Below are 55,939 nucleotides of genomic sequence, written 5' to 3'. Positions count from 1 at the left end.
CGGCCCCCGTCGTCTAGTGGCCTAGGACGCCGCCCTCTCAAGGCGGTAACGGCAGTTCGAATCTGCTCGGGGGTACGGTTGAGCCCCGCACCGATCCATCGGTGCGGGGCTCACTCTATTTCCGCCCTGCGCGCGCCCGGTTCTGCGGGCTGCCGCTCAGTTCCCGGTGGAGTCGGCGATGCGCTTCGTGTGCTCGGCGGTCCGCACGCTGGAGACGATGAGCTCGAGGACGAGCCGGACGAAGATCACCCACAGGGCCGGGACGATCCAGCCGAAGAGGATCGCGATGATGAGCGGCCAGGCATTGAACTCGGGCTCCGGATTCCAGTACGTCGCCCTGCTCGCTGCGGCCCCGATGCCGATGGCCGTGACGACCGCCCCGAGCCACCAGAGGGCCGCGACGATGACCGAGATCAGGTAGATGATGCCTGCCCAGCGCACGGCGACGAAGCGTTCGAACCGGAAGTCGAAGAGCGACTTGAAGAATCCGGGCTCGGACGACTGCCCGTAACCGCCGGGCTGAGCGCCGTAATCGGCGCCCTGAGCAGACTGGGCGTTCTGGGCATAGTGGACGTTCTGCCCGTGGGTTCCCGCCTGCCCGTAGGGGCCCGGCTGCCCGTAGGGGCCCGGCTGGCCGTAGCCGCCGGTCTGGCTGTAGTTGCCGGTCTGGGCGTAGTCGCCGGGTTGCGAGTAGGTGCCGGCGTGCGAGTGCTGATCGGACTGGGCGTACTGACCGGGCTGAGCCGGTTGACTGCCGTACTGCGCGGGGCTCGGCTGACTGCCGTACTGCTGGCCGCCGCTCGGCTGACTGCCGTAGTGCTGGCCGCCGCTCGGCTGACTGCCGTAGTGCTGGCCGCCCGGCTGGGCTGTCGGCTGATCGTCGACCGGTCGGCTGCCTGAGCTCGGGTGGTCGGCGTTCTGGGCGAGTTGCTCTTCGTACCGTCGGCCGCTGTCGCTGTCATTGCCGTTCTGGTCGCTGAAGCGCTGACTTGCCTCGGTCGAGGTCTCATCGTGCTGCTCGGCGCTCGGTGTCTGATCGTTCGGTGACGATGATTCGTCGCGGCTCGGGTCCTGCGGTGATGACGTCATGATGTCGACCTCTCTCTCGGTGCTGCTGGTCGGCGGGAGGGCGGTGTGATGCCGCCCACCTGCGTGTTCGCAATGTATCAGGGCAGGATCGACTCATGGGGGGAGTCGGCCGACTGACGGGGAAGTCCCACGCGAACACACAGGTTTCCTGATCCGCGGCGGAGGCGTCGGAACCGACCCGACGCGGCGGAGCCGGGACGACCCGGCAGCGACGAGGCCAGCCGACTAGACCAGCCGGACGCCCCAGTCGACCGTGAGTGTCCCTCCGGGTTCGACGATGTCGACGTCGACACCGGTGGCGAAGGCATTGGGCGGGCAGGTCATCGGCTCGATCGCCAATGCGCGCCGGGCGAGACCCTCGCTGAGCCCGTCGCCCGTGTACACCTGCCAGTTGCGGAAACCCGAGTCGATGTCGACGATCGTCTCCCGACCGTCCGCGCCTCTCAGCCGTGCCCGCGACCGGCCGTCGTCGTCGCGGCGCGGCCGACCGAACGCATCGTCGAGCACGGTCCCGTCCACACTCCGCAGGGCCCGGAAGTCCTTGCAGCTCAGACATGCGGTGATCTCCGCATCGTGGTCGAGCGGAACCTCGGAGCCGTCGTCGAAGGGACGGCTCTCCATGGGGATGAGGCGCTCATCGGGGACGAGCCAGGTCTCGGCGGGAATGACCAGCTGCGCGGCATCGACGAGTTCGGCGCCCGGGTGGAACCACGGGTGGAAGCCGAAGCCGAACGGCGCCGCCTCGGTGCCGGTGTTGAGAGCGCTCGCGTGCACCCGCAGACCGTCCTCACCGAGGTCGTAGGCCACGGTGAGGAGGAACCGGAACGGATAGCCCGGTGAAGGGTCGAGGCGCGTCTCGAGCGTCACCGATGCCGCCGAGACCGAGACGACGTCCCATTCGACCTCGGTCACCAGCCCGTGCAGGGCGGTGTTGCGTTCCGGCTCTGTGATCGGAAGCTGGTGGACCGTGCCGCCGAACTCGTAGCGACCGTCGGCGATCCGGTTGGGCCACGGTGCGAGGACGGCCCCGTCGACCGTGCCCGTCGCGACGACCACGGGGCGCCCGGCGACCGTGTACGCGTGCAGACCCGCGCCGATGGGGGAGACGAGGGCGGAGCTCGAACCGTGGACGAGGTCGATCATGCGGCTCCAGGGAATCGTCGTGGTCGGTGCTGACGACGGGCGGGCTCAGCCGCGGACGAGCGCCTCGGTGAGCGCACGGGCGGCATCGACGACGGCCTTCGCATGGAGGCGACCCGGCTGCCGGGTGAGCCGGTCGACAGGACCGGAGATCGAGACGGCTGCGACGACGCGGTTGCTCGGCCCCCGCACGGGAGCGGAGACGGAGGCGACGCCGCGTTCGCGTTCGGCGATCGATTGGGCCCAGCCTCGGCGCCGGACTCCCGAGAGCATGGTCGCGGAGAACCGTGCCCCGCGCAGACCCGTGTGGAGGCGGTCGGGCTCCTCCCAGGCCAGCAGCACCTGGGCGGCGGAGCCGGCCCGCATGCTCAGGGTCGCCCCGATCGGCACGGAGTCGCGCAGACCCACGGGACGTTCGGCTGCGGCGACGCACAGCCGCAGATCGCCCTGCCGGCGGAAGAGCTGTGCGGACTCACCGGTCTGATCGCGCAGCTGCCCGAGCACCGGTCCGGCGGCGGCGAGGAGACGATCCTCGCCGGCGGCGGACGAGAGCTCGGCCAGACGCGGTCCGAGCACGAACCTGCCCTGCAGATCGCGGCCGACGATGCGGTGGAACTCGAGGGCGACGGCGAGACGGTGAGCGGTCGGTCGAGCGAGCCCGGTGAGCGAGACGAGCTCGGCCAGAGACGCAGGTCCGGCCTCGAGGGCGGAGAGAACCATTGCGGCCTTGTCGATGACGCCGACGCCGCTACCATTGCTTGTCATAGACACCATTGTGCGCGTCTCATTGAGCGAGATGCAAGTTCGAAATGCGATACGGACGAGTAGATTCCTCAGCACACCCATCGGTGAGCATCCGGCGAGCCGATCGGATGCCCTGCGGCAGTCGCACTCCGGCCGCCTGAGAGAACCACAACGTGTGCGGAGGACCTCCGCACCGGCGGGAGGAACCATGCCACGCACATTGGCCGAGAAGGTCTGGGCCGATCACGTCGTCTCCCCAGGCGAGGACGGCGCCCCCGACCTCATCTACATCGACCTCCACCTCGTCCACGAGGTGACGAGCCCGCAGGCCTTCGACGGACTCCGACTCGCCGGGCGCCCCGTGCGCCGTCCCGACCTCACGATCGCCACCGAGGACCACAACACGCCCACGTGGGACATCGACAAGCCGATCGCCGAACCGACCTCGCGCACGCAGATCGAGACCCTGCGGAAGAACGCCGAGGAGTTCGGCATCCGGCTGCACAGCCTCGGCGACGCCGATCAGGGCATCGTCCACGTCGTCGGCCCCCAGCTCGGACTCACCCAGCCCGGCACCACGGTCGTGTGCGGTGACTCCCACACCTCGACCCACGGTGCGTTCGGGGCGCTCGCCTTCGGCATCGGCACCTCCGAGGTCGAACATGTGCTTGCCACCCAGACGCTGAGCCTCAAGCCGTTCAAGACGATGTCGATCACCGTCGACGGGGACCTGCCCGACGGCTCGACGGCCAAGGACATCATCCTCGCGATCATCGCGAAGATCGGCACCGGCGGCGGGCAGGGCTATGTGCTCGAGTACCGCGGTTCGGCGATCCGTTCCCTGTCGATGGAGGCGCGGATGACGATCTGCAACATGTCCATCGAAGCCGGCGCCCGGGCCGGCATGGTCGCCCCCGACGAGACGACGTTCGAGTACGTCAAGGGCCGCCCGCACGCCCCCGAGGGCGCGGACTGGGACGCGGCCGTGGAGTACTGGAAGACCCTCTTTACCGATGAGGACGCGACCTTCGACGCCGAGGTGGTCCTCGAGGCCGCCGACATCGAACCCTTCGTCACGTGGGGCACGAACCCCGGCCAGGGGCTGCCGCTGTCGGCCGCCGTCCCGTCCCCGGACGACTTCGCCGACGAGAACGACAAGGTCGCCGCCGCCAATGCGCTCGCCTACATGGGCCTGACCCCGGGCACCCCGCTGCGGGAGATCGAGGTCGACACCGTCTTCCTCGGTTCGTGCACGAACTCCCGGATCGAGGATCTGCGGGCCGCCGCCGAGGTGGTCCGCGGCCGTCGCAAGGCCGAGAACGTCCGCTTCATGGTCGTCCCCGGCTCCGCGAAGGTCCGCCTCGAGGCCGAAGCCGAAGGACTCGACCGCATCTTCAAGGACTTCGGCGCCGAATGGCGCTTCGCCGGCTGCTCGATGTGCCTGGGCATGAACCCCGATCAGCTCTCCGACGGTGAACGCTGCGCCTCGACGTCGAACCGCAACTTCGAAGGCCGGCAGGGCAAGGGCGGGCGCACGCACCTCGTCTCCCCGCTCGTCGCCGCCGCGACCGCGGTGCGCGGCACCCTGTCCTCCCCGGGCGACGTCGCCGATCTGCCCCGCGACGCCGAACCGGTGCCCTGGACCGAGGAGCGCCCGACGCTCACCCTCACCCCCACCTCGGCGACGGCCTAAGGAGCAGCCATGGAAGCCTTCACCACCCACACCGGCATCGGCGTGCCCCTGCGCCGCTCGAACGTCGACACCGACCAGATCATCCCCGCGAAGTTCCTCAAACGGGTCACCCGCACCGGCTTCGAGGACGCCCTGTTCTCCCGCTGGCGCACCGCCGAGGACTTCGTCCTCAACGACCCTGACTTCTCAGCCGGGTCCGTCCTCGTCGCCGGCCCCGACTTCGGCACCGGGTCCTCCCGCGAACACGCCGTGTGGGCGCTCAAGGACTACGGGTTCCGGGTCGTGCTCTCCTCGCGCTTCGGCGACATCTTCCGGGGCAACTCCGGCAAGGAGGGACTGCTCGCAGCCCAGCTCGAGCAGGCCGACATCGAACTCATCTGGAAGATCCTCGAGAACCATCCGGGAACCTCGATCACCGTCGACCTGGGCGAGAAGACCGTGACATGCGACTCGCTCACGGTGCCCTTCCAGATCGACGACTACACGCGCTGGCGCCTGCTCGAGGGACACGACGACATCAGCCTCACCTTGGCGAAGGAGGACCGGATCGCCGCTTTCGAGGAGCAGCGGCCCGCTCACAAACCCCGCACCCTGCCCGCGAAGGTCTGATCGTCCGACTCCGGTTCGCGGGGCGGTCTGCGCTAGTCTTGGACGAGTCCGGAAACGGTGCGGGAGACCCCCGCGGCCGTGCTGAGACGTGTGCGTGATCGACGACCAGGGGGAGGAACATGCTCGAAGTCCGCGGCGGAAATCCGCTCGGGGGAACCGTGCGGGTCAGGGGTGCCAAGAACCTGGTGCCGAAGGCGATGGTCGCCTCCCTGTTGGGAGAGACTCCGTCCGTCCTCCGCGGGGTACCGCAGATCCGCGACGTCGAGATCGTCACCGGCCTCCTCGAACTCCACGGCGTGCGGGTCACCCAGGCCCCCGACGGGCAGAACCCCGACGGTGAGCTCCACCTCGACCCCTCCGAGGTCGCGCAGGGCTCGATCGTCGACATCGACGCCCACGCCGGATCTTCCCGGATCCCCATCCTCTTCTGCGGACCCCTGCTCCACAGCCTCGGGCAGGCCTTCATCCCCGACCTCGGCGGCTGCCACATCGGCGACCGGCCCATCAACTTCCACCTCGACGTGCTCCGCCAGTTCGGCGCCGAGGTCGACAAGACCGCCGGGGGCATCATGCTCTCGACGACGCGCCGCCTCCAGGGCACGAAGGTCGAACTGCCCTACCCCTCGGTCGGAGCGACCGAGCAGGTCCTGCTCACGGCCGTGCGCGCCGAGGGCATCACGGAGCTGCGTGGGGCGGCCATCGAGCCGGAGATCATGGACCTCATCGCGCTGCTGCAGAAGATGGGCGCGATCATCACCGTCGACACCGACCGGGTTGTGCGCATCGAAGGCGTCGACTCGCTCCACGGCTTCATCCACCGGGCCCTGCCCGACCGCAACGAGACCGCCTCCTGGGCGTCCGCGGCCCTGGCCACCGGCGGCGACATCTTCGTCGAAGGCGCCTCCCAGCCGGAGATGATCACGTTCCTCAACGTCTTCCGCAAGATCGGCGGCGAGTTCGAGGTCGAGGAGTCGGGCATCCGCTTCCGCCACCCCGGCGGCCGGCTCTCCTCGTTCGCCCTCGAGACCGACGTCCACCCCGGCTTCATGACCGACTGGCAGCAGCCTCTCGTCGTCGCGATGACCCAGGCCGAAGGACTGTCCATCATCCACGAGACCGTGTACGAGAACCGCTTCGGCTTCACCCATGCGCTCGTCGAGATGGGGGCTACGATCCAGCTCTACCGCGAATGCCTCGGCGGCACCCCCTGCCGTTTCGGGCGCCGGAACTACGAGCACTCCGCGGTGATCTCCGGCCCCACCGAGCTCAAAGGCACCCGCATCGACGTCCCCGACCTGCGCGGAGGCTTCAGCCACCTCATCGCGGCCCTGGCCGCCCAGGGCACGAGCGAGGTCCACGGCATCGAACTCATCAACCGCGGCTACGAGAACTTCCTCGACAAGCTCCTCGGCCTCGGCGCGGAGGTCTCGGCATGAGCGGCCCGGACCGCGTGGGCAAGGACCGTGCGGAGAAGGACCGGGGCGGCAAGCGCAGCCCCGGTGAGCACATCGTCTCCTTCGAACCCAAGGACGTCGCCTCCCAGCGGGTCGTCGCCTTCGGAGTCGCCACGACCGCGTACGGGCTCTTCCGGCTGACCTCGAAGATGCGCATCGAGAACGCCCAGGCCCTGCCCGAGGGCACGGGCACGATCGTCGCGGCCTACCATGCCAACCACCTCGACCCGATCCTCGTCGGGCTCGCCGTGTGGCGCAGCGGCCGGCTCCCGCATTTCCTCGCGAAGTCGACGCTGTTCTCCGGTGCCCTCGGCATCGTCCTCAAAGGGCTCGGCCAGATCCCGGTGCTGCGCGCCTCGGCGCAGGCAGGCGACTCCCTCGAATACGCGAAGGAGGCCCTGCGCAAGGGCGAGACCGTCGTCATCTACCCCGAGGGGACGCTGACGAAGGACGAGCACTTCTGGCCCCAGCACTTCAAGTCCGGCACGGCCCGGCTGGCACTGGAGACCGGGGCCCCGATCGTCCCCGTCGCCCACTGGGGACTCGAGAACGTCAAACCGCGGGGCACCCTCATTCCGCGGCCCCGCCCGCTCACCCACATCAGTGTCGTGCGGTTCGGGGAGCCGCTTGGCTACGCAGACCTCTGGGAGCACAGGGGAGAGAAGAGTTCGATGACGACGCTGACGAAGCGACTGACGAACACCATCGCAGGGATGGTCGCCGATCTCTCGGGCCGTGAGCTGCCGGAGAGGTTCCGCACCGAGGAGGCAGGCTCATGAGCGTGGACAGGATCGCCGTGCTCGGCGCCGGGTCGTGGGGAACGACGTACGCCGCGGTCATCGCCGACGCCGGCTTCCCGCTCACCCTCTGGGCCCGGCGGGCCGAGACCGCCGAGGAGATCAACACCGCACACACGAACTCCCGGTACCTGGGCGAGCGTGAGCTGCCGGCCACGATCACCGCGACGACCGATGACATCGCCGCCGTCACCGACGCCGACGTCATCATCCTCGCCGTGCCCGCGCAGACCCTGCGGGAGAACCTCAGCCGGTGGAAGGACCACCTCAAACCCGGTGTCATCCTCGTCAGCCTGATGAAGGGCATCGAGGTCGAGACCGGCAAGCGGATGTCCGAGGTCATCGCCGAGGTGGCCGAGGTCGACCCCGCCCGGATCGCCGTCGTCTCCGGACCCAACCTCGCCCGGGAGATCGCCGAACGGCAGCCGACCGCGACCGTCGTCGCCGCCTCCGACATCGCCACCGCCGAGGTGGTCGCCGAGATCAGCGCGAACCCGTACTTCCGTCCGTACACGAACACCGACGTCGTCGGCGTCGAGATGGGCGGGGCCGTGAAGAACGTCATCGCCCTGGCCGTGGGCATCGCCGACGGCCAGCGCCTCGGCGACAACTCGAAGGCCTCGATCATCACCCGCGGCCTCGCCGAGACCTCACGGCTGGCCGCGGCCATGGGCGCCCAGCCGCACACGCTCTCGGGGCTGGCCGGACTCGGCGACCTCGTCGCCACATGTGCGTCCCCGCTCTCACGGAATCGGACCTTCGGGCGCCACCTCGGCGAGGGGATGAGCCTGGAGGAGACGATCGCGCACACCGAGCAGACCGCGGAAGGGGTGAAGTCCTCACCCGCGGTCCTCGCCCTGGGCAGGCGCTACGGTGTGGACCTGCCGATCACCGAGGCGGTGAGCGCGGTCCTCGCCGGTCGGCTGCAGGTTGACGAACTCGCCGGTTTGCTGTTGTCTCGGAAGCGTAAGCACGAAGGCCCGCCCGCATAGGCAGGAATCGACCCCCGCGAAGCCCACGAGCCAAGGAGCGCACATGAGCGTCAACTCACCGTTCTACAACCTTCCCGAGCTGCCGACCTTCACCCTGACCAGCACCGACATCGTCAACGGAGCCGAGCTGCCCGCAGCACAGGCCTCCGGCGCGATGGGCGTGCCCGGCGGTGAGGACAGGTCCCCGCAGCTGTCGTGGTCGGGCTTCCCCGAGGCGACGAAGGCCTTCGCCGTCACCTGCTACGACCCCGACGCCCCCACCGGGTCGGGCTTCTGGCACTGGACGGTGACCGACCTCGACGCCTCGGTGACCTCCCTGCCCGCCGACGCCGGCAACCCCGACGCAGGCCTCCTGCCCGAGGGAGCCGTGACGCTGAACAACGACGCCGGCCAGCCCCGGTTCGTCGGCGCCGCCCCACCCCAGGGTCACGGACCCCACCGCTACTACTTCATCGTCACCGCGCTCTCCGAGCCGCTGGGCATCGACGAGACCGCCACCCCGGCCTTCGCCGGGTTCAACATGTACTTCAAGGGCATCGGCCGCGCCTGGCTCGAATGCACCTACGAGGCTCGCTGAGCCATCCCCGGTTCCCCTTGCGGGAACGACAGCACGACCCCGAGCAAGGACAGGTATGTCAGACACCGATCACCGGCCCCTCGTCGCAGTTCTCTTCGGAGGACGATCGAGCGAGCACTCCGTCAGCTGCGTCACGGCCGCCGGGGTGATCAGCGCCATCGACGACGAGGCCTACCGGGTCCTGCCGATCGGGATCACGAAGACCGGGGTGTGGCGCATCGTCGAGGACTGGGAGAGCATGCGCTTCGACCCGGAGAACATGCCCGAGGTCACCGACGACGGCACCGAGGTCATCCCGCGGGTCTCCGCTGCCGGCGCCCCGCTCATCCACCGGGACGCTGCGGGCAGCTACTCGGAGCTGGAGACCGTCGACGTCTTCTTCCCCGTCCTCCACGGTCAGTTCGGGGAGGACGGGACCCTGCAGGGGCTGTTCGAACTCAGCGACACCCCGTTCGTCGGCTCCGGGGTCTTCGCCTCGGCGGCGAGCATGGACAAGCACTTCACGAAGTCGCTGCTCGCCCACGCCGGCATCCCCACGTGCCCGTGGGAGCTGGTGACCCAGACGATGTGGGAGACCGATCGCCCCGACGCCGAGGCGCGTGTGGCGGCGCTCGGCTTCCCCGTCTTCGTCAAGCCCGCCCGGGCCGGGTCGTCGATGGGTGTGAGCCGGGTCGCCGAACCCGCGGGTCTCGAGGCGGCGCTGGTCGCAGCGTATGAGCACGATGAGAAGGTCATCGTCGAACCGCAGGTCATCGGCCGCGAGATCGAGTGCGCCGTGCTCGGCTCCCTTCATGACGTGGAGCTGCGGACCTCGTACCCCGGGGAGATCGAGGTCTCCGGGGACCATGACTTCTACGACTTCGAAGCGAAGTACCTCGACCTCGCCGATGCGAAGCTCACGTGCCCCGCCGACGTCGACGAGGCGACGACCGCGCGGATCCGGGAGCTCTCGGCTGCGGTGTTCCGGCTCTTCGACTGCACGGGGCTCTCCCGCGTCGACACCTTCGTCACGGACTCCGGGGAGGTGCTCATCAACGAGATCAACACGCTTCCCGGCTTCACCCCCACCTCGGCGTACCCGTTCATGTGGGCGAACTCCGGGATCGACTACTCGGACCTCATCAGCGAACTCATCGGCATCGCGCTCGTCGACCACGCGCGGAAGGGCTGAGGCTCAGGGCTGCCTGGGGCCGGCGGCGGGGCGCGACCTCAGGGAGTCGTCGCCGGGGCAGAACCCTCCGGGGCTGAGCCTGCAGGGGGAGCGTCGACATCCTCGGCGCCGATGCACTGGCGTTCGGGCTGGAAGGCCTGCAGGGCCGGTGAGATGCCGGCGAGCACATCGGCACCCGAACCGAGCTTGCGGTTGACGAGCACCTCGACGGCCGGGGTGCGGCCGTAGCTCGTGAACACCCAGGTGTCATCGGCTTCGCCGCCCTTGGAGATCCAGTCGACGCCGCTGACGCTCAGGCACTTGTCCGTCGTCGGTCCCGGAGGGGTGACGCCGCAGCGGAGCACTGCGACGTTCGGGTCGCCCCACGCCTTCGTGCCCTGGGACGAGGTGGTGCGCTCCTGCTCGCCGCCGACCTGGTCGGGCAGGCGGAGCATGATGTCGGCGCACTTCGGGTTCGCCGCATCGGCGGCGGGCTCGACGATGACCGTGCGCGCGCACCCGGACAGGGCCGCTGCGAGGACGGGCACGCCGATGGTCAGGGCGGCGACGGCACGCAGGGCAGGCGAGGAGGCGCCGGTCGAGCGGCGGGTGTTCGAACGCATGGTTCCAGCGTATCGCCCGATAGGGTGGTGGCATGACCAGACTGTCCGAACTCGGCGAATCCGCTGTGCTCCGCCGTCTGCTCGCCCACCGCAGGGCAGGATCCCACGAGGTCGTCGGTCCGGGCGACGATGCGGCGGTGACGAAGATCACAGGCGACCTCGTCTCGACGGCCGACATGCTCGTCGAAGGCGAGGACTTCACCCGCGACTGGCTCGACTGGTCGCGGTTGGGCGTCAAGGCCGCCGCGCAGAACCTCGCCGACGTCTGTGCGATGGGTGCCGCACCCCACGGACTCCTCGTCTCCCTTGCCGTGCCGGACTCCACCGAGGCAGGCGACCTCGAGGCGCTGTTCTCAGGTATCGTCACCGAGGCCGAGCGCGCCGGGCGGGAGCTCGGGTGCACGGTGCCGATCATCGGCGGCGACCTCTCCTCCTCGGGTCTCATCGTCACAGCGATCACCGCGCTCGGAACCGTGAGCGCCGAGGAGGGAGCGATCACCCGGTCAGGAGCCCGGCCCGGTGATGAGATCTGGTTGGCGGGCACCCTCGGGCGTGCGGCGGGCGGACTCGACCTCCTCTTCGCAGGTGCCCGCCCAGGCGACGACCTGCCCGAGGGGCTCGCCTCGCTCATCGCGACCCAACTCGCCCCGCAGCCGGACTATGCGGCGATGGCCCACCGGCCGGCCGCCTCGGCGATGATCGACGTCTCCGACGGACTGAGCACGGACCTCGGTCGGATCGCCGACGCCTCCGGGGTCCATGCCGAGATCGACCGGACGGCCCTGGATGACCTCGTCGCCCCGCTGCGCCCGGCCGCCCGGTACGTGCTGGCTGCGCGGGCGGCGGACGGCGCGGGCGGCGACGACGCGGGCGCAGGCGGCGCGGTCTCCGACGATGCCGTCGAGGCGCTCGCTCTGCACTGGGTGCTCGACGGGGGAGAGGACCATGGCTTCGTCGCGTCGTCCCCGGTCAGCGCCGCTGACCCGGTAGGCTGGCGGAGAATCGGTGAGATGCAGGCAGGCAGCGGAGTCGGCCTCGACGGCGCCCCGGTGCCGACGAGCGGTTTCAGCCATTTCGGGAAGTGACGGACGTGGGACCCAATCCGGCCATCGGACTCAACGGGCGCCTGGCCGCGCGGTGGGCGCGGCGCGCGGTCGATCGTCTCCGCCGTGAACGCGGTGAGATCGATGAGCTCAACGTCTTCCCCGTCCCCGACGGCGACACGGGCACGAACATGTACCACACGCTGCGCGCCGCCTACCTCGCCGTCGAAGAGCTCTCCGGGCCCGTCACCCTGCCCCAGGTCGTCGCCGCCATGGCCGCCGGTGCCGGACGCGGGGCGCGCGGGAACTCCGGGCTCATCCTCTCCGTCGCCCTCCAAGGCGTGGCCGACGCCCTCGACGGGGTGACCGTGGCGACCCCCGAGGCGATGGCCGCAGCCCTCGAACTCGCTTCGGCGCGGGCACGGAAGGCCGTGGCCCGACCCGTCGACGGGACCATGCTCACCGTCCTCGACGCGATGGCCACCGAAGCCCGGGAACAGGCCGATGACGGTGCCGCCCTCGTCGACCTCATCTCCGCGGTGCGCCTGCGCTCCCGCGAGGCCCTGCGGGAGACGACGGCGCAGCTGACCGTGCTCCGCGAAGCCGACGTCGTCGACGCCGGGTCGACGGGCATCGTCGAACTCTTCGACCTCCTCTACGCGACCGTCACCGGGCGCACGAACCAGGGCTCGATGATCGGGGAGGTCGCGAAGACCCCGCGCATCGTCCACGAAGCCCGCGCAGAGGAGCTCGAGATCGTCGCCGTCCTCCGCCGGGCCCCCGACGACGGGCTGCCCGAGGCGCTCGAGCACCTCGGCGGGACCTCGATCGTCCTCAACGGTTCCAAGGTCCATGTCCACGTCGCCGACGAAGCCGGCGCCGCCACGGTCCTCGACCTGCTCGGCACCCACGGCATAGCGCGCCTGGACATGGAGGACCTGCGGCTCCACGAGGAGGCCGGGGCGACGAAGCTGCTCGCCCTCGTCGGCGGCACCGGACTCCAGCTGCACTGCGCGCTCAACGGCGCCACCGTCCTCGACCCGGCGGTCATCGCCCCCGACATCGTGCCGGCCCTGTCCCGGCACACGGATTCCGGTCCCCTCGCCGAGGCGGTGGCCGAGGTCATCGCCGGTGAGGAGCGCGACGTCATCGTCGTCCCCAGCTCCTCGACGACGCTGACGACGCTTACGGGCGTCACCGGTGCGCTCATCGTCCGCTCCCGCAACGTCGCGACCCTGCTCTCGGCGCTTGCCGTCTACGATCCCTACGCCCCGGCGGGTGAGATCTTCAACGATATGACCGATGCCGCGGCGGGCACCCGGGTGGGCACGATCGTCTCCGCCGAACAGCTCGCCCTCAACCCGCCGACCGGGGCGCTTCCCGTCATCGGGGAGGGGACAGCCGCCTCGGCGGATGCCCAGGACGCGCCGGCGGAACGGACGGCCGCCTCGGCGGGCCATCCTTCGCAGTTCTACCGGGTCGTCATCGACGGGAAGGCGAAGTCGCAGAGCACGGAGCTGACCAGCCTCGTCGAGAAGCTCGCCGACCGTCTCCTCGGGGCCGGCGGAGAACTCGTCACCGTCGTCCACGGACCCGGCTGCGCCCCCGAGGTGCTCGCGCACCTGCGGGAGTGGCTCGCGAAGTCCCACGAGCACGTGCGCCTCCAGGAGATCGAGTCCCGCGATCGGGCGACCCTGCTCATCATGGGAGTCGAATGAGCGCGCGACTCGAGGACTACTTCTCCGCACGCGACCGCGGTGCCCTGAAGAAGCGGGGGATCACCTCGGTGGGCGAGCTCTTCCGCTTCTTCCCCCGACGCTTCCTCGTCCCCGGGGAGAAGACCCCGCTGGGCGACCTGCCGCTCGGGGAGACCGCGATCATCCAGGCCGAGGTGATCTCCGTCGAGACCCGGCGGATGCGGCAGCGGCGGGGGACGATCACCGACGTCATCGTCCACGACGGTCAGCGGTCGATGAAGATCGCGTTCTTCAACCAGGGGTGGCTCGACGCGCAGCTGCTGCCGGGTCTCGTCGTCGTCTTCGCCGGCAAGGTCGAGGAGTACCGAGGACAGCTCACGCTCAACTCCCCGGTGTGGCTCAACCGGGACGAACACGACACGAAGTGGACGCCCGAGGAGCTCAACTCCCCGTTCCCCGTCTACCCGCGGGTCAAGGGGATCGCGCAGACCAGGCTGTGGAAGGCGATCAAGGTCCTCCTCGACGTCGCCGACCCCGCGGAGTTCGTCGATCCGCTGCCGCAGTCGGTGCGGGCGAAGTACGATCTGCCGGACCTGCGCACGGCGCTCAACGACATGCACCGGCCCACCTCGACGGCGGCCACCGAGAGGGCGAACCTGCGGTGGAAGTGGGAGGAGGCGCTCGCCCTGCAGACCGAGCTCGTCGCCCGGCGGTCGGCCTACGGTCAGCTCGTGGCCGCCCCCCTGCTCACGGTGGGGGAGCGGAGTCGGCGCTTCGACGACGACCTGCCGTTCGCGCTGACCTCCTCCCAGGTGAGGGTCGGCAAGGAGATCGCGGCTGATCTCGCGAAGACCACGGCGATGCACCGGCTCCTCCACGGCGACGTCGGCTCCGGCAAGACCGTCGTGGCCCTGCGGGCGATGCTCATGGCCGTCGACTCGGGTGCCCAGGCCGCGATGCTCGCCCCCACCGAGGTGCTCGCCTCCCAGCATTTCGCGTCGATCGAGAAGCTCCTCGGCGAGCAGATGGCGCTCTCCCCGCTTCTCTCCGGCGACGACCAGGTGCGGGTGGCGCTGCTCACCGGGTCGATGCCGGCCAGGGAGCGCAAACAGCTCGCCCTTGATCTCGCCACCGGGCAGATCGACATCGTCGTCGGCACGCACGCCCTGCTGTCGGAGTCGACGATGTTCGACAACCTGGGCCTCATCGTCGTCGACGAGCAGCACCGGTTCGGCGTCGAACAGCGAGAGGCGCTGCGGGGCAAGGGCGGGGTCACGGTCCCGCACACCCTCGTCATGTCGGCCACCCCGATCCCGCGGACGGTGGCGATGACGGTCTTCGCCGACCTCGACGTCTCCACACTTGCCGAGATGCCCGCCGGGATCAAGGACATCTCGACCTTCGCTGTCTCGATCGAGGACCACAAGGACTGGCTGCCGCGGGCTCTCGCCCGTGTTCGGCAGGCCGCCGATGCGGGACGAGGGACATTCGCCGTCTTCCCGCGGATCGAACGCAGCGACATCGTTGATCCCGAGAGCGGCGACGTCATCGGGCAGCGGGAGAGCATCGAGGATTTCATCGAGAAGCTCCAGCGGTCCCCGCATCTTCAGGGGCTGCGCTTCGGCCTCCTCCACGGGCGGATGTCGACGGAAGAGAAGGACCGGGTGATGCACGCCTTCACCATCGGCGAGATCGACATCCTCGTCTCGACGACCGTCATCGAGGTCGGCGTAGACGTGCCCCGGGCGACGATCATGCTTGTCGCCGAGGCGGAGCGATTCGGCGTCGCCCAGCTCCACCAGCTGCGCGGCCGGGTGGGCCGTGATGGCTCGGCCGCGATGTGCTTCCTGCTGACCGAACGTCCTGAGACCGACGAGGGCTTCGAGCGCCTGCAGGCGGTGGCGAGCACCCTCGACGGGTTCGCGCTCGCCGAGTACGATCTCGACAGCCGGGGAGAGGGCGATGTGCTCGGTGCTTCGCAGTGGGGCGGGTCGTCGCTGCGGCACCTCTCCGTGCTCCGGGACACCGAGATCCTCGCCCAGGCGAAGGCCGAAGCCGAGCCGATCATCGCAGCCGACCAGTTCCTCGAGGATGCCCCGGAGCTGCGGGAGCTCATCCAGCGGGTGCTGCCTGCCGACGCCGCGCACTTCATTGAGGCAGACTGAGAGACAGACCGTCGTGCGGGACCGCGCGGGCCGACCGATGCGGGCCGAGCGACGCAGGTTGGATGACTCGGGTTGGATGACAAGGCCGAAGGACTATCGAGGAGGGCGACATGAGGATCATCGCGGGAGCGCACAAGGGATCACGTCTCGTCACCCCCGGCGGCAACGCCACCCGTCCGACCTCGGACCGGGTCAAGGAGTCGCTGTTCTCGATGCTCGAAGGCTACGGGGTCCTCCAGGCGGCCAACGTCCTCGACCTCTTCGCCGGGTCCGGGGGACTGGGGTTCGAAGCCATGTCGCGAGGGGCTGCGCAGGTCGTCTTCGTCGACTCCTCGCTGGCATCGGTGCGGGCGATCGAGGCGAACGCGGACAAACTCGGCATCGGGCATTCGACGGCGGTGAGCAGCGCCGACGTCCTCCAGTTCCTGTCGAACCTGCCCGATCCCAGCGAACTCGAGTCGCGGGTCTTCGACCTCGTGTTCATGGATCCGCCCTACCCGCTGGGGGAGGACGCGGTCACCCAGGTGCTCGGGCGGCTGCGCAGCCACCTCGACGAGGAGTCGATCGTCGTCATCGAACGCTCGTCTCGTGCCCCGGAGCCGACGATGCCGGGCGGCCTCGAGGTCTTCCGCTCGAAGGCCTTCGGGGAGACCGCGCTCCACTTCGTCCAGCTCACCGTCGAGGACGCTGTCGGCGACGGGGCAGATTCATGACGCAGCCGACCGTGCGCGGAGACGGGGCCCGTCGCGCTCGCGGACTTGGCCCCGACGGGCGGCCGACGACGGTGCGCCGCGCGGGCTGGCTGCGCTCGCCGTGGCTCTACCTGCTGCTCATGCCGGTGATGTTCGTTGTCTCGCGCGTCCTCCTGTGGATGCAGTACCAGATCGTCGACCATCGGAGTGCGGCGGAGGGATGCGCCGAGCCGCCGCAGGGCTTCGAAGTCACCGCCTTCACGACGTGGATGCAGCAGTTCCCCGCGGGAGTGACGTGCAGTCAATCGCTGCAGACCTCGTGGGAGATCGCCGGCGATGCCGGGCCGTGGGAGTTTTCCGACCAGTACGTCGTCCAGTGGGCGTGGCTCGCCGACATCTTCACCGCAGGTGCGCTCGCGTGTGTGGTCATCGCCGTCGTGCTCACGGTGCAGAAACGACGACGACGTTCGGCGCTCGCAGGCCCGCGGTGACTGAAGCGCACTGACACCAGCACGGTGTTCCGACGCCAGCAGGGTTCGCGCGCCCTGCTGGTGTCGGAAGACCGTGCTGGCAGTTCTCCGCTCGTCGGTTCACCGTGCTGGTGTCGGATCACCGCGTCGAAACGGCTCGTCGAAGCAACTCAGAGCACGCTGGAGAGGAACGACCGGGTGCGCTCGTGGCTCGGGTCGTTGAAGATGAGGTCCGGCGGACCCTCCTCGAGGACGAGACCGCCGTCGAACATCATCACCCGGTCGGAGACCTCGCGGGCGAACTGCATCTCGTGGGTGACGAGCAGCATCGTGATGTCCGTGGTCTCGGCGATGTCGCGCAGCACCGCGAGGACGTCGCCGACGAGTTCCGGGTCGAGGGCCGAGGTCACCTCGTCGAGGAGGAGGATCTCCGGACTCATCGCCAGTGCCCGGGCGATCGCCACCCGCTGCTGCTGACCGCCGGAGAGCCGGGTCGGGTGCTCATCGGCCTTCTCACTCAGACCCACACGTTCGAGCAGCGACTTCGCGTCGGCGACCGCTTCGTCCTTCGATTTGCCCAGCACATGGATGGGGGCTTCGATGATGTTCTCGATCACCGTCATATTGGGGAAGAGGTTGAACTGCTGGAAGACCATGCCGATGCGGGTCGTCATCGCCCGAGTCGTCTTCTTCGGCAGCTCGACCCGCTTTCCGTCCCTGTCTTCGAAGGTCAGCGGCCTGCCGTCGATGAAGATGTAGCCGCCGGTGAGCTCCTCGAGCGTCATGACGAGCCGGAGGATCGTGGTCTTGCCCGAACCGCTCGGCCCGATGAGGGTGACCCGTTCGCCCGGGGCGACGGTGAAGTTGAGGTTCTCGAGCACGGTCGTCTTCCCGAACCGCTTCTCGACGTCCTTGAACTCGATCGCCGGGGCGCTCGCCTCAGTGTCGATGTGCGGGGAAGCCCCCGTCTGCGCAGAGGCCCCGATGTGCGGGGAAGAGGTGTTCTCAGTAGGTGGCAAGGCGCCGCTCCAATCGTTGGATGAGGAGGGAGGTGGGGTAGCTGGCGGCGAGGAAGATCAGCCCGGCCAGCGTGAACGCCTCCGTGTAGGCGAACTTCGCCGCCCCGAACTGCTGCGCCGAGGTGACAAGCTCGACGACGGAGAGCGCGAAGAGGAACGGGGTGTCCTTGAACATCGCGACCGCATAGTTGCCGAGCGACGGGATCGTCGCCCGCAGCGCCTGCGGGAGGATGACCGCGGTGAAGGTCCGCACGGGAGGCAGGGAGAGGGCGATCGCCGCCTCCCGCTGTCCCGGTGGGACTGCGTCGATGCCGGCCCGGTAGCTCTCGGACATGTACGTCGCGTAGTGGACGCCGATGACCCCGGAGCCGACGACGAGCGCGGGAATGCTCGCCAGGGCGGGGATCTCTGCGAAGGCGGTGTAGACGAAGACGAGCTGGACGACGAGCGGGGTGTTGCGGACGAAGGCGACGAAGAGCCGGACCACCCAGTTGATCCACCGCGGCAGGGCACGGATGGCGACGGCGAGGAGGAGGCCGAGGATCGCGGCGATGATCGTGCCGACGACCGTGGCGATGAGCGTGTTGACGAAGCCGCGCAGGAGGATCGGCAGCGCCTCGGCGGCGAATTCCCAGTTCCAGATCACAGCGGCGCCCCGTGTCCGGCATTGCCCGTCGACTGACCGGCGGCCGTGCGCGGATCGGTCACCTCGGTCGAGCCGACCCGGGCATCCCGTCTGGCCCGCCGACGGTCATTGCGTGAGCCCGGACGACGCCGGCCCAGCCGTCGGACGGCGCGGCGTTCGAGGAGGTTCATGAACTCCTGGAGCAGCCACGCGATGACGAAGTAGATGAGCAGACCCACGGAATAGGCGAAGAACGTGTCGTTCGTCGACATCCGCAGCTGCCCGATCTTGTCGGTGAGGTCGGAGAGCGTGATGAAGGAGACGACCGCGGTGCCCTTGAGCAGCTGGATGAGGAGCGTCGCCAGTGACGGAATCATCAGCGCCCACGCTTGCGGGAAGATCACCCGCAGCATCCGCCTGGTCGGGGAGAGACTGAGCGCGATGGCCGCCTCCCACTGACCCCGGGGCACGGTCGCGATCGAGGACCGGACCACCTCGGCGGCATAGGCACCGTAGTTGAGCGCCAGGGCACCGATTCCGCATGCCATGGGATCGAGCTGGACGCCGAGGAGGGGGAGGACGTAGAAGAGCCAGAACAGCTGGACGAGCAGGGACGTGCCGCGGAAGAACTCGACGACGATCCGGGCAGGGATCCGCAGCCACCGGTGCGCCGAAGTCATCGCGAGCCCGAGGACGATCGCGATGACCAGGGCACCGGCGGCACCGGCGAGAGTGAGGATGAGCGTGACCTGGATGCCCTCCCACACGGCGGGGAGGAAATCCAGGAGCGCGCTGAGCTGATCGGTCATGAGTGCAGGTCAGGCTGCGGCTCAGGAGTCAGCGGTCGGCAGTTCGCCCTTGCACAGCTGATCGGTCGTGATCGAGCCGTCAGGGCGCTCCTCCTTCGTGAAGCCGTAGTCGCCGACGATGTCGAGGTAGGCCTTCTCGTCGCCGACGATCTTGTCGAGTTCCTTGTTCCACGCGTCGCGCAGTTCGGTGTCGTCGGTGCGGAACACCGTGGCGCCCGCACCGACCTGTGGGACGCCGTCGATCTCCTGGACGAACGATTCGCTCACCGCGACATCGGCGTTCGGGGTGTTCTTCGCCATCCAGTTCAGTGAGATGCCGGTGAGCGCGAACGCGTCGGCGCGGCCCGTGGTCACGGCGTCCATGCCGTCCTGCGGGGTGCCGACCTGCTGCGACTCGATGCCGAGGGCCTTCGCGTAGTCGGATTCGACGGCGCCGGTCATGGTGGCGAGCTTGAGGCCCTTCTCCTTGACCTCGTCGAGGTTCTTCAGCCCCTCGTTCTCGCCCTTCTTCGTCATCAGGGCCGTGGTGTACATGAACTCGGGGTTGCCGAAGGACGCCTGCTTGCAGCGGTCGGGCAGGATCGACATGCCCGCGGAGATCGCGTCGAAGCGCTCGGCGTTGAGGCCGGGGATGAGGGAGCCGAACTCGGTGTTGACGCCGTCGACGTTGTCGACGCCGAGGTTCTTGAAGACCTGCTTGGCCAGGGCGACGCTCGCGCCTTGGAGTTCGCCGCCCTCTTCGAAGCTGTACGGGGCCTCACCGGCGAAGCCGACGGTGATCTTGCCGTCGTCGATGGCCTGCTGCAGGGTGCTCTTGTCGGAGCCGCCGCCGCTGCACGCACCGAGGGTGAGCGTGAGGGCGAGGATCGAGGTCGCGGCCGCGAGTCCTTTGAGGGAGGTCATGGCGGGTCCTTTCCTGGGGAGTTCCGTGGTCGGTGACGACGTGGGTGACGTGCGTCTCATCGCCCCATTCAAACCTCTGACAGTCCGGATGTCACACTGTCTGACAACGTTATATGCTCGTGACATGTCTCAGCCGCACACCTCGGAGCTGCCCGTGCTGCGTCGCGTCGTGCGTTCCTCGACGATCGACCTCGTCGCCGAGGAGATCCGCAATGCGATCTACCGCGGCAGTCTGCTCCCGGGTCAGGCGATCAACGAGGTGCGCACCGCGGAGCTGCTCGGGGTCTCCCGGCCGTCCCTGCGGGAGGCGCTGCAACGTCTCGTCAGCGAGGGCAGCGTCAGTCATGCCCCGGGGCGGGGTGCGTGGGTCAAGCGGATGGGGACCGAGGACATCGACGACGTCTATGCGGTGCGCGAGGCGATCGAAGTTCAGGCCGTGCGGATGATCATCCGCGGGCAGCGGGCCACCGCGCTCATCGACGAGGCGCTCGAGGCGCTCGAATCGGTCGTCGACGGAAGTGTCGCCCGGGTCATCGGGGACGCCGACCTCGACTTCCATCACGCGATCGTCGCGTGCTCCGGGTCCCCGCGGCTGACGACGCTGATGAAGGCGTCGATGGTCCATACGAGGCTGCTCTCCCTGTCTGCGCCCGGTGGGTATGAGGTCCGGTGCGATCTCATCGACGTCCACCGCAGCCTCGCCGAGGCGATCGCCGCCGGAGACGAGGAGCAGGCAGTGGGCATCGTCGCTCGGATCTCCGCCGAGGCGGTCGCCCGCCTGCGCAATCCCGCGTCCGAACCCGAGGCCGTCGTCGTCCGCGGGGAGGACGGCGAGTCCGGTGCTGACGATCAGTGGGCGAGCCTGCGAGAGTGACCGTCACGCGCGGCGCTGGAGCCCGGGGCGGTGCGCCCGGTCGGTTCGCTCGGCGATACGATCGGGGCATGGATCCTCATGGGCGGTCGTTCGCCACGCGCTATTGGGCGCTTGTGCGCGAAGCAGTCGTCACGATGCTCGTGGCCATGGCCCTCGTTGTCGTCCTCACCGAGTTCTTCGTCGGCGTCTATGGGGGAGTGCTCACTGTCTTCGGGCTTGATTTCGCCCTGTCCGCGGCAGCCGCGGCTCTCGGCCTCGGACTGCTCGCCGCCCGGCCTCGCCGAGCGCACTCGCATGTCGTCCGCGTCACCTGGGTGAGCGTCGTCGGCCTCGTCGGCGCTGCCCTCTCCATCGGCAGCATGATGGCCTTCGCGTCGGCCGGCGGGTGGGAATCGGCGAAGCTCGCCATGATGATCCAGAGCTACAGCTCGCTCATCATCTTCGGCACCATGGTCGTCGTCGCCGCGGCCTGGCACGGGTGGTCGGCGCTCAAAGAACAGCAGCCGCCCTTCGACCTCCGTGCCGACTGACCACCTCGGCACCGAACTCCGCGCCGACTGAACGTCATGCGGACCGGCCGGGACCACCTCGGCGTGCGGGATACGATGAGGCCATGAAGGTCGTCAGTCCCGGTTCCTATGATCCGATCACCATGGGTCACCTCGACATCATCGCCCGCGCGGCGAAGCTCTTCGACGAGGTCGTCGTCGCCGTCGTCCACAACCCGTCGAAGACGGGCCGGTTCGATCCGGACACCCGCGCCGAGCTCATCCGCGCCTCCCTCGACGCCGACGAGCGCACCAGGGACGCGGAGAACATCACGATCGACGTCGTCCCCGGCGGCCTCCTCGTCGACTACTGCGCCAGGATCGGGGCACCCGCGGTCGTCAAAGGCCTGCGGTCGGGCACGGACTTCGCCTACGAACTGCCGATGGCGCTGATGAACAAGCACCTCACCGACCTCGAGACGATCTTCGTGCCCGGCAACCCCGAGTTCGAGCACGTCTCCTCCTCCCTGATCAAAGAGGTCCACAGGAACGGCGGGGACATCACGGGCCTCGTGCCCGAGCCCGTGCTCGCCGCGCTGAGCGCCGACTCGTAAGGCATGCAGGCGACTCCTTCCTCGTCCCGGGCCTGGTTCACAGGCCTCGTCGTCCACACCGTCCTCGCGCACGCGACGTACAACGGCGTGCGCGTGCTCATCTCCTACCGCACCCTCGAACTCGGCGGCACCGGGGTCGTGCTCGGCCTCATGACCGCGTGCTATTCGCTCGTCCCGCTGCTCACCGCGCTCTTCGTCGGCCGCCTCGTCGACCGGGGGTATGCGACCGCGGTGCTCTGGGTGGGCACCGTGCTCTCGATCCTCCCCGTCGCGCTCGCGGCCATCGCCCCCAACCTCGGCGTGCTTCTCGTCGCGACGATGAGCCTCGGCTTCGGTCAGCTGCTCACCACCGTGGCTTCGCAGGCGCTCATCCCGCAGAGCTTCCCGGCCTCCCGCCTGACCGCGAAGTTCGGCCACCTCACCCTGGGGGTGTCGATCGGGCAGACGATCGGCCTGCCCCTGGCCGGCATGATCGCCGACGCCACCGGCGGGTCCCCGCACATCGTCGGCGCCCTGTGGTTCATGACGGCGTTCTCATCGCTCACCCTCATCGCCGCGGTCATCGTCATGCTCCGCGGGCGGACCCCGCATGTCTCCCGCGCCGAGGCGGCCGGAAGTGTCCGCACCCCGTGGGCTCTGCTGCGGATCCGGGGGATGAAGCCGGCGATCCTCGCGTCGATGGCGACTCTGGCCGCCGTCGACCTCATGACCGCGTACCTGCCGCTCATCGGGCAGGAGAACGGGCTGAGCGTGACGACGGTGACGTGGCTGCTCGCGCTGCGGACGTTCGCCGCGGTGATCTCGCGGATGATCATCGGGATGCTCGCTCGCCGGTGGGGGAGTCTCTCGCTGCTGTGGACCGCATCGGCGACGGCGGGGATCTGCGTCATCCTCATCCCTGTGCTCACCCAGACGTGGAGTCTGGCGATCCTGCTGGCGATCGCCGGGTTCTGCTTCGGGCTCACCCAGCCGCTGACGATGACGTGGGTCTCGACGCTGTCGGACCCGGCGAACCGGGCGGCGGTGCTCTCGATCCGGTTGGCCGGCAATCGGCTCAGCCAGGTCGCGATCCCCTCGATCGCTTCGGTGCTCACGATCATCGCCGGCTCCGGCGTCGTCTTCACGATCTCCGGGGCGCTGCTCCTCCTCGCCGGCGGCGTGACCTGGCGCAACAGTCACGAGAAGTGGTGAGGGTCAGGGGTTCGAGTTGCCGAGCCTCTCGAGTTTCCGGCGTCGACGGCTGAGGCTGCTGATGATCAGGTACGCGTAGAGGCCGGTGAAGACGGACCAGATGAAGGCGATGATGGCGAGGTTCTTCCACACCGACCGCGGGTCGTCGAGGTAGACGACGGGATTGACCTCATCGCCGTTCCAGCGCACCTGCTGCGGTTCGCTCGCGCTTTCGCGTGAGAGGTCCTCGCCGAGGAGGGCGTTCTTCACCGTTGTGCCGTCGGTGCCGGTGTACGTTCCGCGCCAGGCGCACATGACCTCGCCGTTCTTCGGCAGACCGCAGTCGCGGGTGAGAGCCTTGAACTGCCCGGTCTCCACGCCGACGACGAAGATTTTGGCGACATCGATCGCGGCGGAGATGGCGAGGATCGTCGTCACCGTGAAGAGGAGGGCGACGATGGACACCCAGACGGTGCTCACAGTGTTGATGGCCTGTTTCGACGTCACGCGATCACAGTACCGACTCGGGCGGCGTAAAGACTGAGGCGCTCATGCATTGAGGTGCGGTAGCCTGGCGCAACGTCACGGAATCGGGGTGACGAGGAACACCTCGGCGAGGTCCGGCCGACGATTGGCAATGGTCGGCGGAGTTGATTAGAATGGTGAGTCGCGTGTGAACGCAGGAGCGGCATCTCATTCGCATACGGAGGAGAGAGCATGAAGAAGCGGTCAGAGTTCGTCTACGATCTCCGATCCATGGGATTGCTCGGTCATCCGGGTGAGTGGGAACGTGTCAACGCCACAGTGCCGGCTCCGGCGGATCTCAAGATCGAAGTGATCGGGGTCGCCGAAGGAACGCCGATGAATCTCGAGCTCATGTTCGAGAGCGTTTCCGAGGGGATCTACGTCTCGGGCACGGTTTCGACCGTGGCTCGCGGCGAGGACGCGAGGACGCTCGACGAGATCGAGCTGCCCATGGATGTCGACATCAACGAGATGTACGTCTATGAGCAGGCCGAGGGCGACGAGGACTCCTACGTCATCGACCGGGATCACCTCGACCTCGAACCCGCGATCAGAGACGCTGTCGTGATGGCTCTGCCCTTCAGTCCCTCGCAGGACGGAAGCGAAGAGTTCAGCTACACCCTCGGTGAGGACATCGAGGAGGGCGAGAGCGAATCCGATTCGCCGTTCGCACAGCTTCAGAACTTGTTGGATGAGAAGAAAGAGAGCTAGACGTGGCTGTTCCCAAGCGTAAGATGTCGCGCAGCAACACCCGCCACCGTCGTTCGCAGTGGAAGGCCCAGGCTCCGAACCTGGTCAAGACTGTGGAGAACGGTCGCGTTGTGTACTCGCGCCCCCACCAGGCCAAGGTCGTCGAAGACGCAGCCGGCACCCCGCTGTTCCTTGAGTACAAGGGACGCAAGGTCGCTGACGTCTGACCTGTGGACACTGATACCACAGCAGAACTGCAGAAGAGTCTCGGGATCGACATCGATCCCGAGACTTTTCGTCTTGCCCTGACCCACCGCTCCTTCGCCTTCGAAGCCGGCGGCATCCCGACGAACGAGCGCCTCGAGTTCCTGGGCGACTCCGTCCTCGGCCTCGTCGCCACCGAGTCGCTCTACTACGACAACCCGGACCTGCCGGAGGGCCAGCTTGCGAAGATGCGCTCTGCCGTCGTCAACACGCGTGCCCTGGCCGCGATCGCCCGCCGCCACGACATCGGCCGTCACATCCTCCTCGGCAAGGGCGAAGAGCTCACCGGCGGACGGAACAAGGACTCGATCCTCGCCGACACCGTCGAAGCCCTCATCGGTGCGACCTTCGTCTCCTCGGGTCGGGACGCGGCCTTCGCCTTCGTCCACCGGCTCATCGACGGAATGCTCGCCGACGCCGTCAACCTCGGTGCAGGCATGGACTTCAAGACCACCCTCCAGGAGGCCGCCGCCGACCTGGGACTGGGTGCCGTGAGCTACGAGATCACCTCGACCGGCCCCGACCATGCGATGGTCTTCACCGCCCACGCCCGCCTCGGCGACAACGGCTGGGGCTCGGGCGACGGATCGTCGAAGAAGGCCGCCGAGGCGGCTGCCGCGGAAGTCGCGGTCAAGGCGATCCGCACGCTCTACCCCGACTACAAGCGCTGACGCGCAGTTCACGGCTGCGATGCCCGAGCTTCCCGAGGTCGAAAGCGTCCGCCGCGGCGTCGATGAGTGGACCGCGGGTGCCCTCATCACCGGCGCCGAGGTGGTCGATCCCCGGATCCTCGGCACCACCTCGGCGCGGCGGGTCGATGACACCGCTGCCGCAGCCTTCGTCCGCACCGTCACCGGCCGTCGCATCACCGGGGCGCAGCGGCGCGGGAAGTTCATGTGGCTCACGCTCGATGGGGAGGACGGACTGCTCGTCCACCTGGGCATGAGCGGGCAGATGCGCGTCCACCTCGCCGCGGATGAGGCGCACCGGCACACACGTGCGGTGTTCCGCCTCGAACGGGGCGAGGAGCGCTTCGATCTGCGCTTCGTCGACCAGCGGATCTTCGGCCATCTCAGCGTGCAGCCGCTCGTGCCCGCACACGGTCGGCTTGTGCCCGCCTCGGCGATCCACATCGCACCCGACCCGCTCGAGGACGCCTTCGACATCAACGCGACGTTGGCGGCCTTGGCGCGCAAGCGCAGCCCGATCAAGGCGGCCCTGCTCGATCAGACTCTCATCAGCGGGGTCGGCAACATCTACGCCGACGAAGCGCTCTTCCGGGCGGGCATCCATCCGCTGGCGATCGCCGCCCGCACGAGACGGAACCGCCTGGCCGCCGTCCTCGAATCGGCGACGACCGTGATGGGCGATGCGCTGGCCGTGGGCGGAACGAGCTTCGACGACCTCTACGTCAACGTCAACGGGGAGTCCGGGTACTTCGACCGCTCGCTGCTCGTCTACGGTCGCGGAGGCCAGGAATGCGTGCGCTGCGGCGGGGAGATCGCCAAGCTCACGGTCGCCGGGCGCGGGAGTCACTTCTGCCCGAACTGCCAGAAGCCGCCGCGGTACCGGTGAGCTGACGGGCGGAGTGTGTGCTCACGTCTGGTTCACCCGGGCTTGCTCATCTGCGGCAGTAGGATCCTGACTACCTCGCGGAGTATGTGCCATTTCTGGGCGCGTACTCGGTTGAGCCGTTTCCGGTCCGCGGTGGATGAGTTGCGGCGATTGCAGAGTCACCCTCGCCAAAGCTCGAGCGACTCCCAGTCGCTGGGTGCGCCCATCGAGGTAGTCGTCAAGGCGTGCGATGACGGGAACTCACTCAGCAGTGTCGCCAGTCGATTCGGCCAGTCGGTGCCTGGTTCGATGAATGGCAGGAGGTACGCGATGACGGCGAGGGCATTGTAGGTGCCGAAGACCCCCTTCGCCGTCTGTTCCTCGCGGAGGTGATCGAGGGCAGGGATCTGTCCCGCCTTCGGGCGGGCAGGCGCGTGCTGGAGCTTTCTGTTGAACAGCCGAGAATGGTGCGCTGCGACGTTGCGGACGTAGTTGAGGCTGGCCAGCCAGCTGGTCATTATCTTCTTCGTGGGGACACCGAATGCCAGGGCGATCTCCTCGGCGTCCTGCTGGTGCATGCCACGATAGAGGATGGACAGGTGCCCCAGCTCGAGGATCTCGGTGAGCGCCCACACCGGCATACGGTCGTCGTATTTCGCTCGGAAGTGCTCGACGAACTGTTCGTCGGAACTGGCCTTCCGGTTGTTGATGCGCTGGAGCCACTGCACATGCCTGCTGGGTGCGGGCTCGCGGGCATCTGTGCGCTCGGTGGTGAAGGCTGCAATGAAGCTGTCCGGGTCCTCGTAGGCGAACGGGGACCTCCTGCCGAGTACGTAGCCGATCCGCATACGGATCGCGACCTCGATACGCTCGACGCCGTCCATGACGAGCATGCGCAACCGCCTGTCGAAGTCGATGATCTCTTCGGCATGTTCAAGTCTCGTTCCCGCCCTGTATCTGCTGAGCACGCGGGTCCGCACGTTGTGCTCGCTGTCGATCCAAGTTTCTGACTCACGGAATGGGTAGAGGTAGCCGGTGAGGCGGTAGTAGCCGGTCGCCTCCAGGAGGGACGTTGCCCGGCCGCGGTCCTCGATCGTGATCCCGTGGCCCGCCAGTCGATCGATCTGTTCGTCGACGGAAAGCCACGGCTTCGCGTACTCCGCCATAGCGACGTGATGGTCCTTCCTGCAAAGAAAATCAGCCCGCGCCTTGCGGCAACGGACTGATCATGATGAAACGATTTTAGCACGATGACTGATGCTCTGTTTCGACGGTGAGCAACGACGGCGTCGGCCGAGACCGTTGAATTTGTCCTCAGTGTGTCTGACCCCGCCCGCCCCTGGGCACGCGTCGAATCCGGGTACTTCGACCGCTCGCAGTTCGTCCATGGCCGCGTCAGTCAGGAATGCGCGCTCTTCGGCGGGGACTGACTCACGATCGAGGATCGTCCGCCTCGGCGCCGGGATCATCGGTCTCGTGGCCGGTCGGCGGCGGAGCGTCCCCGCCCTTGCCGACGCCGGTGCGGGGCCGAGAGGCATCCGCGTCCTCCGCACCCTCCTCGTCTGCGGGGACCTGGCTGAACTCCGAGGTGGCCAGACCGAACACGCCGCCGTCGTATTCGTTGACCCCCGTGGCCACGGACTGGTCGAGCAGATGGGTCGCGAGCTCCCGTTGGATGACAAGCGGATCCTGGCACAGGTCCTTCCACAGCGCCACACAGAGCAGAAGCATGACGATGACGAACGGCAGCGCGGAGACGATCGTGATGTTCTTCAGCCCGTTGAGCGCCTCGGAGGGATCGCTGCCCCCGGCCAGGAGCATCACCGCCGCGACCGCACCCGTCGCGACACCCCAGAAGATGACGAGCCGCCTGCCCGGTTCGAGCGCCCCGTTGGCCGAGAGCGTGCCCATGACGATCGACGCCGAATCGGCTCCCGTGACGAAGAAGATCGCGATGAGGATGACGGTGACGATCATGAGGATGATCGCGATGAGGTTGGGCAGGGGAAGTGCGCCGAGGAGGTCGAAGAGGATCGTGTCCATCTTGATGTCCGGTTCGCCGTCGACGATGTTCGCGAGTGCCCGGACAGTGCCCTCACCGCGTTCGGCGCGCTCCTGGATGCCGATGGCGCCGCCGCCGAAGATCGCGAACCAGATCGTCGAGACCACTGAGGGGACGATGAGCACACCGGTGACGAACTGACGGACCGTCCGCCCCCGGGAGATGCGGGCGATGAAGAGGCCGACGAAGGGCGACCACGAGATCCACCACGCCCAGTAGAAGACCGTCCACGAGGACAGCCATTCGTTGACGCCGACCCCGTTCGCCGCCGTCCGCGAGGCCATCTGCGGCAGATCCTCGATGAACGAGCCCACCGAGGAGGGGATGACGTTGAGGATGAACAGCGTCGGGCCGCCGATGAAGACGATCGCGGCGACGATGACCGCGAGGACCATGTTGATGTTCGACAGCCACTGGATGCCCTTCTCCACCCCGGACACGGCCGAGGCGACGAAGGCCGCGGTGAGGATCGCGATGATGAGGACGAGCACCGGCGAGGAGACATCGGGGAGGATGCCCGCGGTCTGGATGCCGCCGCCGATCTGGATGGCCCCGAGCCCGAGCGAGCACGCCGAGCCGAAGAGGGTGGCGAGGATCGCGAGGATGTTGATGATCTTCCCGCCGACGCCGTTGACCACGCGTTCGCCGAAGAGCGGGGTGAACATCGAGGAGAAGAGCTGGGAGCGCCCGAGCCGGAACGAGCCGTAGGCGACGCCGAGGCCGACGATCGCATACATCGCCCACGGGTAGAGGGTCCAGTGGAACAGCGTCGTGCCCATGGCCGTGCCCATCGCCTCGGCGGTCGACCCGTCGACGGTGTTCGGTGGGGGAGACATGTAGAAGAACAGAGGCTCGCCCACCCCGGAGAAGACGAGGCCGATGCCCATGCCGGTGGCGAACATCATCGCGATCCACGAGGAGGTGCGGAACTCCGGCTTCTCCCCGTCCCTGCCGAGCGGGATCCGCCCGAACCGGCTGACGGCGACGACGATGACGAAGATCGTGAAGACCGTGGCGGCGATGACGAAGAGCCACCCGAAGTTGTCCATCACCCCGGTCAGGGCGGCACCGGCGACGACGCCGAGGCTCTCCGGCGAGATGAAGCCCCAGACGACGAAGGCGACCGCGAGGAACCCGGCGGTGAAGAAGACCGGCTTGTCGAGGCCGATCCGGCGCAGGTACCGCTTCTTCGTCGGCGGATTCTGCAGGTGGGTGATGAGTTCGCGGGTGCGGTCGAAGCCGTTGTCGGCTCCGCGGCCGGGGACGTCGCCGCTGCCGGAGGTGTTCGATGGATCGCTCATGGGTTCGGTTGCCGCATCGGGTCGCCTCAGACGGCCGTGCGCGGCGATCCTTCCTGGTCTCGACGGCGAGGTGAGAGGCACACTACCAAAATTTGTGACCCAGGCAACAGAGTGTCCGGGCCGCAGGTCCGGCCCCCGCTATGCTTGAGGGCACGATGCATCTCAAAAGCCTGACCCTGCGCGGATTCAAATCCTTCGCCTCGGCCACGACCCTGAAGTTCGAGCCGGGCATCACCTGCGTCGTCGGCCCCAACGGGTCAGGCAAATCCAACGTCGTCGACGCCCTCTCCTGGGTGATGGGCGAACAGGGGGCGAAGAACCTGCGCGGCGGGAAGATGGACGACGTCATCTTCGCCGGCACCTCGAAGCGCCAGGCCCTCGGCCGCGCCGAGGTGACCCTGACCATCGACAACTCCGACGGAGCCATCCCCGTCGACTACACCGAGGTGACGATCTCCCGGACTCTCTTCCGCACCGGGGGCAGCGAATACGCCGTCAACGGGGCACCGGCCCGCCTCCTCGACATCCAGGAGCTCCTCAACGACTCCGGGCTCGGCAAGGAGATGCACGTCATCGTCGGCCAGGGCCGCCTCGACGCGATCCTCCACGCCGATCCCATCGAGCGCCGCAGCTTCATCGAGGAGGCCGCCGGCGTCCTCAAGCACCGCCGCCGCAAGGACAAAGCGGTGCGCAAGCTCACCGGCCTGCAGACGAACCTCGACCGCCTCGGCGATCTGCGCACCGAACTCAACCGGCAGCTCGGACCGCTCGGACGCCAAGCCCAGGCAGCCGCCCGGGCCGCCATCGTCCAGGCGACCCTCCGCGATGCCACCGCCCGGCTGCTGGCCGACGATGCCGTGCGCCTGCAGGCCTCCCTCTTCGCCGCCTCCGACGGGGGAGGCGACCACACGGAGAGGATCGCCGACCTCGAGGGCCGCCGCGCGCAGGCGGAGTCCCGGCTGACCGAGATCGAGACCCGGCTCGCGACCGTCGAGGGCGACCTCGAGGAGATGCGCACCGCGGAATCGCGCACCCAGACCCAGGCCGTGCGCGCCAGCGGCCTGGCCAGCCGTGCCGGCGACAAACGCTCCCACCTCCTCTCCGAGGTCACGAGCCTCGGCCGGCGCGAAGGCCGTTCACCCGATGAGCTGCGCAGCCAGGCCGAAGGCATCAGGGAGGAGCTCAGCGCCGCCGATGAGGCCGTCACCGACTCGACGGCCGCCCTCGAGACGGCGAACGCCCGCAAAGAGGAACTCGCCGCCGCCCTGCGCGCAGCCGAAGCCGATGTCAAGGCCGCGCAGATCGCCATCACCGAGGCGGTGAAGAACCGTTCGAGCCTCCACTCCCGGCAGGAGCAGGCACGCTCCCGCATCACCGACCTGCAGGCCCGTATCGAAGCCGGTCGCAGCGAGATCGCGGCGATCGAGACCCGACTCATCGACCGACGCGAAGCCCTCACCGCTGCCGAAGCCGCCGTCGAGTCCGTCGAAGAGGGCGAGACCACCCTCGATGAGACCTATGAGACGGCGAAGGCAGCCCAGACCGACCTCGAGGCCCAGCTGCGGGAGGAGAAGGCGAAGCGCGCCGAGGCGGCCTCCGAACTCGCCTCCGCCCGCGCCCGTGCCGAAGCCCTCGCACTCGGCACTGCACTCGAAGCCGACCTGAGCGACATCGTCTCCTCCGGCCTGCCCGGTGTCGAGACCGCCGTGACGGAGAAGCTCACGGTGACCACCGGCTACGAGATGGCCGTGGCCGCGGCCCTGTCGACGACCGTGAGCGGCGTCATCGTCGACTCCGGGCAGGCGGCACTGACCGTGCTCGACCACCTCGGTGAGGACACCAACGTCTCCCTGACCATCCCCAGCGGAACCCACCCGGCTCCTGCAGGCACAGCCGAGGCGACCGCCTCGGCGGGAGGATCCGGCAAGGGCGGTGACACCGGGCCTCAGCGCCTGGCCGACTTCGTCCGCGCCGACGACCCCGCCCTCGACACCCTCGTCAGGACAGCCCTGGCCGCCGTCGTCTGCACCCCGGACGCAGCCGCCGCGCTCGCCGCCGTCGACGCGGACCCGCAGCTCACCGCCGTCACCGTCCACGGCGAGGTCATCACCTCGACCCGGGTCAGCCGCGCCCGCACCGCCTCGGGCACCCGACTCGCCTCGCAGACGGCGCTGACCGAGACCGAGGAGACGATCGCCGGCCTCGAAGCGACCGTGACCGGGTTCGACGCCGACATCGCCGCAACCGAACGGAGGCTCGCCGAGGCGAAACCCGTCACCGCCGCAGCCCTCGAGGCCCTCCACTCCTCCGATGCGCAGATCATGGCCGCCGCCGAGGAGGTCTCCCGGATCACCGGTGAGATCGCCGCCGACGAGACCCGCCTGAGCCGGGCCGGGGAGAACGACGCCGAACTCCGCCGCCGCCTCGCCGCGGCCCAGCAGGACGCCGACACCGCCGAGGCGGCACTGGCCGGGGTCGAGGACGTCGACGAAGTCGTCGACACCTCACACCGGGACGCACTCAGCCGGGAGGTCTCCCAGACCTCGGAAGACGTCATCGAAACCCGCATCGCGCACAAGGCCGCAACCGACCGCGCACGGTTCCTCCGCGACCGCGTCGACTCCCTCACCCGGCAGGCCGCCGCCGAGGAGGCCGCCCGGGAACAGGCGCAGCGGGCCATCGCCCGCAAGACCACCGCTGCCGCCTCGGCGCTGACGATCGCCGAGGTCGCCGAGGAGGCCGCAGCACTCGCCGCCGCGACCGTGACCGAACTCGCCGAGGCCATCGGAGTCCTCGTCGACGAGCGCGCGGGCCTGCGGGAGGAGAAGGGCCGCCTCGGCGAGGAACTGGGTCAGACGCGGAAGGAATTGGGCCGACTCAAGGACGCCGCCGCAGAGGCCGAGCTCGCGAAGGAGCGGTACCGGCTCAAGCTCGAGGAGATCGAGCACCGCGCCGAGCAGGAGACGGGACTCGGCATCGACCGGCTCATCGAACTCTTCGGACCCGACACCCCCGTGCCCGGCTTCGAGGACGGGGAGGAGGAGCGGCCCTACGTCCGCGCCGAGGTCGAGAAGCGGCACAAGGAGGCATCGAAGCAGCTGGCGCGGATCGGCACCGTCAACCCGCTCGCCCTCGAGGAGTACGAAGCGCTCAAGGAACGCCACCAGTTCCTCGAGAAGCAGATCGCCGACATCGAATCCTCCCGCAAGGACCTCATGCAGCTCGTCGACGAGGTCGACCGGCACGTCGAACGCGTCTTCGCCGAGGCCTACGCCGACACCGCCCGCGAGTTCGAGGACATCTTCTCCCGCCTCTTCCCGGGCGGCGAAGGCAGCCTCAGCCTCACCGACCCCGACGACATGCTCACCACCGGCGTCGACGTCCATGCGAGGCCTGCGGGCAAGAAGGTCAAACGCCTCTCCCTGCTCTCCGGTGGGGAGCGCTCACTCGTGGCCGTGGCGATGCTCGTCGCGATCTTCAAAGCCCGGCCGAGCCCCTTCTACGTCATGGACGAAGTCGAAGCCGCCCTCGACGACCTCAATCTCTCCCGTCTGCTCACGGTGTTCAGGGAGCTGCAGGATTCGAGCCAGCTCATCGTCATCACCCACCAGAAGCGGACGATGGAGATCGCCGACGCCCTCTACGGGGTGACGATGCACGGCGACGGCGTCTCGAAGGTGATCTCCCAACGCATCCCGACCCGCCCCGAGGAGTGAGGGTGTGCTCGGCGCACGGGTGCCCGGGTGCGGTGAGCCTGCGTGTCGGGGGCATTCAGCGGAGTCCCAGGGAATTCTCCAGCGGCCACGCCACCCCGTGTGACTCCAGCCCTGTGCAGGGACTATAGACTTGTGGGACGAAGAAGCACTGTCGAGAACTTATGAGGAGCGGGACGTCCATGGCCGAGTCGGCTGAACCACGGGGTGACTGCCTGGCATGAATGCAGTACTCGTCGTCATCGTCGGACTCGCCATCTCCTTCGCCCTCGCCCTCGTCGTCGTCCTCCTCGTCGCCCTTCCCGGGCTGCGCGCGGAAGGACGGCTGCGGTACTCCTCGGATGTGCAGCGCTTCCGACTGCCCGGCCAGTGGACCGGCTACGACGACGAAGTCCACGAGTTCTTCGGCCACGACGACGGCACCTCCCACCTGGCCACCCGTGAACAGGCCGCCGTCACCGCGATCCGCGACCACTCGTACGTGCTCCGCCCGCAGCCGCGCCGACATGCGGCACCCTCGCTGCTCACCGTCCGGCCGCGCACCCGCCACTGGAAGATCCCCGATTCGGGCACCGGCTGGCGCACCACCGCCGGACTGCTCTTCGGCTCCCGCGGCACCTGAGACCACCCCTGACCGCCTTGGGCAGGGGACTGTCCGCGCGCGGCACCGTCCGTGACCAGTTCACGGAGACCAGGCCGTAACCCTTACGGCGCTAGGACAGCAGACCAAGGAGGACGTCCCGCAATGGACCAGCCGATCATCCTGCTCATCGTCGCAGCCATCGTCTTCATCCTCGTCGTGGCGCTGGGCATCAGCCTGCGCATCAACGCCCGACGCAAGGGATTCGGCGAAGACCAGTCGATCGACGCCGACTTCACCGGCGAACTGAAGATCGACGACATCACCGAGGCCGTGGCCAAGGAGAAGGAGAAGGCGGCCGGCTCCGAGGTGCCGACCGAACCGGCCAGCCGCCTCGTCCGGCTGCGCGAGAGGCTCGCGAAGTCGAACTCCGGGCTCGGCCGCGGACTGCTCAACCTCCTCTCCCGCGACACCCTCGACGAGGCGACGTGGGAGGAGATCGAGGACACCCTCATCCTCGCCGACGTCGGCGTCGAACCCACCTCCGAACTCGTCGACACCCTCCGCGAACGCGTCAAGGTGCTCGGCACCCGCGACCCCGACGAGGTTCGGGCACTGCTGCGCGAGGAGCTCATCAAGCTCGTCGATCCGACGATGGACCGTGAACTCGCCACCTCCGGCACCGCAGGAGACCCCGCCGTCATGCTCGTCGTCGGCGTCAACGGCGCAGGCAAGACGACGACGGTGGGCAAGATCGCCCGCGTCCTCGTCGCCGAGGACAAGTCCGTCCTCCTCGGCGCCGCCGACACCTTCCGCGCCGCCGCCGCCGACCAGCTGACGACCTGGGGTTCGCGCGTGGGTGTGGAGACCGTGCGCGGCGAGGAGGCCGCCGACCCCGCCTCGGTGGCCTACGCCGCCGTCGAGAAGGGCAAGGCGGAGGACGCCGACGTCGTCCTCATCGACACCGCCGGTCGCCTGCAGAACAAGGTCGGGCTCATGGACGAGCTGCGCAAGGTCAAGCGCGTGGCCACCCGTCCCCTCGGCGACGGCCACGACATCGACGAAGTCCTCCTCGTCCTCGATGCGACGACCGGGCAGAACGGGATGCAGCAGGCCAAGGTCTTCGCCGAGGCGGTCGACATCTCCGGCATCGTGCTCACCAAGCTCGACGGCACCGCGAAGGGCGGCATCGTCATCGCCGTCCAGCGCGAGCTCGGGGTCCCGGTCAAGCTCATCGGCCTCGGCGAGGGTGCCGACGACCTCGCCCCGTTCACCGCCGAAGGGTTCGTCGACGCTCTCCTCGACTGAGCCATCCCGCCCGCTGAGACAGTCGAAGAATCGGTCTCAGCGGGCTTCTCACTGCCTCTGACCAGGCATTCCGCCTCACCTGAGGTCCTCGTCACATTCTCGAAACATCGTCGAATCATTCCCGTGACCTCGCCCCTGAAGACTGGGCGCACCGGAACCGATTGAGACGACAGAGAGACAGAGACATGGAACTCGATGCAGTGAATGTGTGGATGATGGTCGCTGCGGGGCTCGTGCTGCTGATGACCCCCGGCGTGGCCTTCTTCTACGGAGGGATGACTCGGATCAGTTCGAGCATCAACATGATGATGATGGTCTTCTCGGCCATGGCCGTCGGGGCGCTCGTGTGGGTGCTCTACGGCTACGGCCTGAGTTCGGGCGACTCGATCGCCGGGATCGTCGGCAACCCCCTGAGCCAGCTCGGCCTCGCCGACGCCGTGGCCAACCAGCCGGAGACTTTGATCTCCATCGGCTACGGGTCGACGTTCGCGATGATCGCGATCGCCCTCATCGCCGGGGCCGTGGCCGACCGCGCAAAGTTCTCCACGTGGCTGGTCTTCGCCGCCGCCTGGGTCACCCTCGTCTACTGCCCCCTGGCCTTCATGGTCTGGGGTGACGGGATCCTGTCGGCCGACGGCGCGATCGGCAGCGTCTTCGGACCCGCGATCGACTTCGCCGGCGGCACCGTCGTCCACATCAACGCCGGCATCTCCGCCCTCGTCCTCGTCGTCGTCATGGGCCGCCGGGCACGCTTCTCCACCCCGCACAAGCCGCACAACATCCCCATCACCGTCCTCGGCGCCGCCCTCCTGTGGTTCGGCTGGTTCGGGTTCAACGGCGGAGCCGCCTCGACGATCGAGCAGGCCGGACTCATCTGGGTCAACACCCTCGTCGCCCCGGCCGCCGGCATGATCACGTGGATCACCATCGAACGCCTGCGGGCCTCACGACCGAGCAGCATCGGCAGCGTCTCCGGACTCATCGCCGGCCTCGTCGCGATCACCCCGGCGTGTGCCGACGTCGAACCCTACGCTGCGATCCTCATCGGCATCGCCGCCGGCGCCGGAGCCTACTTCGCGGTCGTCGCGAAGAACCGCCTGCGCTACGACGACGCCCTCGACGTCGTCGCCGTCCACCTCGTCGCCGGCATCATCGGCACCGTGATGATCGGATTCTTCGCCGTGCCCACCGCGGAGACGGCTGCTGGACTCTTCTACGGCGGCGGACTCGAACTCCTCATCGCCCAGATCGTCGCCTGCATCGTCGCCATCGTCTACGCCGGAGCGGTGACCCTCGTCATCTCGCTCGTGCTGCGCAAGACCATGGGTCTGCGGATCGACCCGCGCGACGAACTCGACGGCATCGACAACGTCGAACACGCGGAGAGGGCATACTCCTTCCGCTGACCCGATGCTCCCGCCTCGGCGCCGGTCGGTCTCGCCGGACACCGAGGCGGGGGAGTACGCCGGAGTGCTCACAGGACGCCCCACCCGCGGTTCCAGCAGACGCCGCAGGTGGGGTGTTCCGGTGCCCGGCGGGGTTTCGGACCTCCCAGGGGGAGTTGTTAGGCTAGGGAGTCGACCAATCTGAAGAAGGCGTGCACGTGTTCAATTCCCTCTCCGACAGGCTCACCGCGACTTTCAAGAATCTGCGCGGCAGGGGCAGGCTCTCGGAAGCCGATGTCGATGCCACCATCCGCGAGATCCGCCGAGCCCTGCTCGACGCCGACGTGGCCCTGCCCGTCGTCCGCGCCTTCACCGGGCGCATCCGCGATCGGGCGCTGTCGGAAGAGGTCTCGGGGGCGCTCAACCCGGGCCAGCAGGTCGTCAAGATCGTCAACGAGGAACTCGTCGCCATCCTCGGCGGGCAGACCCGTCGCCTCACCTTCGCCAAGCGCCCGCCCACGGTCATCATGCTCGCCGGACTCCAGGGTGCGGGCAAGACGACGCTGGCCGGCAAGCTCGCCCACTGGCTGAAGTCCGAGGGGCATCGTCCGATGCTCGTCGCCGCCGACCTCCAGCGCCCCAACGCCGTGGGCCAGCTCCAGATCGTCGGTGAGCGGGCCGGAGCCGTCGTCTACGCCCCCGAACCCGGCAACGGCGTGGGCGATCCCGTCAAGGTCGCCACCGACGCGATCGAGGTCGCGAAGTCGAAGCTCCACGACGTCGTCATCGTCGACACCGCGGGCCGCCTGGGCATCGACGAAGAGCTCATGCAGCAGGCCGCGGACATCCGTGCCGCCGTCAACCCCGACGAGGTCCTCTTCGTCATCGACGCGATGATCGGTCAGGACGCAGTGAAGACCGCCGAGGCGTTCCTCGAAGGCGTCGACTTCACCGGTGTCGTGCTCTCGAAGCTCGACGGCGACTCCCGCGGCGGCGCCGCCCTCTCCGTCGCCGAGGTGACCGGCCGGCCGATCATGTTCGCCTCCACCGGCGAGTCGATGACCGACTTCGAGCAGTTCCATCCCGACCGGATGGCCGACCGCATCCTCGACATGGGCGACATCCTCACCCTCATCGAGCAGGCGGAGAAGAACTTCGACGAGAAGGAGACCGCGAAGCTCCAGAAGAAGTTCGAGTCCGGCGAGGACTTCGATCTCAACGACTTCCTCACCCAGATGGCGGGCCTGCGGAAGATGGGCTCGATGAAGAAGATGCTCGGCATGATGCCGGGCATGAGCCAGTACAAGGATCAGATCGAGAACTTCGACGAGCGCGAGGTCGACCGGGTCGAGGCGATCGTGAGATCGATGACACCGTACGAGCGCAGCAACCCGAAGATCCTCAACGGCTCCCGGCGCGCGCGCATCGCCAAGGGTGCCGGCACCACCGTGACCGCGGTCAACCAGCTCATGGAGCGCTTCACACAGGCGCAGAAGCTCATGCGCGGCATGGGCCGCGGCGGCGGAATGCCGGGCATGCCCGGGGCCGGCGGCATGCCGGGAATGGGCTCACTGCCTGGTGGGGGAGCCAACCGGAAGAAGAAGGCCGCGGGGAAGAAGAAGGGCCGCAAGGGCGGTCAGTCGGGCAACCCGGCCAAGCGCGCCGAGCAGGCGCAGGCCGTCCAGGACCGGAAGTCGGGCAAGGCGAAGGACCCGGTCGGTTCGGCCTTCGGCGGCGTCGACCTCGGCGGGGACGACGACTTCGATCTCGCGAAGCTGCCCAAGGGCTTCGGCGGGATGTTCCCAGGTGGAAAGAAGTAGCCCTTTCTGGCACAATGAACTCTTGTACTTTCGCCTCGGCGCGGGCCCTCTCTTCTGCCTCGAGTCGATAGTCCAGGTCGCAGACTCCGTCACGTCAACCCCACGACTGTGCGGTATCTCTGTGCAAACAGAACACAAAAGGAGACACCACTACAGTGGCAGTCAAGATTCGTCTGACCCGCATCGGCAAGGTCCATGCACCCTTCTACCGCGTCGTCGTCGCCGACTCGCGCACCCGTCGTGACGGTCGCGCGATCGAGCAGATCGGCATCTACCAGCCGCTGCGCGACCCCTCGGTCATCGAGATCGACTCGGAGCGTGCGCAGTACTGGCTCTCTGTCGGCGCGCAGCCGACCGATCAGGTCCGCAACCTGCTCAAGCTCACCGGCGACTGGCAGAAGTTCACCGGTGAGGGCGAAGCCGTCAGCACCGTGAAGCCGCAGCCGGAGAAGGAAGCCTTCGTGGCCCCGACCGCCGACTCGGTGATCAAGGAAGCCATCACGCAGAAGAGCTCCGGCAAGGCTGACGCCGCCGAGGTCGAAGCTGAGGACACCGCTGCCGACGACGTCGCCAAGGCCGTCGAGGCCGAGGACGCCGCCCAGGCCGAAGCCGCTGAGGACAACGCCTGACATGTTGGCAGATTCGCTCGAACATCTGGTCCGCGGCATCGTCGATCATCCCGACGACGTCGCCGTTCGGTCCCGGTCGTCCCAGCGTGGGACGACTCTCGAGGTCAGGGTTCACCCCGACGACCTCGGACGTGTCATCGGCCGCGCGGGTCGCACCGCGAAGGCCCTGCGCACCGTGATCAACTCCCTCGCCGGCCGTGAGTCGGTGCGGGTGGACCTCATCGAAGCGTAGTTCCACCACGACGGGGGCGTCGGCGCATATGCGCCGACGCCCTTTCGCGCATTCACGGGCGGGGTCCGGGCGCTGCACGCCAGAAGTCCCCACGCTGCGGACATGTGCGCAGCGCTGGGACATCCGGTGAGCTGTCCCGTCGCCTATTCCCGCAACCGCTCGGTTCTCATCCGTATGGCATGGATCAGACCACGCCATACGGATGAGAACCGCGTGATCACTCGCCGTGGGCATCGCTCCGGCCCGCGCTCATCGCCACAACACGCTCAGGCGCCTTCGACGACTCTCACGCGTGCCGTACCTGAGGAGTCCTTGACCGCGAGCACTCCGTTGGAGTGGGTGATCATCTGCACCCCGCCGTCGACGGTCTCGCTCCACGCGACCTCGCCGGTTGCGGCATCGAGGCCGACGAGCTTGTCGCCGTGGGCGATCACGACTTCGCCGATCGTCGGCACCGATGTCGGCTGTGCGACGTACGCGGCTGTGGTCGGGTCGACTGCGCCGAGGTCGGGGCTGCGCCAGACCTCATCGCCGGTGGTGAGATCGACGGCCACCGCAGTGTTTTTGCCCGACGGCACCACGATGAGCGGTGCCTGCCCCTCCCGCGCGATGACGGGGTCGGGTCCGAGGAAGAGCAGGGATTCGTCCTCGGCCGAAACGTCCTTGAGCTCCTGCGGTGCCTCGAGCGACCACGGCTTGAGATCCTTCGGTGCCGTACGCGGCGTGATCGCGTCCGTCCCCGGTGTCGCGACGAGACCTCCGCTGTACCTCCAGTCCGGTCCGTTGCCGGGCGGGAGAAGGCAGTACACGAATCCGGATTCGCTCGCCCGCGTGCTCATCCGGCACGCACCGTGGGGGAGCGGGTCGAGGACTTCGGTGTCGGTGCCCGTCGCTGCGTCCGGATCGGGCGGAGCATCCACGTCGCGCCACTTCGTCACGCGGACCGGTGCCGGTTCGCCGCCGCCCTCCGTGTCGTAGGGGGAGAGATAGAAGACATCATCGCCGAGGTGGTCGATCGTGTATCTGCTGCCCAGCGCGGAATCGCCGCCGACGGCCAGAGGGTCGACGGAGGCCGCTGAGGACTTCCCGGTCGCGATCTCGGTGCGGACGAGTGCCGGGTATCCCCGTGAGGACACGACGCGATCGAGGAAGCGGCCGGTGGGGTCGACAGAGGTGCCGTCGACCTGCTCGTCGACTCTTTCCTTGACCCGCCACCGCTCCTTCCCGGTGTCGGGGTCGAGAGCGAGGACGTGAGTCGCATCGGAGTAGTCGGCGCGACTGCCGTCGTAGCACTGGTCGGGAATGTCTGCGACGATGCCGTCGTCGGCGTACTGCTCCTGATAGTTGAGCAGCACCGGGGCACCGGCGCTGATGTTCTGCGTCATCGACTCCGACGGGCGGATCGAGAAGTAGGGGCCGGGGGCGCACTCGTCGATCGTTCCGGGGTCGAGGTCCCAGACCTTCTTCCCCGTCCAGTCGAATGCCGCGACGGTGCCGGCGTCGTCGTCGAGCTGGGCGATGATCCTCCCCGGGGTGACCTGGACACGGGGAGAGAACGTCGCGTCGAGGACCGGCGGAAGTTCGGCGACGAGCTCGCCCTGACGCGTATGGATCGCGGGACGTCCCGACGAGGTGCTCAGCAGGAAGCTCTCATCGTTGGCCCCGAGCACCGAGGAGGAGTCGAAGCTCATCCAGTCCGACCATTTCCCCGCCGGCGCCGAGGCGGAACCGGAGTCAGGAGAGTCACCGGGCTCCTCATCGCCGCTGCACCCGCTGAGGACGAGCGCGAGGACGCCCAGACAGGCGAGCCCCACCGTCGCACGGATCGACCGGGAGCGTCTCACGCGGGCTGACCGGGGACTCATTTCGCCACCTCCACTGTTCTCAGAACGGACCGCCCGGCGTCTTCGCTGCGGACGAGGACGAACGGGCCCTGCGCGCTCATCGGAGAGGCACCGTCGAATGGAGCCGGCTCCCTCCACGTCTCCTCGCCGCTCGTTGCGTCGATGCCGACGATCTCGCCGCCCATGCTCGTGACGAACTCTCCGGTGGGAGGGACGTAGCTCGCGTACTCCGCGTAGTTCCCCGGCTTTCCTGGGACGGTCCATTCGACCTCACCCGAGGCCAGGTTGATCCCCTGCAGCGGGGCGTCCTTCCCGGGCAGTCCGATGAGCGGGTCAGCACCGTCGCGTGGGGCGATCGGGTCGATGCCGAAGATGCCGGGCCCGGAGGTTTCGGGATCGGTCGGCACGTTCGTCGGTCCTGCTGCGGTCCACGGTGCATCGGTGATCGGCGTCGTCACCGGGGCCGGCGTCCCGTCGGCCGCGAGTCCGCGGACGAGCTTGGACCGGTAGTCTCCTTCGCCGTTGGGTGCCTCGAGACAGTATTGGATTCCCGACCGTGACGTCGAGACGTCGACTTCGCACGGGTCGGCGTCGCCGGGAGGGAACGACTTCGCGTCGTCGACGCTCTCTGTCCACTTCTCGACCTGGGTGAGCACGAACCCGTTGCCGCCCAGGTCGATGGCGAATTCGTCCTGGCCCATATCGCTCATGAAGACGGGGTCGGGGAACGAATAGCCCCATTCGTCGAGCATGAGGCGAGCTCGCTTCTTCTTGCCGGTGCCGATCTCAGTGCGTTCGAGATAGATGGGCAGCTTGTTCGTCACGACCCGGTCGACGAACCTGCCGTCGAGGCTGAGGGCGGCGTCGAGCTGCTTGTGATTGAGATTGTCGGCCTGACTCCACTTCTTCTCGCCGGTCTTCGCATCGATGCCGACCAGGACGTCGACGTCCTTGAAGTCGCTGGTGATCTCACCGAAGCACGACTGGGGGAGCCGATCGTACGAGCTCTCGGCGGCGTTGGCGTTGAGCACGAGAGTCCCACCGGTGCCCACCGCCTCGGTGAGTCGAGAGGTGAGGAGGCTGACGTCGGCGGGGAGGACGCACTCCCCGAACTCAGCGAAGTCGAAGGCCCACTGCTGCTTCCCTGTCGACCAGTCGAACGCGGTGAGGGCCTTCTGTTCGACGACGAACACCGATTCCCCATTGCTCGCAATCGTCGCCGAGGGCAGGTCGGGTCGGAAGTCCTGCGGCTCGGGCAGCGTCCACAGCTCCTTGCCGGACCGGTCGTAGACGGCGAGGTTCGGTTCTCCCGTTTCGCTGAGAACCGCGTAGTCGGCGGTGGCGGCCATGATCGCCATCGGCGCGTCGAGCTCGATCCAGTCCGACCATTCCGCCTTCGGCGCCGAGGTGGGGGAGGCCTGATCCGACTCATCCGATGCCCCGGATCCGCATCCGGAGAGCAGCAGCGCCATGACGGCGAGAGCGGCGAGTGGGGACGGTCGCATGCGAGCTCCTTCGTGGCGGGGACCGCGGGTGTCTCGAGTGGGTGTCGTCGGGGTGTCAAGGGGCAGAGTGGTCGAAACTGCTGGTGGCAGGTTCGACTACAGCAAAAGTATCACAAGGTGAGTGGGCTCACACGCGAGGTCGGGCAGACTCCGAGCGAGGCGCCGGGCACGTCCGACTAGACTGGTCGAGCATGAATCGAGGGGTGCTGACCGAGCACTCGCACGCGATGAGGAGCACGCATGGACATGGTGATCGCCCGCCTGGGCAAACCGCACGGCATCAGAGGCGAATTCACCGTCGAGGTCCGCACCGACCGACCCGACGAGCGCCTCGTGCCCGGAATGACCTATGCGACGGACCCCGACATCGGCGAGCTCACCCTCAAGTCAAGCCGCTGGCACCGTGATCGTCTTCTCCTCGCCTTCGACGAGGTGCCCGACCGCACCCGTGCCGAGGAGATCCGCAACACCCTCATCCTCGCCGAGCAGGACGACGACGCCAACGAAGACGATGCGTGGGCGCTCGATGACCTCATCGGGTTGACGGCCTACGTCGGCGAGGACGTCGTCGGCGAGATCGTCGACGTCACGAGCGGCACCGCGCAGGACCTCCTCCACCTCAAGCACACCGACGGCCGCGAGATCCTCATCCCCTTCGTGACCGCGATCGTGCCCGAGGTCGACACCGACTCCGGGCGGATCGTGCTCACCCCGCCCTCCGGTCTTCTCGACGCCGAGTGAGCCCGGCCATGCGCATCGACGTCGTCTCGATCTTCCCCGACTACCTCGAGGGGCTCACGCTCTCCCTCATCGGCAAGGCCATCGACCAGGGGCTGCTCGACCTCGGTGTCCACGACCTGCGCGACTTCGCCTTCGACCGCCACCGCACCGTCGACGACTCCCCGTACGGGGGCGGCGCCGGCATGGTGATGAAAGCCGAACCGTGGGCGCTCGCCCTCGAGCACGTCCTCGGCCGGGGTCCGGCACCGGCGGAGGCGGACAGTGCCGCGGATTCGCAGGACCACCTCGGCGAGGGGACGGCAGAGGCCCCCCAACCGATCCTCATCGTGCCGAGCCCGGCAGGGGAGGTCTTCGATCAGCGGATCGCGGAGGATCTTGCGCACGCCCAGCATCTCGTCTTCGCGTGCGGACGGTACGAGGGCATCGATCAGCGGGTCCTCGACTGGGCGGGGGAGACCTTCGACGTGCGCCCCATGAGCATCGGCGACTACGTCCTCAACGGGGGCGAAGTCGCGTCGATGGTGATGATCGAGGCCGTCAGCCGCCTCATCCCCGGCGTCATCGGCAACCCCGAATCCCTGACCGAGGAGAGCCACGAGGACGGCCTCCTCGAATACCCGATCTTCACGAAGCCGGCGACCTGGCGCGGGCATGAGGTCCCGGAGATCCTGCTCAGCGGCAACCATGCCGCGATCGCCCGCTGGCGACGTGACCGACGTCTCGAACGCACCGCCGAGGTCAGGCCGGACCTGCTCGCCGAGCTCTCCGACCTCGACGCGGCCGACCGCGCCGTCCTCGACCGGTTTGAGTCCGGGGACGCACCCGTGACAGAATAGATCCGCGTTTGTTGGCATCCACCTGCTTCAGGGGGATGGGTGCCCGTTTCAGCCGCCGGCCACAGCCCGGTGGAGCAGGGGAGGGATCCCGGCAGACGAATCCGACCACCGGCATCGCCGGTCCGATATGCGTGTCCTCGACCTGAAGCAGAGGCCACAGGAGAAGCACAATGCAGAAGCTCGATGTTGTCGACGCAGCCTCGCTGAAGTCCGACGTTCCCGATTTCCGCCCCGGTGACACCCTCAACGTCCACGTCCGCGTGGTCGAGGGCAGCCGCTCGCGCATCCAGGTCTTCAAGGGTGTCGTCATCCGCCGTCAGGGCGACGGCATCCGTGAGACGTTCACGGTTCGCAAGATCAGCTTCGGCGTCGGCGTCGAGCGCACCCTCCCGGTGCACTCGCCGATCGTCGAGCAGATCGAGGTGCTGTCCCGCGGCGACGTCCGCCGCGCGAAGCTCTACTACCTGCGCAACCTCCGCGGCAAGGCCGCTCGCATCCGCGAAAAGGCCTGATGACCGTCCGGCCCAGCGCCGCACGGACACCTCATGCCGCAGCATGACGAAAACGCGACCTCCGGGTCGCGTTTTCGTGTTCCGGGGGCGGGTGGCTCGCCGGCCGACGGCGATGCGTCGGCCCGCCGTTCACCGTCGTCGCGTCGCATCTCGCCGAGGTGGTGGAAGGCTCTCGTCATCATCGCCGTCGTCATCGTCATCCTCGGGGCTTCGGTGCGCGGTTTCGTCATCCAGCGCTTCACGATTCCCAGTGAGTCGATGCAGCCGACACTCACCGTCGGCGAGACGATCTCCGTGTGGCGCCCCGATGCGCTGACCGGAGACATCCAGCGCGGCGACGTCGTCGTCTTCGACGGTCGCGGCTCCTTCGTCGACGACCCGCTGCCCACCCCGCTGCAGAAGATCGGCTCGTGGGTCGGTGTGGGTCCCCGCGACGTCTACTTCGTCAAACGCGTCATCGCCCTCGGCGGGGACACACTCGAATGCTGTGACGCACAGGGCCGGCTGCTGCTCAACGGCAAGCCGCTCACCGAGGACTACGCGCCGCGCCCGGCCTCCTCGGTGGCGTTCTCCATCGAAGTCCCTGAGGGAACCATGTGGGTGATGGGCGACAATCGGAACGATTCGACCGATTCCCGCGCCCTGCTCGGGCGTCCCGGCGGCGGCTTCATCCCCGTCGACCGGGTCATCGGCCCGGTCATCGGGCAGGGCTCCAGCCTCGACTGATACGCTCGTTCCAGCCACCCCGCGCCGGGCGCGGTCCGATGCGAAAGCGAACGAATGACCCCCGAACCCCAAGCTCCACCGCGCTCGAAGAAGATCCTCCGCGGCCTCGCCGAGACGGTGGTGATCATCGTCATCGCTCTCCTCATCTCCACTGCGCTGAAGACCTGGGTGGTCCGTTCGTTCTACATCCCGTCCGGGTCGATGATGGACACCCTGCAGATCGACGACCGGGTGCTCGTCAACCAGCTCGCCCCGAAGTTCGGCCCGGCCAACCGCGGCGACATCATCGTCTTCGACGATCCCGACGACTGGCTCGCCGGCTCCGAAGTCTCGAACTACACGCCCAACCCGGTCCTCGAGTTCATCGGCCTCGCCCCCTCCGACGCGGGCAACCAGCTGGTCAAACGCGTCATCGGCGTCGGCGGCGACACCGTCGCATGCTGTGACGCCAAGGGCAGGATCCTCGTCAACGGCACCCCGATCGACGAAACCTACCTGCCGCCGGACACGGCCCCCTCGGAGATGGAGTTCTCCGTCACCGTCCCCGAAGGCCAGTACTGGGTGATGGGCGACAACCGCGGCAACTCCGCAGACTCCCGTTACCACCAGGACGGTCAGCCGTTCGTCCCGGCCGAGAACGTCGTCGGCACCGTCTTCTTCGTCAACTGGCCCCTCAACCACATCCGCTGGATGGGCAATCCCAAGGACGTCTTCGCGAACGTCCCCGCACCGCAGGGAATCACCGTCAGCTGATGGCCGCACGTGGACTGCACGACCTCGGCGTCGAACGCGCCCTGGCTGCCGAGGGGTTCGACACCGTCATCGGCATAGACGAGGTGGGCCGGGGTGCCCTGGCCGGACCCGTGAGCGTCGGGGTCGCCGTCTTCGACCTCGCGCTCCTCTGCGCCGCCGAGGTGCCCGCGGGCATCCATGACTCGAAGCAGCTCGATGCCGCCTCCCGGACGGCTGCGACTGCGCGTGTCCGGTCATGGGCGCACGCCTCGGCGGTGGGGTCGACGACCCCGGCCGAGATCGACGCCCTCGGGATGACGCTGTCGCTCAGTCTCGCAGCTCGCCGTGCCCTCACCGAGGTCGTCGGGTCGATCGGGTCCACCGACCGGACGATGGTGCTCCTCGACGGCAAGCACGACTGGCTCTCGGCTCCACTCACGCTCGATTGCCTGGGGATATTCGGTCCTGCAGCCGACCTCGACCTCCCTCCCGTGCGCACGGTCATCAAAGGCGACGGCAGCGTCCCGGTCATCGCGGCGGCGAGTATCGTGGCGAAAGTGGACCGTGATGAGAGGATGATCGACCTCGCCGAGGTGCACCCGCAGTATGGTTGGGAGTCGAATGTCGGATACGGAACCGTTCACCACCGGCAGGCGATCGCTGAGCACGGACCGAGCGTCCACCATCGGCGGAGCTTCCGCCTGCACACCGAACCGGACGCGAAGAGAGGTACGCCGTGAGCACTGATGATCTCGATGACTACGAGGCCCAGCTCGAACTCCAGCTCTACAAGGAGTACCGCGACGTCGTCGGCCTCTTCGCCTACGTCGTCGAGACCGAACGCCGGTTCTACCTCGCCAACCACGTCGACCTCAAGGCCCACAACGACGCCGGCGACGTCTACTTCGAACTCACCCTGCGCGACGCCTGGGTGTGGGACAGCTACCGGTCAGCCCGGTTCATCAAAACGGTGCATGTGCTCACCTTCAAGGACGTCAACATCGAGGAGATCGCGAAGTCCGATCTCGAACCGCCCACGTCGATCGGGCGGTGAGAGGTCGGCCGCATCCGGATTCGACACGCGCGTGAGCTTGACTTGCGCGTACGTCGGGTGTGAATAGCTGCGCACTCGTGTGCTCACGGCCTGTGGACGCCCACGCGGTTTCCACAGGCCGTTTTCCGACTCTTCCCCTCGTCTCTCCGGCCATGATGCCCTGGGCACATGGCACGGACAGCGAAGGCATCAGCCGCCGAGGCGGCGGTGGGCGGCGGGGATCCGCCGCATGCGCCGACGCGCGGTGAGAGGTCACCGACGCGCGGTGAGCGGCAGCTCGCCTTGGGACGGGCCGGCGAAGACCTGGCTGTCGCCCGTCTCGAAGCCGAGGGCATGGTCGTCATCGCACGGAACTTTCGGTGCCGACACGGTGAGATCGACATCATCGCCCGCGACGGTTCGGCCGTCGTCTTCGTCGAGGTCAAGACCCGGCGCACGATGCGGCAGGGCTCGCCGCTCGAGGCGATCACTCCGGCCAAGCTGCGGAAGATCCGCATGCTCTCCGGTCTCTGGCTGCGCGCTCAGGCCGAGTTCTTCCCGGCCACCCGAATCGACGCGATCGGCATCGTCATGTCACCGGCGCCGTTGGTCACCCATGTGAGGAATGTGCAGGTCGACTCATGAGCGATCGACTGCCTATCGTCGCGGACGACGAGCCGGTCGGGGAGCCGGTCGAAACCGGGGAGCCGGTCCAGGTCGGGACGATCGTCGAACCGGAGTCCACCGTCGTCGGCCGGGCTGCGGCCGTGGCCTTGTGGGGTCTGGCCGGCAGGATCGTCTCCATCGAAGCGGTCATCAGCTCCGGCCTGCCGGGCATCGACATCGTCGGGCTGCCCGACGCCTCGGTGAGCGAATCGCGCAAGAGGTTGCGTGCGGCACTCGCATTCCTGGGCCTCCCGGTGGCCACTCAGCATCTGACGATCAACCTCACGCCGGGCAGCGTGCCGAAGATCGGCACGGGATTCGACCTCGGCATCGCCGTGGCCGTGCTCAGAGCCCGCGGAATCATCCCGCCGGCGGACACGGAGTCCGTCGTCCACTGCGGCGAGCTCGGCCTCGACGGCCGGATCCGACCCGTCAGCGGGGTGCTGCCGGTCCTCCGTGCGGGACTGCTCGCCGGTTTCGACCGGTTCGTCGTCCCCGCCGGCAACAGCGCCGAGGCGGCACTGCTGGGAACAGCCGAGGTGAAGGCGGTGTCGTCGCTGGCCGAACTCGTCAACGTCTACGGCGGAACCCTCACCGTTCCCCAGCTCCCGCCCGTCATCGAACCGGCGGGACCTGCCACGCCTGGGCCTGAACTCCACGACCTCGCCGAGGTGCAGGGACAGGAAGAAGCGCGCTTCGGGATCGAGGTCGCAGCCGCCGGCGGACACAACCTCCTCATGCGCGGGACACCCGGGGCCGGGAAAACCCTCCTTGCGCAATGTCTGCCGGGCATCCTTCCCACACTCACCGATGCCCAGGCGCTCGAGGTCGCCGCGGTGCGCTCGCTGCGCGGGGAACTCGTCGCCGGTGAGGAACTCGACCACCGGCCCCCGTTCGAGGCACCGCATCATCGCAGCACCGCCTCGGCGCTCGTGGGCGGACGGAAGCCGGGATCCGTCGGCATACTCAGCCGCGCCCACCACGGTGTGCTCTTCATGGACGAAGCACCCGAGTTCTCCCGGGACGTGCTCGAAGCCCTGCGCCAGCCTCTGGAGTCCCGGCAGGTCCACATCCACCGCGCGTGGGGCTCGATGGTGCTGCCCGCGTCGTTCCAGCTCGTCATGGCCGCCAATCCGTGCCCGTGCGGGGCGGGCATGCAGTCCGCGGCGAACTCGGACTGCCATTGCACGCCGATGGACAAGCGGCGGTACCGCAATCGTCTCTCGGGACCGCTGCTCGACCGGGTCGACCTGCAGCTCGAGCTCTACCCGATCACTCCGGCCGATCTTCGCCTCGGCGGTGACCAGGAGCCCAGTGCGGAGGTCGCTGCTCGAGTACTCGCCGCCAGACAGGCGCAGAGCCAGCGGTACGCGGAGTGTCCGTGGTCGCTCAATGCCGGCGCCCCGGGGCCGTGGCTGCGGGAGCACTTCGGGATGCGACCCGAGGCGCTGCGCAGTCTCGACCGGGCGCTCGAGACCGGTCGGATCACGATGCGCGGCTACGACCGGGTGCTTCGGGTCGCGACGACCCTGGCCGACCTGGCCGGAGCCGCTGCCCCCGACGCCGAGCGGATCGCGACAGCACTGGCGCTGCGCACCCAGGAGGCATGATGGAGACGACAGAGAGCATCGACAAGGGTCGCGACTCAGCATCGACCACCACCGGTCAGCGGATTGCGATCGCGGCTCTTTTGCGTATCGGCGAACCGGGCGACGGCCTGCTCAAAAGTCTCGTCGATGCCGTGGGACCCATCGCCTCACTCGAACTCATCCGAGCCGTGGCTCGGGGTGAAGCCGCTGCTGCGGAAGCGGCAGACCGGCTTGCCGTTGAGATCGGCGACCTCGCGGGGCAGGGACGACTCGCCGAGGCGCTGGCCCGCTGGGCAGTGCGCGCCGCCGATGCGGACGGAGAACACGATCTCGAGGGAATGGTCCGCCTCGGCGGGAGACTCGTCATCCCCGCCGACGACGAATGGCCTACAGGGCTCAACGACCTCGGACCGGCGGCGCCGTTGGGACTGTGGATGCGGGGCGCGGCTGCGCTCGGCCCATCCCTGAGCAGGGCAGTCGCGATCGTCGGTGCCCGTGCCGCGAGCGGCTACGGGACGAAGTGCGCCTCCGACCTTGCCTGGGATCTCGCCGCAGAAGGCTGCGCGATCGTCTCGGGCGGCGCGTTCGGGATCGACGCGGCAGCGCACCGGGCGGCGCTGGCACGGGAGGGGACGACGCTGGCGTTCATGGCCGGGGGAGTCGACCGGTTCTACCCGGCCGCGAACTCCGACCTCTTCGCCCACGTGCTCGAGCACGGTGCGCTCGTGTCCGAAACGGCCCCCGGGATGACACCCATGCGTCACCGGTTCCTGCTGCGCAATCGGCTCATCGCCGCCTCCGCGCTCGTCACGGTCGTCGTCGAGGCCGGGTGGCGCAGCGGGGCACTGAACACGGCCCGGCACGCGCTCGAACTCTCCCGCGCTGTCGCGGCCTATCCCGGCTCGGTGTACTCCGCCTCCTCAGCAGGCACCAACCGGCTCATCCGCCTCCACGAGGCCGAACTCGTCACCGGTGCAGGGGATGTCCTCGACCTCATCCGAGACGATGAGCTGCCACTCGGAGATTTCGGCACCGGGGGAGTGCGGAACGCTGGGCGACTCGCCGGAGACGACGGCGGTGCGGAGGGGGCGAACCACCCCGAAGGGGGCGACCGGGTCGCGGAGACCGGGCGCGGGAATGATCGCGGCGACGAACGAGTCGACGACCTTGGGGAGAGGGAGAAGATCTGTCTCAATTCCCTGTCGGTGACGAAAGCCCTCGACGTCGGCACCATCTCTTCGCGTGCCGGGCTGACCGTGGGCGATGCGCTCTCCGCGCTCGCCCTCCTCGAGATCGAGGGACTGAGCGAACGCGACGGGGCCGGATGGAGGAAGCTGAGGCGCTGACCGCGTACCCTGGAACCGTGACCACTACGCCTCGCTTCCCCGAGGTGGTCGACGACTACGCTGACCACCTGCGTGCGCGTGATGTCTCCGCGCACACACGCCGCGCCTACGTCGGTGACGTCGGCGACTTCTTCGCCCACGCCGCGCATCTGCCGGGACGGATCGCATCGGGGGAGTCCAGCGATGGCGGTGCTGCCGGCGCGAGAACTGCCGGCACAAGAGCTGACGGCGCGGGAACCAAGGGTGCTGGCGGCGCGGTAGCGGACGACGCTTCCGGCACGGGCGCTGACCACGTTGCCGGCACGGAAGCCGACGGCGCGGTCGGAACGGGAACATCTCAGGCGAGGATCGCCGTCGCCGATATCAGTCTCGATGATCTCCGCTCCTGGCTCATCGCCCTCGACGACGCAGGAGCTGCGAAGTCGACGGTGGCCCGCAAGATCGCAGCGGTCAAATCGTTCTTCGGCTACTGCGTGAGCGTCCGCGGCCTGCCCGCGAACCCGGCTGCTCGCCTGCGCACCCCGAAGAAGGACTCGCGCCTGCCGACCGTGCTCAAACCGCAGCAGGCAGCGAACCTCGTATCTGCGGGGTCACGTGACGCAACGGGCTCGACGGCGGAGTCACGGATGACCAAGAAGCCGGTTGTCGACGTGCCCGGGTCTGCCGGCAGCAGCGGACGGCGCGTCAGAGACGAGCCAGGTTCACACCGGCGCAATGCGGAACACGCCGGTCCTGAGCCGGCGAGGACGGGCGACGATCCCGCGTCAGTGGATGACGGCACGGCCGAGGCACTGCACGCACGCGACTCCGCCGTCCTCGAGATGCTCTATGCGACCGCCGTGCGAGTGTCCGAACTCTGCGGACTCGACCGCAGCGACATCGACCATCAGCGGTCGATGATCACCGTGCTCGGCAAGGGAAACAAGGAACGCCGGGTGCCCTTCGGCGGACCCGCCCGAGACGCTCTCGAGCGGTGGCTGAGGCTGCGCGAACGCTTCGCGACCGCCAGGAGCGGGGACGCGCTGTTCCTCGGGGTGCGCGGTGGTCGGATCGGGGCCCGTCAGGTCCGCGAGCTCGTCCACCGCTACGGTGCCCTCAACCCCGAAGCTCCCGACATCGGCCCGCACGGGCTGCGGCATTCGGCTGCGACCCACATGCTCGACAACGGCGCCGATCTGCGGCAGATCCAGGAACTCCTCGGTCACTCGACGCTGAGCAGCACCCAGATCTATACCCACGTGTCCATGCAGCGCCTCCAGGAGACGTACCGGCAGGCGCACCCCCGCGCCTGAGGGCTCACGCCCTGGGACCCCACACCCCGAACTCTCACTTCCTGAACTCCCAGTGCCACGCCTCGGGCAGAGAACCTCCCTGCCTCGCCCATGACGGATGCACCCACCCGAACTTCGGTGCATTCGCCCGCATCCACTGATGCTCGGCGCTGCCGAAGGAATTGATGCCCCCGCCGAGATCCGTCGCCAGCGCCCACCCGTGATTCGACGTCCCCGGTGTGGCCGCGAGCCGGCCCTTGCGACGTTTGAGGATGACCTGGGTGTCGTAGTCACGGTAGGAATCGGTGATCGAGATCGGGCGACCGAACCGCGCAGAATAGGCGTAGGAGAGTCGGTCGAACGCCGCCTGCGCATCGCATCTGAGCATGTGCCCGGGCGCGGACTTGAGCGGACACAGCGCCGAGGCGGGAATGCGACCGTTCTTGTGCCCACCCCACGCCCCGGCCCCCGACGACGTGTCGTCGGCACCCGTGGACTCCTCGGCCGGTTTGCGGGAGAGCGGAAGGAGCACGGACGCGTCCTGGCCGAAGAACGGCGCCGGGTCGATGTACGCCCGATCACTGTCCTTGGGCCAGACGCCGACGTGGAGGCACGACTCCTGACAGTGAGCTCCCTTCGACACCGTGCCGATCGCCTCACCTGCGGCGAAGCGATCACCCACGGCAGCGTTCGAGCGAGCGGGCTGGAACGAGACGATGTGTCCGGTATCGGTGGTGATGCTCACCGTGTCGGTCCCAGCCACCGACCCACGGAACCTCACAGTCCCTGCCGTAGGCGCGCGCAGCGGTTCATCCGGCACCGCACGGACGTCGATGCCCCGGTGCCCGGCCAGCCAAGTCTCCTTCGGCGGGTCGAAGGCCGTGACGATCTCCATGGCCGGCACCGGTGTCACCCAGGTCGCCGAGGTGGCAGAGGGTGCCGCGGCTGCGGTGACAGCGAGGCCGGGGAGGGGCAAAACGGGGAGGAGCGCGGCGAGGAGAGCAAGGAGCGCGACAGTGGAGCACAGTGCCGCCGCCTTCGCACGGTGCGGCGGCTGGGTCGACGAGGTGATGGCCATAGCGACCATGGAAGACGATCGGGCATCGGGTGTCAGCACCGGAGAATCCCCCTGTGGACAGCGCCCGAGCGTCCACAGGTCCAGCGCACACGAGTCCGCGGTCCGTCCACAGCTGAGAGCACACGAGTGGTCATGTGAGTCGGTGCATACGAGGCGACCAGAGCCCGCACACGCCCGGACATACGGACCTGCCCACCTGGGCTGATCCTCACCGAACGACAGCCCCGGACTGCGCACCGATTCAGTCGCCGGGCGGCTGGGCCCTGAGGACGACGAGAGATGAGGCCAATGGACCCGCGCAGACGCGAAGCCGTCTACACCTCGGCGAGCATGAGTCGGATCCCAGGGACGATGACTCAGCGCTCAACACAACCAGCCACAGCGCCGCCGCCTCAACGCAGTCTCCAGATCGGCACCCGCACGTCGGCGATTCGCGCGTCCGCACGTCGCACCTCAACCCTCATCCCGGTGAAGGGCCCCACCTCGGCGAGGAAACTGAGCCTCCACCCCCGATTGGCGAAGGCTTGGCCCGCCGGGATAGACTGGCTACAGCAGAAGCGTGTCTTCTGACTACGCGTATCCGATCTCTTCTCCACCCCAAGGTGCATGCGTCCGCGCGTGTGGGGCGGGTGAACCGGATGCCAGGAATCAACCGAAACCGCCATCGTCGCCGCCAGCATTCTGCTGTCGGACGGCCGTGGCACAACGCACCCGATGCGGGTGCACAGGAAAGGAGGGCGTCGGCATGGCCGTCGTCACCATCCGCCAGCTGCTCGACAGCGGCGTTCACTTCGGACACCAGACCCGTCGTTGGAACCCGAAGATGAAGCGCTTCATCTTCACCGAGCGCAACGGCATCTACATCATCGACCTGCAGAAGTCGCTGGGCTACATCGACACCGCGTTCGAGTTCGTCAAGGAGACCGTCTCGCACGGCGGTTCCATCCTCTTCGTCGGCACGAAGAAGCAGGCCCAGGAGTCCATCGCCGAGCAGGCCAAGCGCGTCGGCCAGCCCTTCGTCAACCAGCGTTGGCTCGGCGGCATGCTCACGAACTTCCAGACCATCTCCCTGCGTCTGCGCCGCCTGAAGGAACTCGAAGAGATCGACTTCGACGACGTTGCGGGCTCCTCGCACACGAAGAAGGAACTCCTCATCCTCCGTCGCGAGAAGGACAAGCTCGAGAAGACCCTCGGCGGCATCCGCGACATGCAGCGCACCCCGTCCGCTGTGTGGATCGTCGACACGAAGAAGGAGCACCTGGCCGTCGATGAGGCGAAGAAGCTGGGCATCCCGGTCATCGCCATCCTCGACACCAACTGCGACCCCGACGACGTCACCTACCCGATCCCGGGCAACGACGACGCCATCCGCTCGGTCTCGCTGCTCACCCGCGTGATCGCCGACGCCGTCGCCGAAGGCCTCATCGCCCGCCACGCCGGTGACGACGAGTCCGGTGAGAAGAACGTCTCCGCCGTCGAGCCGATGCCCGAGTGGGAGCGCGAACTCCTCGAAGGCAACGCCGCCGAGGCGAAGACCGACGCCGACGACGCTTCGACCGAAGCCGCCGCCGCTGCCACCGCAGCCGAGGCCCAGGCCGAGGAGACCACCGCGACGCCCGCCACGGATGCCGCAGCAGAAGGCGCCGCCGAGGCTGCCGAAGCGAACGCCGAGACCGCTGAGGCCAACGCCGAAGCAGCCGAGGCCGCCGTTGAGACCACCGAGTCCTGATCTCACTCACCTCCACCACCAATAGGAGAAAGAATGGCAAACTACACTGCCGCTGACATCAAGGAACTGCGCGAGAAGACCGGCGCCGGAATGATGGACGTCAAGAAGGCCCTCGACGAGGCTGACGGCGACCAGGCGAAGGCCATCGAACTCCTCCGCGTGAAGGGCCTCAAGGGCGCCACCAAGCGCGAAGGCCGTGCCACCTCCGACGGACTCGTCGCGACCTTCGTCGACGGCGGCGTCGGCACCATGATCGAGCTCGACTCGGAGACCGACTTCGTCGCGAAGTCGCAGCGCTTCATCGACCTCGCCGACGAAGTCCTCGCACTCGCCGTGTCGAACAAGTCCGAGTCGGCCGAAGCGCTGCTCTCGGTCGAGGCCGACGGCAAGACCGTCGCCCAGTTCATCACCGAGTCCGGTGCCGCCCTGGGCGAGAAGGTCGACCTGCGCCGCGTCGGCCGCCTCGAGAGCCAGAAGGTGGAGTCCTACCTCCACCGCACGAACAAGGACCTGCCCCCGCAGGTCGGCGTTCTCTTCGGCTACGAAGGCGACGACCAGACCGTGGCCCACGATGTCGCCGTGCACATCGCCGCGCTGGCTCCGAAGTACTTCTCCCGTGAAGACGTCCCCGCCGAGCTCGTCGAGAATGAGCGCCGCATCGCCGAGGACACCGCGAAGAACGAAGGCAAGCCCGAACAGGCTCTGCCGAAGATCATCGAAGGCCGCGTCAACGGCTTCTTCAAGGAGAACTGCCTGCTCGACCAGGGATTCGCCAAGGATCCCAAGCAGACCGTGGGCAAGGTCCTCGAGGCCGCAGGCCTCAAGGCGACC

Annotated in this window: 54 protein-coding genes and 1 tRNA gene (1 of these 55 only partly in view); 41 read left to right on the top strand and 14 right to left on the bottom strand. The window is 68.2% G+C overall.

Translation table 11 applies throughout. The features are described 5' to 3' along the window. Positions 1 to 2 precede the first annotated feature (2 nt). Positions 3 to 75: transfer RNA gene (locus AAHA49_RS06430), tRNA-Glu, on the top strand. An 81-nt stretch (positions 76 to 156) separates the two neighbouring features. Here the strand turns inward: AAHA49_RS06430 and AAHA49_RS06425 are convergent. From AAHA49_RS06425 to AAHA49_RS06415, 3 genes are all read right to left on the bottom strand, one after another. Then, on the bottom strand, positions 157 to 1,089 hold the full coding sequence (locus AAHA49_RS06425) for a DUF4282 domain-containing protein (RefSeq protein ID WP_342037657.1): 933 nt from the start codon (positions 1,087 to 1,089) through the stop codon (positions 157 to 159). 225 nt (positions 1,090 to 1,314) lie between these two features. After that, positions 1,315 to 2,232 (bottom strand): aldose 1-epimerase family protein, encoded by a 918-nt coding sequence (locus tag AAHA49_RS06420; RefSeq protein WP_342037656.1) that lies wholly within the window; start codon positions 2,230 to 2,232, stop codon positions 1,315 to 1,317. 45 nt (positions 2,233 to 2,277) lie between these two features. After that, positions 2,278 to 2,994, bottom strand: coding sequence for an IclR family transcriptional regulator (locus AAHA49_RS06415; RefSeq protein ID WP_009378215.1), 717 nt, complete (start codon positions 2,992 to 2,994; stop codon positions 2,278 to 2,280). 187 nt (positions 2,995 to 3,181) lie between these two features. Here AAHA49_RS06415 and leuC point away from each other — a divergent pair, with 187 nt between their 5' ends. The 7 genes from leuC (at position 3,182) to AAHA49_RS06380 (ending at position 10,266) form a co-directional block, all read left to right on the top strand. Continuing rightward, positions 3,182 to 4,666, top strand: coding sequence for a 3-isopropylmalate dehydratase large subunit (leuC, locus tag AAHA49_RS06410; protein ID WP_339392586.1), 1,485 nt, complete (start codon positions 3,182 to 3,184; stop codon positions 4,664 to 4,666). Positions 4,667 to 4,675: 9 nt separating this feature from the next. After that, on the top strand, positions 4,676 to 5,275 hold the full coding sequence (leuD, locus tag AAHA49_RS06405; RefSeq protein ID WP_342037655.1) for a 3-isopropylmalate dehydratase small subunit: 600 nt from the start codon (positions 4,676 to 4,678) through the stop codon (positions 5,273 to 5,275). Between the two features lie 119 nt (positions 5,276 to 5,394). Continuing rightward, positions 5,395 to 6,711: a UDP-N-acetylglucosamine 1-carboxyvinyltransferase gene (gene murA / locus AAHA49_RS06400; protein ID WP_342037654.1), complete on the top strand. Its 1,317-nt coding sequence runs from the start codon at positions 5,395 to 5,397 to the stop codon at positions 6,709 to 6,711. Further along, positions 6,708 to 7,508 (top strand): lysophospholipid acyltransferase family protein, encoded by an 801-nt coding sequence (locus AAHA49_RS06395; protein ID WP_342037653.1) that lies wholly within the window; start codon positions 6,708 to 6,710, stop codon positions 7,506 to 7,508. The genes murA and AAHA49_RS06395 overlap by 4 nt, the downstream gene beginning before the upstream one ends. Further along, positions 7,505 to 8,518, top strand: coding sequence for an NAD(P)H-dependent glycerol-3-phosphate dehydrogenase (locus AAHA49_RS06390; RefSeq protein WP_339392582.1), 1,014 nt, complete (start codon positions 7,505 to 7,507; stop codon positions 8,516 to 8,518). The genes AAHA49_RS06395 and AAHA49_RS06390 overlap by 4 nt, the downstream gene beginning before the upstream one ends. Positions 8,519 to 8,561: 43 nt before the next feature. After that, a complete protein-coding gene (locus AAHA49_RS06385) occupies positions 8,562 to 9,095 on the top strand; it encodes a YbhB/YbcL family Raf kinase inhibitor-like protein (protein ID WP_342037652.1) in 534 nt (177 codons plus the stop codon). A gap of 55 nt (positions 9,096 to 9,150) precedes the next feature. Further along, positions 9,151 to 10,266 (top strand): D-alanine--D-alanine ligase family protein, encoded by a 1,116-nt coding sequence (locus AAHA49_RS06380; protein ID WP_342037651.1) that lies wholly within the window; start codon positions 9,151 to 9,153, stop codon positions 10,264 to 10,266. Between the two features lie 38 nt (positions 10,267 to 10,304). Here the strand turns inward: AAHA49_RS06380 and AAHA49_RS06375 are convergent, their stop codons facing one another. Continuing rightward, a complete protein-coding gene (locus AAHA49_RS06375; RefSeq protein WP_342037650.1) occupies positions 10,305 to 10,868 on the bottom strand; it encodes a DUF3515 domain-containing protein in 564 nt (187 codons plus the stop codon). 32 nt (positions 10,869 to 10,900) lie between these two features. Between AAHA49_RS06375 and thiL the strand changes: the two genes are divergently transcribed. From thiL to AAHA49_RS06350, 5 genes are all read left to right on the top strand, one after another. Further along, positions 10,901 to 11,953, top strand: a complete 1,053-nt coding sequence (thiL, locus tag AAHA49_RS06370; protein WP_342037649.1) for a thiamine-phosphate kinase — start codon at positions 10,901 to 10,903, stop codon at positions 11,951 to 11,953. Positions 11,954 to 11,958: 5 nt separating this feature from the next. Beyond that, a complete protein-coding gene (locus AAHA49_RS06365) occupies positions 11,959 to 13,629 on the top strand; it encodes a DAK2 domain-containing protein (RefSeq protein WP_342037648.1) in 1,671 nt (556 codons plus the stop codon). Further along, positions 13,626 to 15,773 carry an ATP-dependent DNA helicase RecG gene (locus AAHA49_RS06360; protein WP_342037647.1) on the top strand — a complete coding sequence of 716 codons (2,148 nt, stop codon included), beginning with the start codon at positions 13,626 to 13,628 and terminating at the stop codon, positions 15,771 to 15,773. Before AAHA49_RS06365 ends, AAHA49_RS06360 begins: the two co-directional genes overlap by 4 nt. A 110-nt stretch (positions 15,774 to 15,883) precedes the next feature. Further along, positions 15,884 to 16,486, top strand: a complete 603-nt coding sequence (gene rsmD / locus AAHA49_RS06355; protein ID WP_342037646.1) for a 16S rRNA (guanine(966)-N(2))-methyltransferase RsmD — start codon at positions 15,884 to 15,886, stop codon at positions 16,484 to 16,486. Next, on the top strand, positions 16,483 to 16,956 hold the full coding sequence (locus AAHA49_RS06350) for a hypothetical protein (RefSeq protein ID WP_342037645.1): 474 nt from the start codon (positions 16,483 to 16,485) through the stop codon (positions 16,954 to 16,956). The genes rsmD and AAHA49_RS06350 overlap by 4 nt, the downstream gene beginning before the upstream one ends. 149 nt (positions 16,957 to 17,105) lie before the next feature. Here the strand turns inward: AAHA49_RS06350 and AAHA49_RS06345 are convergent, their stop codons facing one another. From AAHA49_RS06345 to ehuB, 4 genes are read right to left on the bottom strand one after another with little or no spacing between them, the layout of a single operon-like run. Continuing rightward, positions 17,106 to 17,954, bottom strand: a complete 849-nt coding sequence (locus AAHA49_RS06345; protein ID WP_425286501.1) for an amino acid ABC transporter ATP-binding protein — start codon at positions 17,952 to 17,954, stop codon at positions 17,106 to 17,108. After that, the gene (gene ehuD / locus AAHA49_RS06340) at positions 17,941 to 18,597 is read right to left on the bottom strand and encodes an ectoine/hydroxyectoine ABC transporter permease subunit EhuD (protein WP_222125959.1); all 657 of its coding nucleotides are present in this window, start codon (positions 18,595 to 18,597) and stop codon (positions 17,941 to 17,943) included. The genes AAHA49_RS06345 and ehuD overlap by 14 nt, the downstream gene beginning before the upstream one ends. Then, positions 18,597 to 19,388, bottom strand: a complete 792-nt coding sequence (gene ehuC, locus AAHA49_RS06335; RefSeq protein WP_342037644.1) for an ectoine/hydroxyectoine ABC transporter permease subunit EhuC — start codon at positions 19,386 to 19,388, stop codon at positions 18,597 to 18,599. Before ehuC ends, ehuD begins: the two co-directional genes overlap by 1 nt. A 21-nt stretch (positions 19,389 to 19,409) precedes the next feature. After that, positions 19,410 to 20,291, bottom strand: a complete 882-nt coding sequence (ehuB, locus tag AAHA49_RS06330) for an ectoine/hydroxyectoine ABC transporter substrate-binding protein EhuB (protein ID WP_342037643.1) — start codon at positions 20,289 to 20,291, stop codon at positions 19,410 to 19,412. Positions 20,292 to 20,415: 124 nt separating this feature from the next. On the opposite strand from ehuB, the gene AAHA49_RS06325 reads away from it, so the two are divergent. The 4 genes from AAHA49_RS06325 (at position 20,416) to AAHA49_RS06310 (ending at position 23,458) form a co-directional block, all read left to right on the top strand. Next, entirely contained in the window at positions 20,416 to 21,165 is a 750-nt protein-coding gene (locus AAHA49_RS06325; protein WP_342037642.1) for a GntR family transcriptional regulator, read from the top strand. Positions 21,166 to 21,233: 68 nt separating this feature from the next. Then, positions 21,234 to 21,695: a hypothetical protein gene (locus AAHA49_RS06320; RefSeq protein ID WP_342037641.1), complete on the top strand. Its 462-nt coding sequence runs from the start codon at positions 21,234 to 21,236 to the stop codon at positions 21,693 to 21,695. A gap of 83 nt (positions 21,696 to 21,778) precedes the next feature. After that, positions 21,779 to 22,267 carry a pantetheine-phosphate adenylyltransferase gene (gene coaD / locus AAHA49_RS06315; RefSeq protein ID WP_342037640.1) on the top strand — a complete coding sequence of 163 codons (489 nt, stop codon included), beginning with the start codon at positions 21,779 to 21,781 and terminating at the stop codon, positions 22,265 to 22,267. 3 nt (positions 22,268 to 22,270) lie between these two features. Continuing rightward, entirely contained in the window at positions 22,271 to 23,458 is a 1,188-nt protein-coding gene (locus tag AAHA49_RS06310) for an MFS transporter (RefSeq protein WP_342037639.1), read from the top strand. Positions 23,459 to 23,461: 3 nt separating this feature from the next. Here AAHA49_RS06310 and AAHA49_RS06305 read toward each other — a convergent pair whose 3' ends face one another. Beyond that, positions 23,462 to 23,944 (bottom strand): hypothetical protein, encoded by a 483-nt coding sequence (locus tag AAHA49_RS06305; RefSeq protein ID WP_342037638.1) that lies wholly within the window; start codon positions 23,942 to 23,944, stop codon positions 23,462 to 23,464. Positions 23,945 to 24,154: 210 nt separating this feature from the next. On the opposite strand from AAHA49_RS06305, the gene AAHA49_RS06300 reads away from it, so the two are divergent. The 4 genes from AAHA49_RS06300 to mutM are packed head-to-tail and all read left to right on the top strand — an operon-like array spanning position 24,155 to position 26,491. After that, complete coding sequence (locus AAHA49_RS06300) at positions 24,155 to 24,673, top strand: YceD family protein (RefSeq protein ID WP_144588252.1); 519 nt, start codon at positions 24,155 to 24,157, stop codon at positions 24,671 to 24,673. 2 nt (positions 24,674 to 24,675) lie between these two features. After that, complete coding sequence (gene rpmF, locus AAHA49_RS06295) at positions 24,676 to 24,879, top strand: 50S ribosomal protein L32 (protein WP_144588255.1); 204 nt, start codon at positions 24,676 to 24,678, stop codon at positions 24,877 to 24,879. A 3-nt stretch (positions 24,880 to 24,882) separates the two neighbouring features. Further along, entirely contained in the window at positions 24,883 to 25,587 is a 705-nt protein-coding gene (gene rnc / locus AAHA49_RS06290) for a ribonuclease III (RefSeq protein ID WP_339392566.1), read from the top strand. Positions 25,588 to 25,606: 19 nt separating this feature from the next. Continuing rightward, positions 25,607 to 26,491, top strand: coding sequence for a bifunctional DNA-formamidopyrimidine glycosylase/DNA-(apurinic or apyrimidinic site) lyase (gene mutM / locus AAHA49_RS06285; RefSeq protein ID WP_342037637.1), 885 nt, complete (start codon positions 25,607 to 25,609; stop codon positions 26,489 to 26,491). Positions 26,492 to 26,649: 158 nt separating this feature from the next. Here the strand turns inward: mutM and AAHA49_RS06280 are convergent, their stop codons facing one another. Further along, on the bottom strand, positions 26,650 to 27,636 hold the full coding sequence (locus AAHA49_RS06280) for an Abi family protein (protein WP_342037636.1): 987 nt from the start codon (positions 27,634 to 27,636) through the stop codon (positions 26,650 to 26,652). A gap of 265 nt (positions 27,637 to 27,901) precedes the next feature. Continuing rightward, entirely contained in the window at positions 27,902 to 29,833 is a 1,932-nt protein-coding gene (locus tag AAHA49_RS06275; protein ID WP_342037635.1) for a BCCT family transporter, read from the bottom strand. A 155-nt stretch (positions 29,834 to 29,988) separates the two neighbouring features. Between AAHA49_RS06275 and smc the strand changes: the two genes are divergently transcribed. From smc to AAHA49_RS06240, 7 genes are all read left to right on the top strand, one after another. Next, on the top strand, positions 29,989 to 33,549 hold the full coding sequence (smc, locus tag AAHA49_RS06270) for a chromosome segregation protein SMC (RefSeq protein WP_342037634.1): 3,561 nt from the start codon (positions 29,989 to 29,991) through the stop codon (positions 33,547 to 33,549). 217 nt (positions 33,550 to 33,766) lie between these two features. Beyond that, a complete protein-coding gene (locus tag AAHA49_RS06265) occupies positions 33,767 to 34,168 on the top strand; it encodes a hypothetical protein (RefSeq protein ID WP_211979015.1) in 402 nt (133 codons plus the stop codon). Between the two features lie 123 nt (positions 34,169 to 34,291). Further along, complete coding sequence (gene ftsY / locus AAHA49_RS06260) at positions 34,292 to 35,434, top strand: signal recognition particle-docking protein FtsY (protein ID WP_342037633.1); 1,143 nt, start codon at positions 34,292 to 34,294, stop codon at positions 35,432 to 35,434. Between the two features lie 185 nt (positions 35,435 to 35,619). Next, the gene (locus AAHA49_RS06255; protein ID WP_342037632.1) at positions 35,620 to 36,840 is read left to right on the top strand and encodes an ammonium transporter; all 1,221 of its coding nucleotides are present in this window, start codon (positions 35,620 to 35,622) and stop codon (positions 36,838 to 36,840) included. A 197-nt stretch (positions 36,841 to 37,037) separates the two neighbouring features. After that, on the top strand, positions 37,038 to 38,639 hold the full coding sequence (gene ffh, locus AAHA49_RS06250; protein ID WP_342037631.1) for a signal recognition particle protein: 1,602 nt from the start codon (positions 37,038 to 37,040) through the stop codon (positions 38,637 to 38,639). A gap of 155 nt (positions 38,640 to 38,794) precedes the next feature. Continuing rightward, entirely contained in the window at positions 38,795 to 39,268 is a 474-nt protein-coding gene (rpsP, locus tag AAHA49_RS06245) for a 30S ribosomal protein S16 (protein ID WP_339392558.1), read from the top strand. A gap of 1 nt (position 39,269) precedes the next feature. Then, positions 39,270 to 39,500 (top strand): RNA-binding protein, encoded by a 231-nt coding sequence (locus AAHA49_RS06240; protein WP_009378338.1) that lies wholly within the window; start codon positions 39,270 to 39,272, stop codon positions 39,498 to 39,500. 266 nt (positions 39,501 to 39,766) lie between these two features. On the opposite strand, the gene AAHA49_RS06235 is transcribed toward AAHA49_RS06240, so the two are convergent. Beyond that, a complete protein-coding gene (locus tag AAHA49_RS06235) occupies positions 39,767 to 41,365 on the bottom strand; it encodes an outer membrane protein assembly factor BamB family protein (RefSeq protein WP_342037630.1) in 1,599 nt (532 codons plus the stop codon). Beyond that, entirely contained in the window at positions 41,362 to 42,849 is a 1,488-nt protein-coding gene (locus AAHA49_RS06230) for an outer membrane protein assembly factor BamB family protein (RefSeq protein ID WP_342037629.1), read from the bottom strand. Before AAHA49_RS06230 ends, AAHA49_RS06235 begins: the two co-directional genes overlap by 4 nt. 240 nt (positions 42,850 to 43,089) lie before the next feature. On the opposite strand from AAHA49_RS06230, the gene rimM reads away from it, so the two are divergent. The 11 genes from rimM (at position 43,090) to AAHA49_RS06175 (ending at position 52,322) form a co-directional block, all read left to right on the top strand. Next, the gene (gene rimM / locus AAHA49_RS06225; RefSeq protein ID WP_342037628.1) at positions 43,090 to 43,590 is read left to right on the top strand and encodes a ribosome maturation factor RimM; all 501 of its coding nucleotides are present in this window, start codon (positions 43,090 to 43,092) and stop codon (positions 43,588 to 43,590) included. A gap of 8 nt (positions 43,591 to 43,598) precedes the next feature. Further along, positions 43,599 to 44,426, top strand: coding sequence for a tRNA (guanosine(37)-N1)-methyltransferase TrmD (gene trmD, locus AAHA49_RS06220; RefSeq protein ID WP_342037627.1), 828 nt, complete (start codon positions 43,599 to 43,601; stop codon positions 44,424 to 44,426). A gap of 170 nt (positions 44,427 to 44,596) precedes the next feature. Beyond that, positions 44,597 to 44,938, top strand: a complete 342-nt coding sequence (gene rplS / locus AAHA49_RS06215; protein WP_339392553.1) for a 50S ribosomal protein L19 — start codon at positions 44,597 to 44,599, stop codon at positions 44,936 to 44,938. A gap of 33 nt (positions 44,939 to 44,971) precedes the next feature. Then, entirely contained in the window at positions 44,972 to 45,664 is a 693-nt protein-coding gene (lepB, locus tag AAHA49_RS06210; protein ID WP_342037626.1) for a signal peptidase I, read from the top strand. Between the two features lie 54 nt (positions 45,665 to 45,718). Beyond that, positions 45,719 to 46,417 (top strand): signal peptidase I, encoded by a 699-nt coding sequence (gene lepB, locus AAHA49_RS06205; RefSeq protein WP_342037625.1) that lies wholly within the window; start codon positions 45,719 to 45,721, stop codon positions 46,415 to 46,417. After that, complete coding sequence (locus AAHA49_RS06200) at positions 46,417 to 47,136, top strand: ribonuclease HII (protein ID WP_342037624.1); 720 nt, start codon at positions 46,417 to 46,419, stop codon at positions 47,134 to 47,136. The genes lepB (AAHA49_RS06205) and AAHA49_RS06200 overlap by 1 nt, the downstream gene beginning before the upstream one ends. Further along, positions 47,133 to 47,450 carry a DUF2469 domain-containing protein gene (locus AAHA49_RS06195; RefSeq protein ID WP_339392549.1) on the top strand — a complete coding sequence of 106 codons (318 nt, stop codon included), beginning with the start codon at positions 47,133 to 47,135 and terminating at the stop codon, positions 47,448 to 47,450. Before AAHA49_RS06200 ends, AAHA49_RS06195 begins: the two co-directional genes overlap by 4 nt. A gap of 168 nt (positions 47,451 to 47,618) precedes the next feature. Continuing rightward, complete coding sequence (locus AAHA49_RS06190; RefSeq protein ID WP_342037623.1) at positions 47,619 to 48,074, top strand: YraN family protein; 456 nt, start codon at positions 47,619 to 47,621, stop codon at positions 48,072 to 48,074. Then, positions 48,071 to 49,705, top strand: coding sequence for a YifB family Mg chelatase-like AAA ATPase (locus AAHA49_RS06185; RefSeq protein WP_342037622.1), 1,635 nt, complete (start codon positions 48,071 to 48,073; stop codon positions 49,703 to 49,705). Before AAHA49_RS06190 ends, AAHA49_RS06185 begins: the two co-directional genes overlap by 4 nt. Then, entirely contained in the window at positions 49,702 to 51,030 is a 1,329-nt protein-coding gene (gene dprA / locus AAHA49_RS06180) for a DNA-processing protein DprA (protein ID WP_342037621.1), read from the top strand. The genes AAHA49_RS06185 and dprA overlap by 4 nt, the downstream gene beginning before the upstream one ends. A gap of 17 nt (positions 51,031 to 51,047) precedes the next feature. Continuing rightward, entirely contained in the window at positions 51,048 to 52,322 is a 1,275-nt protein-coding gene (locus AAHA49_RS06175; protein WP_342037620.1) for a tyrosine recombinase XerC, read from the top strand. Positions 52,323 to 52,356: 34 nt separating this feature from the next. On the opposite strand, the gene AAHA49_RS06170 is transcribed toward AAHA49_RS06175, so the two are convergent. Further along, complete coding sequence (locus AAHA49_RS06170; RefSeq protein WP_342037619.1) at positions 52,357 to 53,379, bottom strand: peptidoglycan DD-metalloendopeptidase family protein; 1,023 nt, start codon at positions 53,377 to 53,379, stop codon at positions 52,357 to 52,359. Positions 53,380 to 54,124: 745 nt separating this feature from the next. Here AAHA49_RS06170 and rpsB point away from each other — a divergent pair. Next, the gene (gene rpsB, locus AAHA49_RS06165; RefSeq protein WP_342037618.1) at positions 54,125 to 55,108 is read left to right on the top strand and encodes a 30S ribosomal protein S2; all 984 of its coding nucleotides are present in this window, start codon (positions 54,125 to 54,127) and stop codon (positions 55,106 to 55,108) included. Positions 55,109 to 55,141: 33 nt separating this feature from the next. Next, on the top strand, positions 55,142 to 55,939 hold the 5' portion of the coding sequence (gene tsf / locus AAHA49_RS06160) for a translation elongation factor Ts (protein WP_339392542.1). It continues 30 nt past the right edge of the window; 798 of the gene's 828 nt are visible here — the first part of the coding sequence; it begins with the start codon at positions 55,142 to 55,144; the stop codon falls past the right edge of the window.

The organism is Brevibacterium ammoniilyticum, assembly GCF_038429965.1.
Lineage (GTDB): Bacteria > Actinomycetota > Actinomycetes > Actinomycetales > Brevibacteriaceae > Brevibacterium > Brevibacterium ammoniilyticum.
The sequence above is the reverse complement of the archived record's forward strand: the minus strand, read 5'-3'. Positions and strand labels throughout refer to the sequence as shown.

What these genes read in the sequence shown, in the direction of transcription:
- AAHA49_RS06425 (WP_342037657.1), bottom strand. Translation starts at nt 1,089, where the DNA reads ATGACGTCATCACCGCAGGACCCGAGCCGCGACGAATCATCGTCACCG.
- AAHA49_RS06420 (WP_342037656.1), bottom strand. Translation starts at nt 2,232, where the DNA reads ATGATCGACCTCGTCCACGGTTCGAGCTCCGCCCTCGTCTCCCCCATC.
- AAHA49_RS06415 (WP_009378215.1), bottom strand. Translation starts at nt 2,994, where the DNA reads ATGACAAGCAATGGTAGCGGCGTCGGCGTCATCGACAAGGCCGCAATG.
- leuC (WP_339392586.1), top strand. Translation starts at nt 3,182, where the DNA reads ATGCCACGCACATTGGCCGAGAAGGTCTGGGCCGATCACGTCGTCTCC.
- leuD (WP_342037655.1), top strand. Translation starts at nt 4,676, where the DNA reads ATGGAAGCCTTCACCACCCACACCGGCATCGGCGTGCCCCTGCGCCGC.
- murA (WP_342037654.1), top strand. Translation starts at nt 5,395, where the DNA reads ATGCTCGAAGTCCGCGGCGGAAATCCGCTCGGGGGAACCGTGCGGGTC.
- AAHA49_RS06395 (WP_342037653.1), top strand. Translation starts at nt 6,708, where the DNA reads ATGAGCGGCCCGGACCGCGTGGGCAAGGACCGTGCGGAGAAGGACCGG.
- AAHA49_RS06390 (WP_339392582.1), top strand. Translation starts at nt 7,505, where the DNA reads ATGAGCGTGGACAGGATCGCCGTGCTCGGCGCCGGGTCGTGGGGAACG.
- AAHA49_RS06385 (WP_342037652.1), top strand. Translation starts at nt 8,562, where the DNA reads ATGAGCGTCAACTCACCGTTCTACAACCTTCCCGAGCTGCCGACCTTC.
- AAHA49_RS06380 (WP_342037651.1), top strand. Translation starts at nt 9,151, where the DNA reads ATGTCAGACACCGATCACCGGCCCCTCGTCGCAGTTCTCTTCGGAGGA.
- AAHA49_RS06375 (WP_342037650.1), bottom strand. Translation starts at nt 10,868, where the DNA reads ATGCGTTCGAACACCCGCCGCTCGACCGGCGCCTCCTCGCCTGCCCTG.
- thiL (WP_342037649.1), top strand. Translation starts at nt 10,901, where the DNA reads ATGACCAGACTGTCCGAACTCGGCGAATCCGCTGTGCTCCGCCGTCTG.
- AAHA49_RS06360 (WP_342037647.1), top strand. Translation starts at nt 13,626, where the DNA reads ATGAGCGCGCGACTCGAGGACTACTTCTCCGCACGCGACCGCGGTGCC.
- rsmD (WP_342037646.1), top strand. Translation starts at nt 15,884, where the DNA reads ATGAGGATCATCGCGGGAGCGCACAAGGGATCACGTCTCGTCACCCCC.
- AAHA49_RS06350 (WP_342037645.1), top strand. Translation starts at nt 16,483, where the DNA reads ATGACGCAGCCGACCGTGCGCGGAGACGGGGCCCGTCGCGCTCGCGGA.
- ehuC (WP_342037644.1), bottom strand. Translation starts at nt 19,388, where the DNA reads ATGACCGATCAGCTCAGCGCGCTCCTGGATTTCCTCCCCGCCGTGTGG.
- ehuB (WP_342037643.1), bottom strand. Translation starts at nt 20,291, where the DNA reads ATGACCTCCCTCAAAGGACTCGCGGCCGCGACCTCGATCCTCGCCCTC.
- AAHA49_RS06325 (WP_342037642.1), top strand. Translation starts at nt 20,416, where the DNA reads ATGTCTCAGCCGCACACCTCGGAGCTGCCCGTGCTGCGTCGCGTCGTG.
- AAHA49_RS06320 (WP_342037641.1), top strand. Translation starts at nt 21,234, where the DNA reads ATGGATCCTCATGGGCGGTCGTTCGCCACGCGCTATTGGGCGCTTGTG.
- coaD (WP_342037640.1), top strand. Translation starts at nt 21,779, where the DNA reads ATGAAGGTCGTCAGTCCCGGTTCCTATGATCCGATCACCATGGGTCAC.
- AAHA49_RS06310 (WP_342037639.1), top strand. Translation starts at nt 22,271, where the DNA reads ATGCAGGCGACTCCTTCCTCGTCCCGGGCCTGGTTCACAGGCCTCGTC.
- AAHA49_RS06300 (WP_144588252.1), top strand. Translation starts at nt 24,155, where the DNA reads ATGAAGAAGCGGTCAGAGTTCGTCTACGATCTCCGATCCATGGGATTG.
- mutM (WP_342037637.1), top strand. Translation starts at nt 25,607, where the DNA reads ATGCCCGAGCTTCCCGAGGTCGAAAGCGTCCGCCGCGGCGTCGATGAG.
- AAHA49_RS06280 (WP_342037636.1), bottom strand. Translation starts at nt 27,636, where the DNA reads ATGGCGGAGTACGCGAAGCCGTGGCTTTCCGTCGACGAACAGATCGAT.
- AAHA49_RS06275 (WP_342037635.1), bottom strand. Translation starts at nt 29,833, where the DNA reads ATGAGCGATCCATCGAACACCTCCGGCAGCGGCGACGTCCCCGGCCGC.
- smc (WP_342037634.1), top strand. Translation starts at nt 29,989, where the DNA reads ATGCATCTCAAAAGCCTGACCCTGCGCGGATTCAAATCCTTCGCCTCG.
- AAHA49_RS06265 (WP_211979015.1), top strand. Translation starts at nt 33,767, where the DNA reads ATGAATGCAGTACTCGTCGTCATCGTCGGACTCGCCATCTCCTTCGCC.
- ftsY (WP_342037633.1), top strand. Translation starts at nt 34,292, where the DNA reads ATGGACCAGCCGATCATCCTGCTCATCGTCGCAGCCATCGTCTTCATC.
- AAHA49_RS06255 (WP_342037632.1), top strand. Translation starts at nt 35,620, where the DNA reads ATGGAACTCGATGCAGTGAATGTGTGGATGATGGTCGCTGCGGGGCTC.
- AAHA49_RS06240 (WP_009378338.1), top strand. Translation starts at nt 39,270, where the DNA reads ATGTTGGCAGATTCGCTCGAACATCTGGTCCGCGGCATCGTCGATCAT.
- AAHA49_RS06235 (WP_342037630.1), bottom strand. Translation starts at nt 41,365, where the DNA reads ATGAGTCCCCGGTCAGCCCGCGTGAGACGCTCCCGGTCGATCCGTGCG.
- AAHA49_RS06230 (WP_342037629.1), bottom strand. Translation starts at nt 42,849, where the DNA reads ATGCGACCGTCCCCACTCGCCGCTCTCGCCGTCATGGCGCTGCTGCTC.
- rimM (WP_342037628.1), top strand. Translation starts at nt 43,090, where the DNA reads ATGGACATGGTGATCGCCCGCCTGGGCAAACCGCACGGCATCAGAGGC.
- trmD (WP_342037627.1), top strand. Translation starts at nt 43,599, where the DNA reads ATGCGCATCGACGTCGTCTCGATCTTCCCCGACTACCTCGAGGGGCTC.
- rplS (WP_339392553.1), top strand. Translation starts at nt 44,597, where the DNA reads ATGCAGAAGCTCGATGTTGTCGACGCAGCCTCGCTGAAGTCCGACGTT.
- lepB (WP_342037626.1), top strand. Translation starts at nt 44,972, where the DNA reads ATGCCGCAGCATGACGAAAACGCGACCTCCGGGTCGCGTTTTCGTGTT.
- lepB (WP_342037625.1), top strand. Translation starts at nt 45,719, where the DNA reads ATGACCCCCGAACCCCAAGCTCCACCGCGCTCGAAGAAGATCCTCCGC.
- AAHA49_RS06200 (WP_342037624.1), top strand. Translation starts at nt 46,417, where the DNA reads ATGGCCGCACGTGGACTGCACGACCTCGGCGTCGAACGCGCCCTGGCT.
- AAHA49_RS06190 (WP_342037623.1), top strand. Translation starts at nt 47,619, where the DNA reads ATGGCACGGACAGCGAAGGCATCAGCCGCCGAGGCGGCGGTGGGCGGC.
- AAHA49_RS06185 (WP_342037622.1), top strand. Translation starts at nt 48,071, where the DNA reads ATGAGCGATCGACTGCCTATCGTCGCGGACGACGAGCCGGTCGGGGAG.
- dprA (WP_342037621.1), top strand. Translation starts at nt 49,702, where the DNA reads ATGATGGAGACGACAGAGAGCATCGACAAGGGTCGCGACTCAGCATCG.
- AAHA49_RS06170 (WP_342037619.1), bottom strand. Translation starts at nt 53,379, where the DNA reads ATGGCCATCACCTCGTCGACCCAGCCGCCGCACCGTGCGAAGGCGGCG.
- rpsB (WP_342037618.1), top strand. Translation starts at nt 54,125, where the DNA reads ATGGCCGTCGTCACCATCCGCCAGCTGCTCGACAGCGGCGTTCACTTC.